The sequence below is a fragment of the Microbispora sp. H10670 genome, assembly GCF_014161385.1.
In the GTDB taxonomy this organism is placed as follows: Bacteria; Actinomycetota; Actinomycetes; order Streptosporangiales; family Streptosporangiaceae; genus Microbispora; species Microbispora triticiradicis.
This window is the reverse complement of sequence record NZ_JABBWW010000002.1, coordinates 55912-112060: the sequence shown is the minus strand read 5'-3', so window position 1 is coordinate 112060 and position 56149 is coordinate 55912. Positions and strand designations below refer to the sequence as shown.

Below are 56149 nucleotides of genomic sequence, written 5' to 3'. Positions count from 1 at the left end.
AACCATGGCTGGGCCTGCCCGCGACGCTGTGATCAACAAGTCCCCATCGTCACCGAAGTCACCGGGGGAGGAGCACCCTGACCAGCTGAACACCGACGTGGCGACGCGAACACCACCGCCCCGCCGGCGTCGCCGGCGGGGCATCTTCATGCCCCAAGGACATCGTCACGATCAACGTCACGGTGAGCACGCCGGGAAGGATCTCGACCTGGCCCTACGAGCCGAGCGTCTGGCCCGTGCTCATCGCCTCGTCTCGTATCGGGTCAGCACCACGCCGCCGGGAAACGTCCGCGTCTCGACCAGGTTCAGGTTCACCCAGCTGTCCAGCGCGGTGAAGAACGGCGTGCCGCCGCCCACCAGGACCGGCACGGTGACCAGCGCGTACTCGTCGATCAGCCCGGCCCGCATGGCCGCCCCGGCGAGCGTCGCGCCGCCGATGTCCATCGGGCCGCCGTCCTCGGCCCTGAGCCGGGCGATCTCGGCGACCGCGTCGCCGGTGACCAGGCGGGTGTTCCAGTCGACCTTGTCGATCGTCGATGAGAACACCACCTTCGGCATGTCCCGCCAGAGCCGCGCGAACTCGATCTCCGCCGGGGTGGCGTCGGGCTGCTGGTCGCCGGTCGGCCAGTGGGAGCTCATCGTCTCCCACAGCTTGCGCCCGTACAGGGACAGATCGCTCGCCCGCATCTGCTCGTACCACCACTGGAACAGCTCGTCGCCCGGCGACGAGTCCGGTCCCTCCTCCCCACCCCAGCCGATGTCGTCGCCGGTCGCGGCGATGTAGCCGTCCAGGGTCACGTTCATGCCGAAGATCAGTTTCCGCATCGTGCCAGCCTTCCGTGAGTCGATCTCACACGTACAGACGGGCGCGGCGCGGAAAACTAATCGGAACAGCGCCCGCTCGGTGAGAGACGCCGGGCCGGTCTTGCGCCCGGCCGGATACACCGCCGCGTGTAGCCGTCGTGTACCCCGCCGGCCGGGGCCGTTCCTAGCGTGGTGGCGACCCGCCCGCCCGACCGGGGATGAGGACGCCCGTGGCCCTTCTCTTCGCCTTCTGCCGGCTGCTCACGGGGCTCGTCTTCCTCGCCTCCGCGGTGAGCAAGCTGCGCGGGCGGGCGACGTACGAGGAGTTCACGGCGGCCACCCGCGCGCTCGCGCCGCGCCTGCCGGCCAGGCCCGCCGCGGCGCTCGTCGTCGCCGCCGAGTCCGCCGTCGCGCCGCTGCTGGCCTGGCGGCCCACCGTGCTCGCCGGCTTCTGCGCCGCGCTCGGGCTCCTCGTGGCGTTCACCGTGGCCATGGCCGTCGCTCTGCGGCGGCGCCGCCGGGTCCTGTGCCGCTGCTTCGGCGCGTCCACCGTTCCGGTGGGCCCCGGTCATCTCGTCCGCAACGCCGTGCTCGCCGCCGCGGCGGCGACCGGAGCGGCGCAGGCCATGACGACAGGAGCGGCGGCGGACCTGGGAGCGGCCGGGCTGGCCGCGGCCGCCCTGACGGCCGGGGCGGCGGCCGTCCTGCTGCCGGCGATCGGCGAGATCGCCCATCTCTTCACGAACAGGCCCTCACGGAGGTAGTCCCCATGCCGTTCCTCACAGCGCTCGTCCTCGGCGTCGGCGTCCTGTGCCTGATCGACCTGGTGCTGACGGTCGGGGTGATCCGCAGGCTGCGTACGCACGAGGAGATGCTCGCGGCGCGGCCGGGGGTGTCCCCGCCGATCGTGCTCCCGCCCGGAGCGACGATCGGCGCCTTCTCCGCCGTGAGCACCGACGGCGTGCACGTCTCCGCCGAGACGCTGACCGAGCCGGCCCTCGTCGGCGTCTTCTCACCCGACTGCCCCGCCTGCGGGGACCGCCTGCCGCAGTTCGCCGAACGCGCGCGGTCCTTCCCCGGAGGGCGCGGCAGCGTGCTGGCCGTGCTCGTCGGGACGGAGGAGGAGGTGGCGGCCCAGCGGCATGCGCTGGAGCCCGTCGCCCTGGTGCTGGTCGAGGAGTACGGAACCGGCGTGACGAAGGCGCTGCGGGTCCAGGGCTTCCCGTCGCTCGCCCTGCTCGACGGGCACGGCAGGGTCCTCGCCAGCGGGAGCACGCTGGCCGACCTCGACGCGCTTCCCGCATCCGCGTGACGGCGCCGACGCGGGCGGTGGCCGCCGGCCTCGCCTGGCGGGCGAGCAGGGGCCTGACCCTCGCCTTCGCCGCCCTCACCGGGCTCATGGCCGCCCTGCCGGTGACGATCGCCTGGTGCACCAAGCTGGTCCTCGACGAGATCGGCGGCGGCCACCCCCGGCCCGGGATGACGGCGGCGCTGGGCGCCGCGCTCGCCGGGTGCGGGCTGCTGGCCGCGCTCGGGCCGCAGGTCGTCCAGTACGTCAGGGACGAGAGCGGGCGCAGGGTCGGCCTCGTCGCCCAGGACCGCCTCTTCCAGGCCGTCGAGCGGTTCACCGGCCTGGCCAGGTTCGAGGACCCCGCCTTCCTCGACCGGATCCGGATGGCCCAGCAGTACGGCGGGGCGACCCCCGGCATGCTGGTCTCCGCCGCGCTGGGCGCGGCCAGGACGGTCCTGACCGGCGCCGCCTTCCTCGTCTCCCTCGTGACGATCAACCCGTGGACGGCGGTTCTCGTGATCGCGGCGGCGGCGCCGTCCCTGGCCGCGGAACTGTGGCTGTCGCGACGGCGCGCCGCCATGCTGTGGGGCATCGGCCCGGCCGAGCGCCGCGAGTTCTTCTTCGGACAGCTCCTCGTCGACGTCCGGGCCGCCAAGGAGCTCAGGCTCTTCGGCGTCGGGGGGCACCTGCGCGGGCTGCTGCACGCCCAGCGTCGGGCCGCGAACGCCGAGCGCAGCCGTACCGACCGGCGGGAGCTGCGCGTCCAGGCCGCCACCGGGACCATCGCCGCGCTGGCGGCCGGAGGCGGCCTGCTGTGGGTTCTGCTCGACGCGGCGAACGGCACGGGCGGGGCCGGCGACGTGGCGCTGTTCGTCGCCGCCGTCGCCGGGGTGCAGGCGGCGGTCGGCGGCCTCGTCCTCGAACTGGTCTCGGCGCATCAGCAGGTGCTGCTGTTCGGCCACTATCTCGCCGTCCTCGACGCCGGGCCGGACCTCCCGGTCCCGGACCGTCCCCGGCGGGCGGGGCCGCCGCGCCGCGGGATCGAACTGCGCGACGTGTGGTTCCGCTACTCGCCCGGCCACCCCTGGGCCCTGCGCGGCGTCAGCCTGACCATCCCGTACGGCGCCTCGGTGGCGCTCGTCGGCAGGAACGGCGCGGGCAAGAGCACGATGGTCAAGCTCCTGTGCCGGATGTACGACCCCGAACGCGGCGCCGTCCTGTGGGACGGCGTGGACCTCAGGGAGATCGACCCGGCGGAGCTGCGCGCCCGTATCGGGGCGGTGTTCCAGGACTACATGGAGTACGACATGACCGCGGCCGAGAACATCGGCCTGGGCGATCTCGCCGCGATGGGTGACCGGGGAAGGATCGAGGCGGCGGCGCGGCGGGCGGGCGCGCACGGCACCGTGAGCGGCCTGCCCCGGGGGTACGACACCATGCTGTCGCGCATCTTCGCCGATCCCGCCGATCCCGGCGGCTCCGCCGAGGACGGCGGGGCGGTGGGCGTCCACCTGTCGGGCGGCCAGTGGCAGCGGCTCGCCCTGGCCCGCGCCTACCTGCGGGGTGAGCGGGATCTGCTGATCCTGGACGAGCCCAGCTCGGGGCTCGACGCGGAGGCGGAGCACGAGATCCACCAGGGACTGCGGGAACACCGCCGGGGCCGCACCAGCGTGCTGATCAGCCATCGGCTCGGCGCCGTACGCGACGCGGACCACATCGTGGTCCTCGACGGCGGTCAGGTCGCCGAGCGGGGCACACACGCCACGCTGCTGGCGCGCGGCGGGATCTACGCCCAGCTGTTCGCCCTGCAGGCGGAGGGATACCGGCAGCGGGACGACCCGGACGCCGACACCCCGCGCCGGCGGCTCTCGGAGGCCAGATGACACCGGTCCCGCTCATCCTGTCCGCGGCGGCGTTCGCGGCCGTGCTCACAGCCGGGGCGGTGCTGGCGCTCAGACGGACCCTGCGCGTCGTCGAGGTCCACGGGGAGAGCATGCGGCCCGGCCTGCGGCCCGGCGACCGGGTCCTCGTACGGAACCTGCGGCCCGGCCGGGCCGGCCCGCGCGTCCGGCGGGGGGACGTCGTCGTCATCGCCCGCGTGGGCCCGGGGAAGGGCGTCACGCTCGACGGCGGCACGAATCTGGTGATCAAACGGGCCGCGGCCGTGGCGGGGGACTCGATCCCTCCGGGGTTGGAGGGCCTGCGAGAGACGCCGGGAGAGGCGTGTGTGCCGCCGGGGCGGCTGCTCGTCCTCGGCGACAACCCGGCGCGGAGCACCGACTCCCGGCAGTGGGGCCTCCTTCCCGTGAGCAGGATCACGGGTGTCGTGCTCCGGCGGCTGAACGCGTGAGTCGCGTGCCGGTCGTACAAGCGCGCGTGTATCGGAGTGGTATCTCGGTGATCGAGGCCGCTCCTAACGTCGGTGGACAAGAGGTCCTTTCGCAAGGAGGAGACGAGATGACGCGGACGATTCAGCGGCTGGCCGACCGGATGGTCGCCCGGCTGGTCCCGGCCACCCGCGCCGAGGCGATCAACTGCTGGTACGAGTACTCGGGGACCTGCGTCCGCAGGTACTGCTGCACCGGATCGGAGATTCCCGGCGGCCGTTCCTGCACCCCCTGGCAGTACACCTGCTGACCGAACGCATCTGACCGAGCGCATCCGGACGACCACGGTGGAGCGCCCCTCGAATGCGGGGGCGGGGGCGCTCCGCCGCCGTTGTCACGTGGTCGGGGCGATCTCCCTGGCGTACAGGCGGGTGAGGCCGTTCATCCGGTAGTGGCCGGGGGCCAGCGGCTCCATCAGACGGAGATCGGCCAGCCTGCCGAGCGCCGCCGACGCCGTACGCCGATCGCTCCCGAGGAGCCCGGCCGCGGCCGCCGGCCCGCAGTCGGCCAGGCCGCGCTCGCCGAGGCGGTGGAACAGGGCCAGCGCTCCGTCGCCGGCCGTCCCCCCGGACCGCCGCAGGGCCTGGTAGTCGAGGTCGATGGCGGCCCGTACGGAAAGGTCGCCGCAGGTCAGCAGGTCGAGCCGGTGCTCCTCGCCGGCGAGCATGTCGGCGAACGCCTCCGGTGTCCACTCCCGCCTGGCGGCGAGGCGCTTGCCCGCGATCTCCAGCGCGAGCGGCAGGTTGTCGCAGAGCCGGGCCACCCTTCCCGCCTGCGCGCGGTCGACCCGGTCCCGGCCGCACAGCCGGGTCAGCAGGTCGTACGCCGCGTCGTCGGCCAGGGGTGCGAGCGGCAGGTGCTCGACGTCGTCGAGCGCCGCGAGCATCCTCCTGCTGGTGACGACGAACCGGCAGTCCGGGCAGCCGGCGAGCAGGGGGCGCACCTGCTCCTCGCCGGTCACGTTGTCGAGGAGGACCAGTGCGCGCCTCGCGGCGGTGGCGGTCCTGAGCTGGTGCAGCGCGTCGTCGAGGTCCGCGGCGATCTCGTCGTCGGCCAGACCCAGCTGTCCCAGCAGCCGCGCGAGCGTCTCGTACGGGCCGGGCCGGGGGAGGGTGCGCAGATCGACGTGGTGCACGCCGCCCGGGAAGCCGGGCGCCGCCGTGCGGACGGCGTGCCGGGCCAGGGCCGACTTGCCGACCCCCGCCGGGCCGTGTACGGCGACGGGCCGCGGAGGGCCTGCGCCGATCGCGGCCACGACCTCCTTGAGCTCCCGCTCCCGGCCCACCAGGCGTCCCGGCGCCGGGATCACCGCCGTGACCGCCGCCGGGGCGGGTGCCTGCGGATCGGCGCGGAGCGCGGGGTCGCGGTTGAGTATGCCCTGGTGCAGCCCGGCCAGTTCGGGACCGGGATCGACGCCCAGTTCCTCCGCCAGGAACGCCCGGGCCTGCCCGTAGGCGGCGATCGCGGCGGCGGCGTCGCCGGTGCGGTACAACGCGAGCATGAGGGCGCCCCACAGCCGTTCCCTGGTGGGATGGGCGGCCACCGTCTCCCGCAGCTCCGCCACCGCGTCGGCGTGCTCGCCCAGCCTGAGGCGGGCTTCGGCCATCGCCTCCAGGGCGAGGCAGCGCTGCTCGGTGAGGGCGTCCAGGCGCGGGCCGAGCGCCGCCGAGCGGGGCACGTCCTCGGCGGGGGCGCCCCGCCACCGCGTGAGCGCCGTGGACAGCTGCCGCAGCGCCGCGTCCGGCCGGCCCGCGGACAGCGACCGCCTGCCCTGCCGCAGGGCGTCGGCGAACTCGGTCACGTCCAGTTCGCCGTCCCGCACGGCGAGGACGTAGCCGGGCTGGCGCGCCGTCAGCCGGTCGCCGTCGCCGATTGTGCCGCGCAGGCGGTTGACGTACGTGCGGACATTGGCGACCGCGAAGCGGGGCGGCTCGGCGTCCCACACGGCCGTGACGAGCCGGTCGATCGACACGACCCGGTTGGGTTCCAGCAGCAGCGCGGTCAGCAGGGCCCGCTGTTTGGGCGTGCCGAGCGGGACCGGCCTGCCGTTCCGGTGCAGCTCAACCGGGCCGAGCAACCCGAAGCGGAGGTTCACCCCGCCCTCCCGCGGCCGGATGGGGCGCACGTGCGGGTCGAACGGCGTGATCGGTGCACGAGGAGACCTCCCGTGGCGTTTCGCGAGGAATGGGTGAGGAGAACCTCAACAAGATCACCGCCCTGGCCGGCCGCTCACAAGGGCCGCGGGTGTACGGAACAGTTCCGGACAACGATCCGGACAGCCCGCTCGGGACGGTCGTCCGGGCGGCGCCGGGCACGGTGGATCACCCATTGACTCGGACCGTTCCAAGGGCCAGCATCGGGGGCGTCGCCGCCGCCGTCGTCCGCCCGTCCCCGCGTACGGGGATCACCAGGAGGAAATCATGTCGATCATGTCGAGCGAGTCTTCGGCAGATGCGGCGTTACCCAAGAGCTGGAAGGCGTTCGTCGCGCTGCCCGACGACACCACGGCCAGGGCGGTCGCCCAGGAGCTGGAGAAGGACCCCAGCCCGGACAACGCGCTCGCGTCCGTGAGCCTCATCGCCGAGACGCTGGCCCAGCGTTCGGCGCAGGAGCGCAGCACGATGTCCGAGTTCATCGTCAGGCGGCTCACCGGCGACCTCGCCCGGGGCTTCCTGAAGGCGACCGCCGCGGTCCGGCTCGCCCACCCGGCGCTGGAGAAGCCGAAGGAGACGCCCACGCCGCAGCACGCCGACGTGCGCCACAGCCTCGACCTTCTGAAGCCGGAGACACCCAAGACCCTCACCGAGAAACTCGCCGAGAAGACCTCGAAGACCCCCGAGGAGATCTCGAAGACCCTCCACCTGGAGATGCTCGACGCGCTCGACCTGGCCGCGGGGGGCAAGGGCAAGGACAAGGTCACCGTCGACCTGGTCGAGCTCGCCCAGCGTGTCGAGGACGAGAGCGACGCCTCGTCGATGGGACACCTCCGGGCGGTGGCGAGGCTCGTCGACTCCATCAGCGGCAAGGCGGCGTACTCGAAGGAGCGCCGTGGCGAGCTCGAAGACATCGCGAAGGGGACGACGCAGCAGCACCTCGTCGAGCAGATCGGGTTCCGCGCGGCGAAGAGCCAGCGCAGCTCGCTCACGGGCCTGTCCACCCAGAACGAGCTCGCGGCCAGCTACTGGCGCACGAACTTCCGCGACACCCTGGACGAGTTCCTGAAGAAGCTGCGGGGAAGCGGGGAGTCGGGCAAGGGCGGCGCCCTCGACGATCTCGTCCAGAAGCTCACGAAGGTCGGGAAGTCGGGCAGTGACGTCCTGGTCAACAGCCCCCGCGTGCTGAACAAGCTGCAGATCGTGCTCGGCCCCGAGGTGCTGGAGAACCTCACGGTCACACCGCTCGTCGGAAGGACGGGCGTCAGCGTGCTGAGCGGCACCGGCGCGTACACCAAGATCGAGTGGGACAAGATCCTTTACGAGCTCGGCGCGACGCCGTCGGCCTACCAGCTCTACGAGCTCATGGACACGGGAAAGACCCCGCCCACCTCCAACTTCGAGGTCGACACGCGGGCCGATCTCGTCAGGCTCATCACCTCCAGCCGGTTCTCCCGGCTGCAGGAGATCGCGCGGGGGAAGAGCGAGATCGCGCCGGTGTGCGCGATGATCGAGCACCTCGTGCTGGGCCTCACCGACGCGCTCGGCCCGAAGCGCTTCGACACGCTGACCGCCAACGCCCTCGGCTCGCTGAGCCGGCTCATCGACATCGTCGTGGAGAACGAGGCGAACCCCACGGTGGCGATGCGCGCGGCCGACCTGATGATGGACGAGATCGCCATCGTCGTCGCCGTGGCCCAGTACTACACGAGCACCGACTACCGGACGACGATGCGGGACATCCTGCTGGAGCGGGCCAAGGACTTCGCGAAGGCGGCCGGGGACATCACGATCGACAGCTACCTCATGACGAGCGGCATGGACGCGCTCGCGACCGCCCTGTACATCGCGCTGTCGTGGCGGGACCACGAGGAGGTCTCGCGGTCCACCGAGGCGATCGACTACTACGAGACCGCGTTCCTGCTCGGCAAGCTCAAGAAGGGTGAGAAGGCGACCCCGCACAAGGACGTCCTGGTGGCGGCGCTGAACCCGAGCACGCCCGCCTTCGCGCCGTCGCCGGCCAAGCTCGTGGACGACGTGCGGCGAAGTCTGGAGACGCACAAGAAGGGCGACGCGCCGTTCGCGCTGATCATCGACACCACCATCGAGATCGCGCCCGAGACGGCCGGCAAGACCCAGATCGACATCCTGCTCGACGGCCTCAAGGACGCCGTCGCCGCCGGCAAGCTGGAGATCTTCCTGTGCAAGAGCTTCCAGAAGTACGCCTCGATGGGCACCGGCAAGGTGGCCGCCGGCAATCTCACGATGCTGTCGGCGAAGGGCAACTCCGGGTCCGCGTACGCGCGGGCCGAGGCGCTGCTGCAGGACATCAACCTCGATCTCGTCCAGCACGACGAGGGGCAGCTCGTGGTGCACATGCTCAAGCACGGGCACCGCGACGAGCTGGCGCTGGTGCGCAGCGCCGCCAGGAACGCCAAGTTCGTGGACGAGTTCTGCTGGCCCATCGACAGTGGGGACCTCACCCAGGGAACCACGTACGTGGACGGCATCCCTCTGATCCTGCGCACGACTCCCACCGGCGACGTCGACAAGCTGTTCAACAAGCTCCAGATCGACAGGCGCGACAGCTTCTCCTTCCTGCGGACCTCCTACGTCGGCGAGATCCCGAGCGCCGGCGGCGTCGAGGGCAAGTACGTGCGCATCAACACCGGCCACGAGTCGAAGGCGACGATGGTCGAGTACTTCTACGCGTTCGGCCACCTGGCGCGCAGCACGCCCCCCGGCGCGAAGAAGCCGGGCGGCACGAAGGTCGATCTCGGCGCGCTCACGATGGACGCGGTGAAGGAGCATCTGGAGGTGCTGGGCGGCGTCAGGAACGACCAGGACCCCGGCATCGCGGAGTACCGGGACAACATCGTGGCGTCCTACTGCGCCTTCGCCCTGCAGAACGTCCCGGGGAAGGGCGCCGTCATGCCGCTGCTCCTCGAGTTCTTCGTGCGTCCCGTGAGCCGCGTGACGATCGAGACCCAGCGTTATCTCGCCGACGCGCTGCTCACCTTCAAGGCGAAGGACCTCGGCACCAACCCCGTCGCCCTGGCGTCGTTGTGCCGCGCGGCGGTGGTCCTGCCCGCGTCGCGGATCAAGTCCCTCACCCCGGTCCTCAGGCTCGACACGATCGGCGAGTCGGAGGAGGCGAAGCAGCTCCGCGCGATCGTGGCCCGGAAGAACAAGGTCTGAACAAGGTCTGAGCAAGGCCTGAGCAAGGCCTGAGCAGGGCCGTTCCGGCGACCTGAGAGGCCGTCGCGATCCGGGCGCCACGAACAGACCGCAGTGGCGCCCGGAGAGATCCGGGGATCGTGAACCTTCTTGGCTTCTCGCCCGACTGTGCAAGATGACGGGAGGACGAGATGACCGATGAGCTGCTGGTGACTCGCGCTCAGCTGGGCGAGCGCGCGGCGCTGGCCCAGCTGGTGGCTCGATGGCGGATGCCGGTATGGACGTACGTACGGCGCATGCTGGATGCCGAGCGGGCCGACGACGTGGCGCAGGAGGTCTGGCTGGCCGTGGTCCGCGGCCTGCCCCGCCTCAGGGAGCCGGGCCGGTTCGCGCCGTGGCTGTTCACGATCGCCCGGCGGTCGGTCACCGACCGGCTGTCGCCGGTGCTGTCGCTGAGAACCCGGATCCGGGCGGTGGCGGCACTGCTGGCCGGCGTCGCCGGCGCGGTGTTCATGGGCACCTTGTGGTGGACGGAGCCCGGCCCGCTGCCCGGCCGCACACATCTGGCGTTCGCGTTGCTCACCGTGTTCTGCCTGGTCTGGGCCGCCTACGGCGGATGGCTGCTGACACGCCGGATTCCGTTGTTCGCCACCGACCAGGTGTTCGGCTGGTGCTCGCCCTCGTCCTGATCGGGATCGCCTACCTGGCGATCCGACACCGGACCTGACCATGAAAGGGGCATCGTGATGGCCCACAACCCGAAATTCATCCGCCGCCGGCTCGGCACGACAGCCCTCCTCGTGGTGACGGTACCCATCGCCGCGATGTCGCTGGCTGGTGTGATCACGTTGCTGGCCTGACTCGCCGCCGGCCGCAGATGGAATCCGACCGGATTCTCCCCCGGACTACAGGGACCCCGGATCGCGAGTTGCGCCCGCGCCGGTGTAACCACTATAACCAGTTACATGGCATTGAGCTGGAAGCTGGTCGTCGACAGTGTGAACGCGCCCGTGCTCGCGGACTTCTGGGCCGCGGCGCTGGGCTACGAGGTGGAGGATCCCAGCGTGCTCGTCGGGCGGCTGCTGGCCGCTGGTCACCTCCCGGCGGAGGCGGTCGCCGAGCACGACGGCCGCACGATCTTCCGTGGCTACGCCGCGATCCGCCACCCCGACGATCCCTTCGACGCCACCAGCGGCGTCGGCCTCGGGCGGCGCCTGCTCTTCCAGGACGTACCCGAGGGGAAGACCGGCAAGAACCGCCTGCACATCGACGTGCACGGCGAGCCCGGTGGCCTCGACGCCCTGGTGGCGCGCCTGGAAGGCCTCGGCGCGACCCGTGTCCGCGAGGTGGACAAGGGACCCGCCGGCCACTGGTGGATCATGCTCGACCCGGAGGGCAACGAGTTCTGCGCCACGTAGGCCGCGCCTGCCCGCCGCCCCCGCCCCCTCAGCCGAACAGCGACAGGTCCACGGAGTCGGCCAAGGCCTGGTAGCCCGCGTCGCTGCCGTGCACATGGTCGCCGCAGTGGAAGTCCGCACGGATACGACCGGGGTGGTCCGGATCACGCCAGACGGCGTCGAAGTCCAGCACGGCGTCGAAGGCGCCGCCGGTCCGGATCCAGTCGTTGACCGTCCGCCGTGCGCTCTCGCCCTCCGGCGTGAAGACCTCCGCGCCCTCGTAGGGCGCGATCGTGGTGCCGTAGACCCGCGCGCCGCGTTCGCGCGCCCTGGCGATCAGCTGGCGGTAACCCGCGATGACGTCGTCCGTCGTCACCGGCGCGCCGGGGAACATCTTCAGGAAACCGGCCAGGGGACCGTCGTCCCGCGGAGCGAAGGAGACGGCGATGTCGTTGGCACCGACGGAGAGCACCACGTAGCCGAGGCCGGGCGTCGCCAGCACGTCACGGTCGAAGCGGGCCAGGGCGGCGGCGCCGATGCCGTCGTTGAGCATCCGGTTGCCGCTGATGCCCTGGTTGGAGACGTATCCGGTGGCCACGCCCCCCTCGATGAGCCGCGCGGCCAGCAGCTCCGGCCAGCTGCGGTTGGCGTCCGGTGTCGAACCGGCGCCGTCGGTGCGGGAGTCGCCCACCACGACGATGGTCCTGGCCGGGCCGTCAGGGAGCAACTCGACGGCGGAGAGCAGTGCCCGCACCGGCAGAACCTCGGCGTTCTCCGGCAGCGTGAGGGCGGCGACGGCGTCGCCCGGGATCGTCCACCCGGTCTCCAGGGCGGGGTCGTGGCAGGTGCAGGTCTCCACGCGCCCCGGCAGATGGAGGCTGATGGACAGCTTGGCCAGGGCGGGCAGGGGCAGGTCGACCGGATCGCTGAGGATCGGCGCGCCCGCGGGGACGGTGACGCGCGGCGCGCCGGAGAAGGTCAGCACACGCTCGCTGCCCGGCTGAACCCCGCCACCGGGCGCCGCGAGGCCCACCCGCGCCGCGCCGATGTCGAGGGGCGCGGTCCCGAACTCGTTCGTGATGCGGACGCGCATCCGGCTCCCGCCGCCGCTGATGCGCACCACCTGGCGCAGGGTCACGTCCGCGAAGGGCAGGTGTCCGTCGAGCGAGCCGAGCCCGTCATGTGCCGCCTGGGGCGAGGCGCCCCAGCTCCTGACCCAGCTGCCGGCGTTGGTCGTCTCGGTCATACGTCGTCTCCGTTGTTCGTCGGGATCCGAAGACTGAGGCGGGTCGCTGACACGGGGCGAATACGGCGCTGACACGCGCCGGCATCGCGCTGACACGGCTGTTCTTCTTTTGGAGTCTCGTGGGGGAGCGCACGAAGATTGAGGAATGGACGGAGTTGCACGGCTTCGCATCACACTGCTCGGCGCGTTCCAGGTGTCTCGTGGTGACGCCGTCCTGCCCGTTCCCGGAGCGCGGTTGCAGGGCCTGCTCGTCCGGCTGGCGCTCGCCGGAGGCCGCGGGGTCGAGCCGGGCGTACTGGTCGACGCGATCTGGGCCGAGGAGCCGCCGTCCGGCCCCGGCCCCGCCCTGCAGACTCTCGTCTCCCGGCTGCGCCGCGCCCTCACCCCGACCGGCGAGGCCCGTGACGTGGTCGTTCAGGGCGCGGGCGGCTACCGGCTGGCGGTGGACGCGGCCGATGTGGACGCGCTGCGCTTCGAGCAGCTCACCGCCGCCGGCCGGGAGAGGCTGCGGGCAGGTGACCCGGAGGCGGCGATCGCCGCGCTCGCCGAGGCCATGGCGTTGTGGGGCGATCATCCGGGCGCCGAACCCGCGGTCGTCGCCGCGGTCGCGCCCACCGTCGCGACGCGGCTGGCACAGGTGTCGATCGAGGCGGTCGCCGACCTCGCCGACGCCGAGTTGTCGCTGGGGCGGGCCGACGTGGCCGCCGCCCGGCTGACCAGGCTGCTGGCCGAGCACACAGTCCGCGAGCACACGGTCCACGAGCGGGCGGCCGCGCTGCTGATGGACGCGCTCGCCGCGCAGGGTCGTCAGGCCGAGGCGCTGGCCGTCTACGAGCGGATCCGCCGGGATCTGGCCGACGTACTCGGCGCCGACCCGGGCACCGCCCTGCGGGAACGCCATCTGCGCCTGCTGCGCCCCTGTCAGGGGGTGACGGAGCCCGGCCGGATCCGGCCGGGCACCCTCCCCGAACCGCTGACCAGCTTCGTCGGCCGCGACGACGACCTCACTCGCATCCGCGACCTGCTCACCACCGGGCGCCTGGTCACCGTCCTCGGCCCCGGCGGCGCCGGGAAGACCCGGCTCGCTCTGGAGGCCGCCCGCCGCCACCGCCACGAGTACCGCGACGGCGCCTGGCTCGTCGACCTCGCGTCCCTCAACGAGCCGGCGGAGCTCGCCGCGGCCGTGCTCGCCGGGATCGGGTCGCGGGGCGGCGCGATGCTCGCCGACCGCAAGCGGGTGGAGGGAGACGAGCTGGACGTCCTCGCCGGCGAGCTCGGCGGCCGGGAGATCCTGCTGCTGGTCGACAACTGCGAGCACCTGATCGGCGCCGTGGCCCACCTGGTCGCGGCGCTGCTGCCCCGCTGCCCCGGGCTGCGCGTGCTCGCCACCAGCCGGGAACCCCTCGCGGTCGACGGCGAGGCGCTCGTGCCGCTGGCCCCGCTCGCACTGCCCGGCCGCGACGACGGCGTCGAGGCGGCCCGAAGCGCGGCCTCGGTGCGCCTGTTCACCGAGCGCGCCGCCGCCGTGCGGCCCGGTTTCGACGTCGACGAGATCACGCTGCCCGACATAGTGCGCGTGGTGCACGGTCTGGACGGCATGCCGCTGGCCCTCGAACTGGCCGCCGCCCGGCTGCGGACGCTGTCGCTGCCCGACCTGGCCGACGGGCTCTCCGACCGGTTCCGGCTGCTCACCACCGGCAGCCGTACCGCACCACCCCGCCACCGCACCCTGCGCGCGGTCATCGCCTGGAGCTGGGAGCTGCTCGACGAGCACGAACGCACCGTGGCGGAACGGATCTCCGTCCTGCCCGGCGGCGTCACGCTCGCCTCCGCCACCGCCGTCTGCTCCGGCACCACCGTGCCCACCGGGGAGATGCCCGAACTGCTCGCCGCCCTCGTCGACCGGTCGCTGCTGCAGCTCGCGCCCGGCGCCGGGCGCTACCGGATGCTCGAGACCATCCGCGAGTACGGCGCCGACCGCCTGGCCGGCACCGGCGATCTCGGCACGGCCCGCAGCCTGGCCGCCGCCCACTTCACCGAACTGACGGCCCGCCACGACTCCCGGCTGCGCGGGCCCGGCCAGCTGACCGCCATGCGGGCCATCGGCGCAGAGTACGACAACGCGCTCGCCGCGCTGCGCCACCTGTGCGCCGCCGGTGACTCTCCCGGCGCGACCACCCTCGCCCTGACCCTGATCTGGTACTGGCAGATGTCCGGCCGCCACTCCGACGCCGCCTACTGGCTGGACGAGGTCCTGGCGGTGCCCGGCGGCGGGCCGGCGCCCGAGCGCGACTGCGCCCGAGCCGTCCACCTGCTCAACCGGGCGGACATCCTGTCGGGGATCACCGCCCGGGAGGCCGCCGACGACCGGGCGGAGATGCGCGAGCTGGCGGAACGGCTGCTCGCGCATCCGGAGCTGCCGAGCCACTACCGCGTGTTCGGCCCGATCCTGCTCTTCCTGCGGGAGGAGCAGGCCGCGCTAACGATCTTCCAGCGTCTGGCGGACGGCGACGACGTGTGGCTGTCCGGGCTGGCCCACATGTTCCTGGCCGAGATCGCCGAGAACGCGGGCGCGCTCGACCGGACGCGTGTCCACGTGACGGCCGCCCTGGCCCGCTTCCGGCAGGCCGGTGACCGGTGGGGCCAGGCCGCCACCTTGCCGATGCGCGCTTGGCTGCGGCGATACGACGACCTCGACGGCGCGCTGGCCGACCTGCGCGAGGCCCGGGTGCTGGCGGGCGAGTTCGGCCCGCTCAGCCTCGGCGACCAGCTCTACAGCGACCTGCGCTGGATCGACGTGCACATCCGGCGCGGCGACACCGACCGGGCGATGGCGTTGATCGGCTCCGCCCGCGAGCGTGCGCTGCACGCGTCGTCGGCGGAGATGCTGGTCCTGGTCGACGCGCGGGAGGCGGACGTGCGGGTGCGGCTCGGCGACCTGTCCGGGGCGGCCGACCTGCTCGACGACGCCGAGCGGCGCCTGCTCGACGATTCCGCGTTCCCCTCCGGCCACGCCCGGACGCTGGCCGGCAGCGCGCGGGCCGCGCTCTGCCTGGCGCTCGGCGACCTGTCCGGCGTGGAGAAGGCGCTGCGGGAGGCGTACGCGGCCGCGCTGGCGACCCGGGAACTGCCGATCCTGTCGCTGGTGACGGTGAACGCGGCCGCCCTCGCCGGGACGCGCGGGCGGCACCACGAGTCGGCCGTACTGCTCGGGGCCGCCGCCCGGCTGCGGGGAGCGCACGATCACACCGATCCGCAGGTCCGTGAGCTCACCCGCCGGAGCCGGGCCACGCTGGGCGGGGAGGAGTTCGCCGCGGCCTACGCGAAAGGCTGGGAGCTGGACGTGAACTCGGCGTCACTTCATGTACGGCGCACGCTCACACCAGGGCCCGCTTGAGGAAGACGACCCCGTCGATCGTGTCGAGCCGGGCCGGGTCGAGCGGGAAGTAGCGGAAATCCTCCGAGACGCGCGGGGTGGGTTCGGTGACGGCGTGAACCAGGCGGCGGGCGTCGACCAGGGCGCGGTCCCACGGGAGCGTGGACAGGACGCCCTCGACGGTGTCCGGGGGCGGGGTGTCGTCGCCGGTCGTGCCGAGGGCCGAGGCGAGGAAGGCGTACCGGTCGCCGAGGTGCGCTCCCGTGATGGCTCCGGCGCTCCACCACTCCAGCGTCTGGTCGCCGAACGGCATGGCGCTCTTGTTCCGCTGCAGGTGGAGGTTGTGGCCGAAGACCAGGGCCGGGCCGTGCCCGGCGACGGCCCGCAGGTTCGCGGCCATCATCGCGTCCCGCTGGGCCGACAGCCGGGTCCACCGAGCCGGGGACGCGTCGGCCATCCAGTGGTGGTAGCGGAGCAGGCCGACGGCCGTGCGCCCGTACAGTGCCGCCCGCTCCCTGTCCTCCGCGCTCAGCCGCGGAACCTGCGTGGCGAGCAGCGCCACCATGTCGTCGGCGATCAGCCGCAGCCGCCGGGCCTCGGCGGACCGTCCGATCGACCGGGCCGGATCCCTGGCCGTGGCCTCGTCCGACCACCGGTCGTCCGGGCCGAGAAGCTCGTCCAGGGTCTCGGGGGAGCAGGGGAGTGGGCCGTCGAGGAGGGCGTGGAGGGCGGTGAGCGCCTGGCGCGGGCTCGCCGCCCAGTACTCGAGCGGGCCGTCGAACCCGAAGAACCGGAGCTTCTCGTCGTGCTCCTCGTTGTAGGCCCGCATCCAGCGGACGAGCTCGCGGTTGGCCGGTGACGCGCCGAAGCCGTGGCTGAAGCCGCGTTCCATGACCTCGTCGAGGCTGCCCGCGCCCGTCCTGACGTAGTCGTCCACCACCAGGCCCATGAGACAGTCGCTCTCGATGGCGAACGACCGGTAGCCCTCGTGCTCGACCAGATGCCGGAAGACCTCGTTGCGCACCTCGCCCAGCTCGTCCACGAAATGCCTGGCCTCGCCGAGTCCGAGCAGCAGGGGTTCCGCCGGCAACGACCGGAGGAACGCCGAGACGCCCGCGCCGTCGAGCGGCCGGGCCGTGTCCTTGATATCCATGCCTTCGACGGTATCGTTGAACTCTCGATGTAAACTTTGCCCGATTAAACCCCGCTCTCGTCATGATGGACCTTCAATCGGTGGTGTATCCATGAGGCCGGTGGACCTGGCGCGCGAGCACGGCCTGTCCACCCAGGCGATCAGGAACTACGAGGACGCCGGCATCCTGCCCGCCGCGGGACGCACCGCCTCCGGCTACCGCGTCTACACGACGCTGCACGCGCAGGCGCTGCGCGCGTTCCTCGCCCTCGTGCCCGGGCACGGTCACCAGACGGCCACGTCGATCATGCAGGCGGTCAACCGGGGCGCCACCGAGGACGCGCTGCGGATCGTCGACGAGAGCCACGCCCGGCTCCTCGACGACCGCCGCACCCTGGAGGCCGTCGAGGCCGCGCTCCGCGACCTCGCGCCCGTGCCGCAGGAACGCGGCGACACCTTCATCGGCCCGCTGGCGCGCAGGCTCGGCCTCCGCCCGGCCACCCTGCGCAAATGGGAGAACGCCGGGCTGGTCCGGCCGCGCCGCGACCCGGGGACGGGCTACCGGGTCTACGGCGCCGACGACGTACGGGACGCCCGGCTGGCCCACCAGCTCAGGCGGGGTGGCTACCTGCTGGAGCAGATCGCCCCGCTGATCGCCCAGGTCCGCTCCGCCGGGGGCGTCGCCCCGCTGGAGTCGGCCCTGCGGGACTGGCAGGCCCGGCTGTCCGCCCGGGGCCGCGCCATGCTCAGGGGCGCCGCCGGCCTGGACGCCTACCTCCGCACCCGCGAACCCTGAACCGGGTCACCCGGCTCACCTGGCCGTGTAGCCGCCGTCGGCGACCAGAACGCTGCCCGTCATGAACGAGGAGTCGGCCGAGAGCACGAACTCGACGACCGATGCGATCTCGGCGGGCTCCGCCAGCCGGCCGAGCGGAATGTTCGCCGCCGAGTCCGCGAGCGTCCTGCCGAGGCGCGCCTGCTCCCGCTCCAGCATGGGTGTCCTCGTGCCGCCCGGCGCCACGGCGTTGAAGCGGATGCCCTGCGCGGCGTTCTCCAGCGCGAGGACGCGCATGAGGTTGATGACCGCCGCCTTCGACGAGCTGTACGCGCTCAGCCCGGGAGCGCCGACCGTGCCGAGTTCGGACGCGACCGCCACGAACGAAGGGCTGGAAGAACGGGCGAGCAGCGGCAGGGCCGCCCGGGCCAGCACGAAGACGGCGCGCAGGTTGACGTTGAGCACCTCGTCGAACGTCCGCGGGGGAGTCTCGGGGGCCGGAGCGGTATAGCTGATCCCCGCGCAGGCCGCGACCCCGTCGAGGCGTCCTTCGGCCTCCTCCACATCGTGGAGCAGTGAATCGACGGCGACCTCGTCGGTCACGTCCATCACCCGGCCGACGACCTCGGGACCGAGCCTGCCCAGGCCCTGTTCGTCGAGATCGGCCGCCCACACCCGCCAGCCGCGTTCGTGCAGCCGTCTCGCGGTCGCGGCGCCGATTCCCGACGCGGCGCCGGTCACCAGGACGGTTCCAGGCATCGTGCTTCCTCTCTCCCGGATCCCCGGCATCTTCGGGCATCTGTCAGATCGTGTAAATGTACGTCAACTTTGACCGAGCTTCGGGGGTGACAATATGCCGCCGCCACTGCCGGATGTCCAGGCTTCGAGGCGTCAAAGTTTGATAACACAGCCCCACCCTGTGCCATCTTGCGAGGCCGCCCTGCGGTGGCGCCGGCGGCCCGTGTGAAATCGATGTGAACGACCGGCGACCCCTAGACAACTCTGGAAGAGCTCTGTCACATTTGAGGAACGTGAGCCGCCCGGCAGGAAAGGACACCAGTGGACCCCAGTTCGGACCAGCGCTTTCTACGGGCGGCGCGGGTGTATCCCGCCCTCGGTGACGACGTCCTGCACGACGCGGTCGTCGAGATGCGGGGTGACCGCGTCGTGCGGGTCTGCACCGCGGCGGACGCCGCCGCCGACCTCGCCCGTCCGGGCGCCCGCGTGATCGACTACGGGGACGCCACCGTCGTCCCCGGTCTCGTCGACGCGCACTGCCACATCACGCTGACCGGAGACGGCACCCCCTACGAGCGGCAGGTTCTCGACTCGGACGAGATGATGGCGCTCATCGCCGTCAGCAACCTGCAGCGGCATCTCGCCTCCGGAGTCACCACGATCCGGGACAACGGCGGACGCAACCGCATCGTGTTCGAGGTGCGGGGGGCCGTCGAGCGGGGCTACGTCAGAGGGCCTCGGATGCTGCTGGCCGGCCGCCCCATCACTCATTCGTACGGGCACTTCTACTGGTGCAACGGGGTCGCGGACGGCGCCGACCAGATCCGCGCGGCCGTACGCCGCCTGGTGGCCGAGGGCGCCGACCACATCAAGATCATGGCCTCCGGTGGGGCGACGGCCGGGAACATCCCCTACTACTCCTCCTACACCGCCGCCGAGATGCGCGTCGCCGTCGAGACGGCGCACGGCCTCGGCCGGTTGACCACCGCTCACTGCCGGGCCACGTCCTCGATGCTCAACGCGGTCGAGGCCGGCCTCGACTGCATCGAGCACGGCGAGTTCCTCGTGCCGGGCGAGATGATGGAGTTCGGCGGCGGCGTCGCCTCCAGCGGCCGCATGGTCTACGACCCGGCGGTCGCCCAGACGGTGCACGACGCGGGCACCTTCATCAGCTTCACCGCCCAGACCGGCGGCTGGGAGACGCTGGTCGACCTGCGCCGGCGGGCCGAGCACGGCCCGCTCGGCGACGTGGAGAAGGGCCGGGTCTCCGCCATCGAGGCGTACTTCGACATGAAGCTCGGCATCCTGTCGTCGATGCTGGCCGACGGCCTGGGCCCGCGCATCGCGATCAGCAGCGACGCCGGTCCGTACGACGTCGCCTTCGGCGGGCTCCAGCACGGCATCGAACTCGCCGTGGCGGCCGGCCTGACACCGCTCGCGGCCATCCGCGCGGCCACCGCCGTGGCCGCCGAGGCCTGCGGCATCGCCGACCAGGTCGGCGCCCTCGCGCCCGGCCGCCTCGCCGACCTGCTCGTGGTCGGCGGCGACGCCACCCGTGACGTCTCCCGGCTGTGGGACGTGCGGGCCGTCTACCAGAGCGGACGGCTGGTCGCCCCGCTGGTCGCCGACTCGGGCGCGGACACCGGCGTGGTCCCCCTCCTGCCGGTCCGGCCCGCCGCCGCCGTCCCCGACTGCTGAGACCTGACGACTCCCGAACCACCCCCGAACGACCCCCCGCCGAGAGGTGAGCACAACCCCATGTACCCACGCGACCTCAAGGGATACGGCAGGCGCCCGCCGCACGCCCGCTGGCCGGGCGGCGCGAAGGTCGCCCTGCAGTTCGTCGTCAACTACGAGGAGGGCGGCGAGCGTTCGATCCTGCACGGCGATCGGTGCTCGGAGGCGTTCCTGACCGAGGAGCCGACCCGGGAGTTCCCCAACATCCGCAACCTCAACGTCGAGTCGCAGTACGAGTACGGCAGCCGCGCCGGGTTCTGGCGGCTGCACCGGCTGTTCACCGGACGGGGGCTGCCGGTCACCGTCTTCGGCATCGCCGAGGCCCTGGAGCGCGGTCCCGAGGCGGTCGCCGCGATGCGCGAGGCGGGATGGGAGATCGCCTGCCACGGCCTGCGCTGGATCGACTACGCCGAGATGCCGGTCGAGCTGGAGCGGGAGCACATCCGCCGGGCGATCGACCTGCACACCAGGGTCACCGGCAGCAGGCCGGAGGGCTGGTACACCGGCCGGATGAGCCCGCACACCCGCCGCCTGGTGGTGGAGGAGGGAGGGTTCCTGTATGACTCGGACTCCTTCGCCGACGACCTGCCCTACTGGGAGCACGCCGCCGGCCGGGCGCACCTGGTCGTCCCTTACACCCTGGACAACAACGACGGCCGCTACCTCAACACCTACGGCTTCCAGTCGGAGAGCTTCTCCGCCTATCTGCGCCGGGCGCTCGACCTGCTGCGCGAGGAGGGGGACGACCGGCCGAAGATGATGAGCGTCGGGCTGCACACACGCATCGCCGGCCGCCCCGGCCGGGCCGCCGACCTGGTGCGCTTCCTCGACTACGCCGCCGGGGCCGGCGACGTGTGGGTCACCCGCCGCGTGGACGTCGCCCGGCACTGGCACGCGGCGCATCCCGCCGTCCCGGCGTCCGCGTCGTGAAGGGGAGTGGGCGATGCGTGTCCTGGTGACCGGAGCCTGCGGCTTCGTGATGAGCGTGTTCATCCGGTGCTTCCTCCAGGACCACGAGGAGGCGCGGGTGCTGGCCCTCGACGTGGGCGAACCGGACGAGGCCTGGTCGGGCCATCTGGCGGACGTCGCCGGCCGGGTGGACTTCGTGCGCTGCGACGTGCGCGACCGCGCCCGACTCGCGACGTTGTTCGCCCGCCATCGGCCCGAGACGGTGGTGCACGGCGCCACCGTGACCCTCGTGCCCGAGTGGGAGCGGGAGGACCCCGTGCGGTTCCTCGACGTCAACGTCATGGGCACCGCCGCCGTCCTGGACGCCGCTCGCCGCGCCGGTTCCGTCGGCCGGGTCGTCCACGTCAGCAGCGCGGCCGTGTACGGCGCCGGGGACCCCGGGCGGACGGAGCCGCAGGACGAGGACACACCCCTGGAGCCGGACGAGATGTACGGCGTCAGCAAGGTGGCCGCCGAACTGGTGGCCAGGAGGTTCGCCGCCCTCTACGGCATGAGCGTGCCGATCGTGCGGTGCACCAAGGTGTTCGGCCCGATGGAGCGGCCCACCTCCGCACGGACCCTGATGTCCCTGCCGTACCACCTGGCGCGGGCCCTCGTCGCCGGGACGCCGCTGGCGGTGACCCCGCGGACGCTCCGGGCGGCCGGCGACTGGATCAGCGCGGTCGACGTCGCCGCCGCGCTCGGCCTGCTGTGCACGAGGCCGGACGTGGGCAGCGCGGCGTTCAACCTGGCCGGCGGGGCCGCCGTTCCGGTGCCGCGCCTGGCCGAGCTGTTCGGCGTCGAACTGGCCGCCGACCCGGCCGCCGACCCGGAGCGGGCGGTCGTCGACGCCGACCCCGCGCTGCGTTCGGGCAAGGACGGGACCTACAGCGTGCTGAGGGCGGCGCGGCGGCTGGGGTGGCGACCGCGCGACCTGCCGCGGCAGGTCGGCGAGTACCGGGAGTGGGCCCTCGCGCACTGGACCCCGGAGGACCCCGTCCCCTTGGGGAGCCCCGGCGTGGCGACGTGAGGGCGGTTTCACATTCACGCGCTCGACGCCGCTCGCCGATTCAAAAACACTCAACAAGATCCTCAAATCGCTAAATTTACCGTTTGGAAACCCGAGATGATGCCCAACCGAAATCGGCGAGGAGTGTTCTGGTCGTGTCGCCCGCCGCACCCCGCCCGGAGAGGCCGATGGCACGTGAACACCTCCCCCTCGGCCCGCCACGGCTTCGGCCGCGACCTCACGGAGCGGGCAGTATGAGCACGCGGCGCACGACCGGGACCGCCATGGCCGAGGCGCTCGCCGCCAACGGGGCGGCCCTCGCCTTCGGCATCCCCGGCACGCACAACCTGGAGCTTTACCGCGGCATGGCGGCGAGCGGGATCCACCACGTGGTGACCCGGCACGAGCAGGGCGCGGGGTACGCGGCGGACGGGTATGCCCGTGTCACCGGCCGCCCGGGACTCGTCGTCACCACCAGCGGGCCCGGCCTGATGAACGCCATGGCCGCGATGGGCACCGCCTACGCCGACTCCGTACCGCTCCTGGTGCTCTCACCCGGCGTGCCCACCGGCCTGGAGCGCGCCGACTATGGGTGGCTGCACGAGATGAAGGACCAGCGGGCCGCCGCCGACGCCGCGGTGGCGCGCAGCGTGCGGCCCGGCACTCCGGCGCAGGCCGTCGACGCCGTCCACGAGACCTTCGCCCGCTGGGCGGCCGAGCGGCCGCGTCCGGTGCACATCGAGGTGCCGCTGGACGTGCTGGAGGCGCCCTGGGACGGCGACGTTCCGGGCCCCTGGCGCGCGCCGCACCCGCCGGCGCCGTCCCCGGCGGCGGTGACGGAGGCCCTCGGCCTGCTCTCGCGGGCCGTGACCCCGGTGATCGTCGCCGGGGGAGGCGCGCTGGGCGCCGCCGCGCCGCTGCGGGCGGTCGCCGAGGCGCTCGGCGCGCCCGTGGTCACCACCACCGCGGGCAAGGGGGTGCTCGACGAGGACCATCCGCTGGCCGTCGGCCCGTTCCTCGGTTTCACCGCCGCCCGGAGTCTGATGGAGGACGGCGACGTCCTGCTCGTGGTGGGCAGCGAGCTCGGCGACGCCGAGCTGCCGGACCGCCTGGCGCCGCGCGGCGCCGTCATCCGGATCGACCTCGACCCGGCCCAGCTGCACAAGAACCTCCGCGCCGCGCTGCCGGTCCACGCCGACGCCCGGGAGGCCCTGGCCGCGCTGGCGGCCGGACTCGGCGGAACGGAACGGCCCGGGAAACTGGCAGAGGGGAAACAGGCAGGTGAGGGGGAACGGCGGGCGGCCGAGGCCCGGACCGGATGCCTTGAGCAGGCCGCGGAGCGCGGCGGCCGGTGGCGCGAGGCGCAGGACGCGCTGCGGGCCGAGCTGCCCGCCGACGTCGTCGTGGTGGGCGACAGCTCGCAGGTCTCCTATCTGGGCACCGCGCCGTTCTGGCCGTTCTCCGAGCCGCGCCGCTACCTGGCGCCGGTCGGATACTCCACCCTCGGGTACGGCCTGCCGGCGGCGATCGGGGCGCGGCTCGCGGAGCCCGCGCGCCCGGTGGTGGCCCTGCTCGGCGACGGCGCGTTCATGTTCAGCGTCCAGGAGCTGGTCACCGGCGCCGAGCTGGGACTGCCGCTGCCGGTGGTGATCCTCGACAACCACGGCTTCGGCGAGATCCGGCAGAACATGCTCGACCGCGACATCGCGCCGTACGCGGTGGACCTGGCCCGTCCCGACTTCGCGGCGCTCGCCCAGGCCATGGGCTGCCACGGCGTCCGCGTGACGGACGCCGCCGAGGCGGCCAAGCAGGCCGCCACCGCGCTGACGGCCGCGCGGCCGACCGTGATCGTCTGGGAGGTGGGCTCGTGAGAGCAGTACTCAACATGATCGACGGGCAGTGGCGGGACGCCGCGGACGGGCGGGCCGCCGAGGTGGTGGACCCGAGCACCGAGAAGGTGATCGCGACCGCGCCGCTGTCCGGCGCGGTCGACGTGGACGCCGCCTGCCGCGCGGCCGAGCGTGCCTTCGCCGGGTGGCGGCGGACCACGCCGCGCGTCCGGCAGGACCTGCTGCTGCGGCTGGCCGACGCGGTGACCGCCCAGGCGGGGGAGCTGGCCGAGGCCGAGTCGGCGAACACCGGCAAGCCGGCCGCCGCGGCGGCGGCCGAGGTGGCCGAGTGCGTGGACGTGCTGCGGTTCTTCGCCGGCGCGGCCCGCCTGCTGGAGGGCAGGTCGGCGGGGGAGTACCTCGACGACCACACCTCGATGATCCGGCGCGAGCCCGTCGGGGTGTGCGCCCAGGTGACGCCGTGGAACTACCCGCTGATGATGGCGGTCTGGAAGATCGCCCCGGCGGTGGCGGCGGGCAACACCGTGGTGCTGAAACCCGGCGACACCACGCCGCTCACCACGGTGCTGCTCGCCGGGATCGCGGCCGGGATCCTGCCGCCCGGCGTCGTCAACGTGGTGTGCGGCGACCGTGACGCCGGGCGCGCCCTGGTGTCGCACGAGATCCCGCAGATGGTCTCCATCACCGGCTCGGTCAGGGCCGGGACGGAGGTGGCCGTCGCGGCGTCGGCGTCGCTCAAGCGCCTCCACCTGGAGCTCGGCGGCAAGGCGCCGGTGCTGGTCTTCCCCGACGCCGAGCTCGACGTCGCCGTCCGCACGGTCGCCGAGGCCGGGTACGCGAACACGGGCCAGGACTGCACCGCGGCCACCCGGGTGCTGGTGCACGAGAGCGTGCACGACGAGTTCCTCGCGGAGCTGACCGCCGCCGCGGCGGCCGTCCGCGTCGGACCGCCGGACGACCCGGCGGCGGCGATCGGCCCGCTCAACAACGCGGCCCAGCTCCGGCGGGTGTCCGGGTTCGTGGAACGGCTGCCGGCGCACGCCACCGTGACGACGGGCGGGGCCCGTGCCCCCGGCCAGGGGTACTTCTTCGCCCCCACCGTGGTCGCCGGCGTGCGGCAGGCCGACGAGGTGGTGCGCGAGGAGGTCTTCGGGCCGGTGGTGACCGTGCAGCCCTTCGCCGCCGAGGAGGAGGCGGTGACCCTCGCCAACGACACGGCGTACGGCCTGGCCTCCAGCGTGTGGACGCGGGACAACGCCCGCGCGCTGCGCGTCGCCGCCCGCCTCGACTTCGGGGCGGTCTGGCTCAACACCCACATGACCATGGTCTCCGAGATGCCGCACGGGGGCTTCAAGCACTCGGGCTACGGCAAGGACATGTCGGCCTACGGGTTCGACGACTACACGCGCGTCAAGCACGTCATGAGCTTCACCGGGGAGCGGTGAGCGAAGAAATAAGGAAAGGTAAGTGAGAACGTGAAGGTTTCACGCAATGTGTGGGCCGTCACTTCGCTGGCGCTGTCCCTCACCCTCACCGCCGCCTGCGGCGGAGGGAGCGGGAGCGGTGACGCCGGCGCGTCCGGCGACTCCGGTTCCGTCACCTACGCGGGCTTCGGAGGGACCGGCCAGGAGGCCATCGCCAAGGCGTGGCTCGACCCGTTCGGCAAGGAGAGCGGCGTCGGCGTGGTCCAGGACAACCCCGTGACGTACGCCAAGATCCACCAGATGGTCGACGCCAAGAACGTGACCTGGGACATCGCCCAGGGCGGAGCCGACTTCGGGCTGGAGGGCAACCCTCGCCTGGAGGACATCGACTGCTCGGTCGTCTCCTGCGGCGACTACGCGGACGGGCCGTTCAAGGTCTACAAGCAGGGCGTGCCCCTGTTCGTCTTCTCGATCGTGCTCGCCTACAACACCGACAAGTTCGGAAGCAACCCGCCCAAGAACTACGCCGCCTTCTTCGACACCGCGAAGTATCCCGGCAAGCGGGCCATCGACGGCACCGCCGGCTTCCAGGGGATCCTGGAGGCGGCGCTGATGGCGAACGGCACGCCCCGCGACCAGCTCTACCCGCTCGACGTCGACGCCGCGCTGAAGCTCCTGGAGCCGATCAAGGACGACCTGATCGTCTTCAAGGACGCCGCGGAGTGCATCAACCTGGTCTCCTCCGGCGAGGCCGTCATGGGCAACTGCTACAACGGGCGCGTCAAGCTGGCCAAGGACGAGGGCCAGCCGATCGACAACACCTGGGGCCAGCAGATCTACCTCTGCGACTACCTCTTCGTGCCGAAGGGCGCCAAGGACAAGGCGAACGCGATGAAGCTCATCGCCTACATCGCCAAGGCGGCCAACAACGGGAAGATCACCGAGTTCATCCCGTACGGCCCGGCCAACCCCAAGGCCACGGCCTCCGGCAAGTACGCCGCGGACGCCCCGACGGCCCACCAGCTGGAGGGCGAGGACGCCCCGATCGTCATGGACTCCGCCTGGTGGAACGCCAACATGGAGAAGGCGATCGAGAAGACCACCGCCTGGCTGGCGGGCTGACCACCGTGACGGCGGCCAGGCCGTGCCCGAGAGCGAAACGTGCTCGCACGCGGAACGCGGAAGCGGACCGCGAAGCGAAACGAGGAGCACAGTGAGCGCACTTTCCCAGATCCCCTCCCGCGCGTCGTCCCCCGGCCCGCAGGCGAGTCCGGTGACCGGCTCGGACGGCCGCGCCGGTCACGGCACCGGGCCCGGCGGAGGCGCCGCCCGCGCCCGGCGCTTCCCCCGGCCCGACTTCTGGAGCGGCGCCGGCCTGCCCGGCCTGGTCTTCGTCGTCGCCGCGTTCGTCGTCCCGATGGCCGTGGTGGTGGTCAAGAGCCTGACCGACCCCTCGCCGGCGAACTACAGCGCGATCTTCACCAGTTCGGTCTACCAGCGTTCCGTCGTGGACACCCTGGAGATGGCGCTGGTGGTCACCGTGCTGTGCCTGCTGGTCGGATACCCGTACGCCTACACGATGGCCAGGTCCGGGACGGCCATGCGCACCTTCCTGATGGTCGCGCTGATGCTGGCCTTCTGGACGAGCCTGCTGGTGCGCACCTACGCCTGGCAGATCGTGCTGAACGACACCGGCATCGTGAACACCGCGCTGCGTGACTGGCTCGGCCTCACGTCCGCGCCGATCCACATGATCAGGACGCCCTTCGCGGTCTACGTCGGCATGGTGCACGTCCTCCTGCCGTACGCCGTGCTGGCGTTGTTCGCCCAGCTCCGCTCGATCGACCCGGACGTCGAGCGGGCCGCGCAGGTGATGGGGGCGCGGCCGTGGCGCGTGTTCGCGCGGGTCACCCTGCCCCTGTCGCTGCCCGGCGCGGTGGCCGGAGGCGTCCTGGTGTTCGTCCTCGCCCTGGGCTTCTACATCACGCCGCAGCTTCTCGGCGGCGCCCGCCAGGTGTACGTGGGGCAGGCGATCATGCAGCAGATCGAGCAGTTCCTCAAGCCGGGCGTCGGCGCGGCGATGGCGGTGCTGCTGTTCGTCGCGGTGCTGGCCGTGCTCGGGCTCGCCGCCCGCTTCGTCGGCCTGGGCAAGATCCTCGGCGTCGGCATGGGGAGGCGGCGATGAGGGCCGGGATCGGCGTCCGCCTGTTCGCCTGCCTGATCGCGCTGCTGTTCGTCGCGCCCACCCTGATCGTCGCGGCGACCTCGGTGACCTCCGGCTCGATGGTGACCTTCCCGCCCAAGGGCTTCTCCCTGCGCTGGTTCCAGGAGGTCCTCACCGATCCCGAGTGGCTCACCGCGCTCGGCAACAGCGTGCAGGTGGGCCTGCTCGCCGCCGCTCTGGCGATGGCGGCGGGCACCTCGCTCGCCTTCGCCGCGGCGCGCAGCCGCTTCCTGCCGCCCGCCCTCGTCACCGGCCTGGCCGTGCTGCCGATGACCGTGCCGCTCGTCGTCGCCGGCATCGGCTTCTACCTGGTCTACATCCGGGTCGGCCTGTCGGGGAACGTGCTCAGCCTGGGCATCGCCCACGCGGTGCTCGGCCTGCCGTTCGTGTTCGTGAACGTCCTGGCCGCGCTCACCGGCGTGGACCGCCGCGTCGAGGAGGCCGCGCGCGTGTCCGGCGCGACCGAGGCGGTCACGCTCCTGCGGATCACGCTGCCCCTGGTGGCCCCGGCCGCGCTGGTCGGCGGCGTGCTGGCGTTCGTCTCCTCCTGGGACGAGGTGGTCGTCGCCCTGTTCCTGAACACGCCGCAGTTCCGCACCCTGCCCGTCGTCATGTGGAGCCAGGTGCGCTCCGGCGTCGAGCCGTCCATCTCGGCGGTCGCGACGCTGATCACCCTCGTCTCGCTGCTCATGGCCGCCCTCGTCCTGGTGGGGCCGGCCGTGGTGAAGAAGGTAAGGAGAAGGACGTGACCGAGACGGCAACCCAGGCCGGCCCGACCGGCCAGGAGGGCTCGCCGGGGGCGAGGGTCGAGCTGACCGGCATCGTGAAGGTGTACGGGGACACGCGGGCCGTCGACGACGTGTCGCTGACCGTCGAGCCCGGTCAGTTCCTCACGCTGCTGGGCGCCTCCGGGTCGGGCAAGACCACGCTCCTGCGAATCATCGCGGGCTTCGTGGACGCCGACGAGGGCCGGATCGTGGTGAACGGCCGCGACATCTCCCAGGTCCCGGTGCACCAGCGCGGGATCGGCATGGTCTTCCAGAACTACGCGTTGTTCCCGCACCTGTCGGTCGCCGCCAACGTCGCCTTCCCGCTGGAGATGCGGGGGGTGCGCCGCCGCGACCGGGCGGCCCTGGTCGAGCGGGCGCTGGAGGCGGTGCACCTCGGCGGGTACGGCCGGCGCTCCCCGAAGGAACTGTCCGGCGGGCAGCAGCAGCGGGTGGCGCTGGCCAGGGCCATCGTGGCCCGGCCGCCGCTGCTGCTGATGGACGAGCCCCTCGGCGCCCTCGACCGCAGGCTGCGCGAGGCCATGCAGATCGAGATCCGCAGGCTCAGCCGCGAGCTCGGGCTCACCGTCATCAACGTCACCCACGACCAGGAGGAGGCGCTGACGATGAGCGACCGCATCGCGCTGCTCGCCGGCGGCCGCCTGGTCCAGCACGGCACGCCCGAGGAGCTGTACGGCCTGCCCGAGAGCGAGGTCGCCGCCCGCTTCCTGGGCGAGTCCAACCTGTTCCGCGGCCGGGTCCGGCGGGAGGGCACGCAGTCCGTGCTGGCCCTGCCGTACGGGCGGGTGCTCGTCCCCGGCGACACGCCGGGGGAGCGGGAGGCGGTCGTCGTGGTGCGGCCGTCGGCCATCCGCATCCGGCCCGCCGGGGCGGAGCCGTCCACGGCGGCCGTCTCCCGCATGCCCGGAGTGGTGAGCGCCGACATCTACGCCGGCGACTCGCGCAAGGTCCTGGTGGAGGGCGCCGACGGCGCCGAACTGGTGGTCAGGTGCGAGTCCGGCGCCCCGCTGCCGTGCTCCGTGGGCGACGAGGTCGTCCTCGAGTGGGACCCCGGCTCCTGCCACATCATCCCCGGCGCGGCCTGACCGCGCTTCCCCTTACCGACGACGAGGGGCGTCGCCCGGTGGCGTCCACGCCTCCGGCATGCCCGGAAACCCCCGCAAAGCCTGAGATCAACGCTCGAGAACAAGGAACGAGGAACGACATGGGACTGACCGAGCGCCAGCGCGCCGGAGTCGCCGCGGTGGAGGAACTCGGCAAGGAGCTCTCGGAGTTCCACCGCCTCATCTGGTCGTACGCCGAGCCCGCCTGGCGGGAGTACCGGTCGGCGCAGGCGTACGTCGACCTGCTGAAGGCGGAGGGCTTCGAGGTGGAGGAGGGGTCGGGCGACATGCCGACCGCCTTCCACGCCCGGTGGGGCGACGACGGCCCCGCCATCGGGATGTACTCCGAGTACGACGCCTCGCCCGGCTACTCCCAGGACACCGTGCCCTACCGGCAGCCGCGCCCCGGTCTCCACCCGTGGGCTCCGGGCTTCACCGACGCGCACTCGGCCCTGGGCGTCGGCGCCCTCGCCGGGGCGCTCGCGACCAAGCGGGCGATCGAGCGCACCGGCGGCCGGGGGGTCGTCCACCTGTTCGGCGAGCCCGCCGAGAAGGTGTGCGGTTCCAAGCCCGTGCACGCCGCCAAGGGCTACTACGACGAACTCGACGCGGTGATCAGCTACCACCCGCTGTTCGAGAACACCGCGGTGTGGGACATCCACAACTGCCTGTACTGGTCGGCGGTCTTCACCTTCCAGTGCTTCGAGGCGCAGCGTGACGACGCCCCGCCGTGGATCGACGGCGACCCGCTGGCGGGATCGGGCATGGGCGCGCACAACAGCGTCCGCTCCCCGGGGGCGCTGGACGCGCTGGGACTGATGATCACGGCGACCAAGTACGCCAAGGAGAACATGTTCCCCCGGACCGGCCTGTGGTCGCTCAACGAGGCGATCCTGGGCGCGGCCAACGCGACGGCCGACAACCTGCCGCCGAGGATCACCCAGATCCAGTTCAGCTGGCGCTCTCCGCTGATCGGGGTCCAGGAGCAGATCCTGGAGGTGCTCAGGCGCAACGCCAGGCACGTCGCCGGGCTGGCCAACTGCGAGGTCTCGATGCGCTGGGTGACCCGCACCCGGCCGGGCCTGAAGAACCACGTCATGGCGCAGGCGACGTACGAGAACCTGCTGGAGCTGGGGCCGCGCCGGTTCGCGCCCGAGGCGTACGAGTTCGCCCGCGAGCTGGAGCGCACCCTCGGGCACGAACCCTCCGACGACCCCTTCCGGCCGATGCTGCACCAGGTCACCGACCCGCGCGACCACGACGCGGCCACCCGGGCCACCCTCCCGCCGTGGCAGGACTGCACGGGCGCCGACGACTGCACCGAGTACACCTGGCACGCCCCCACCGTGCGCTTCTACACCGCCAAACCGCTGCTGCGGGTCGTGGGGGAGGACCTCAACCACTGGGCCAACAACGCCATGAACGGCCTCGCCCCGGCGATCGACCCGGTGTGGGGCTACGCCGGCGAGGTCATCGCCGCGACCGCTCTGCGGCTCATCGACGACGGCGGGCTGCTGCGCGCCGCCACCGAGGAGTTCGAGCGCAACCGCGAGGCCGCGCCCGAGGCGTTGCGCGACCCGCTGCTGCCCCGCGACTTCGCGCCGCCCGTCGAGCTGCCCTGGCCCGAGTACGTGACCACCGCCCGCGGCTTCGAGTGGCAACTGCCGACCACGACGGACTTCGGCGAGAAGCTCTAGCCGTCCGTGGGCATGCTCTCGCGCCCCCGCCGCGACCCTTCCCTGGGTGAGCCGGCGGGGGCGAGCGGGACCGCGCTCGCGGTGGCGATGGTCGTCGCGCTGTTCCTCACCGAGTCGCTGGTGCAGATCCTGCTGCCGGTCGGCCTGGAGGCGAGCGGCGCCGGGTCCGGGCTGCTGATCGGCGTGCTGCTCGCTCTCGCCCAGGGCGCCGGCGTGGTCATGTCCCCGCCGGCGGCCCTGCGCGCCGACCGGCACGGGCGCGGCGGCGTGCTGTTCGCCGGCGGCCTCGTCCTCGCGGGCTGCGCGGCCGGGCTCGCCGCCGCCACGTCGTTCTCCTCGGCGTGGATCTGGGTGCTGCCGCTGCTCGGGTACGGCCTGGCCAGGGGTTCCGTCGTGACCACCACGCTGGCGGTGGTCGCCCGGTCCGGCGACCGGTACCGGACCCAGGGCCTCAACGGCGCGGCGCAGCGCCTGTCGGCCGCGGTGGCGGCGACGCTGTCGGTCGTCCTGCTGGCGCACCTCGGCACCCGGGGCGCCGCCGGGCCCGGGCTCTGGCTGGTCGTCCTGTCGGCCCTGACCTTCGCGCTGCTCGCGCGGCGGGTGCGGGGCCGGGCCGACCGGGACGATCCCGCCGACCTGACCGGCACGGCCGGCGCCCGCGGCGGCTACGCGGCGTCGTTGCGCATGCTGCGCCGCGAGCCCGCCCTGCAGGCGTCGTCGCTGATCAACCTCAACCTGAACACCGTGGTCCTGCTCGGCAACTCCTTCTACCCGATCGCGCTCGACGTGCCCGCCGAACGACTGCCCGGGCTGGTGCTGACGCTGCTGCTGTGCCGCGACCTGACCTCGGTGGCCGCCGGTCCCTTCTTCGGGCGGGTGGTCTCCCGCATCGGGCTGCGCGGCGCGGTGACGGTGTCCGGCGTGTGCGCGGTGGCCGGGCTCGCCGCGGTGGGGCTGGCCGGGAACGGCTTCGCCGGGGTCGCGGCGGGCGCCGTGCTGCACGGGCTGGCCGGGGCCACCGGCATCGGGGCCACCAACCTGCTGGCGACCGCGGGGAGTTCCGCCGGCGGCACCGGCCTGCGGCTGGCCGCGACGAACTATCTCAACGGAGTGGGCATGCTGGTCCTGCCGGTGGTGTTCGGAGCGCTGCTCGACGTGTCCGGGCCCGGCGGCGTGTTCCTTGCGGGCGCCTGCGTCTCCGCCGCGATGCTGGCCGGCGTCCTGGCGCTCACCCCGGCCGCGTCCCCGGCGCGGGCCCGGTGACAGGCCGGATGAGCGGGACCTTGGCCGGTCGGCGCCGGGCGGACGCGTCAGCCGGCGGCGGTCTCGAACCGCCACGGGCGGGGCAGCACCAGGACGCGCGCGTAGGGCAGCACGGTCAGGTCGCGCACGCCGTCCAGGGCGACGATGCGGCGCATCAGCGCGGCCAGGTCCCTCGCCGAGCCGCAGGCCGCCTCGGCCACGACGTGGAACCGGCCCGCCGTCAGCGTGACGATCGGCAGCTCGGGCAGCACGACCAGGGCGTCCAGGGCGGCCTCCGGGGAGCCGCCCAGCGTGATCCCGACGGAGGCCATCATGATGACGGGATCGGTGGACACCCGGTCCACCATCGCCGTCGCCTGGATCGTGCCGTCCCGGAACAGCGTCTGCGCCCGCTTGCGCACCACCCAGTAGGGGACGCCGAGCTCGTCCTCCATCTCCCGGAAGCTGGCCCTCGGGTTGTCGACGAGCAGGCGCAGCAGCGCCACGTCGAGGTCGTCGAGCTCCGGCCGCCGCGGCGCGGGCGGCCCGGACCGCCGCGGCCTGCCCTGGCTCTCCCACTTGGCCACGTCGAGCTGGCGCCAGACCTCGTGGTCCCCCACGCCTTCGACCGTGCCGGCGATCCGCTGCACGACGTCGGCGAGATCGGCGTCGTCGCGGGCGGCGACCTCGCACATGACGTCGTACGCGCCGATCGTCTGGGCGGCGAAGGTGACCTGGGGATTGGCGTTGAGCGCGCCGCGCAGCCGTTCGACCGGGCCGCGGTAGCGCAGGCCGACGATGCCGAGAACGTCGTATCCGAGGACGGCGGGGTCCACCAGCCCGATCACGCGCAGGACGCCGTCACCGGACAGCCGCGCCATGCGGGCGCGGACCGCGTCGGCGGACAGGCCGACCTGCTCTCCGATCCGGGCCAGCGGGGCCCTGCCGTCCTCCCGCAGCAGGCCGACGATCGCCTGGTCCTGCGCGTCAAGTTCGTATCGCTGCGTCAAGGATCCGCTTCCCGTTCCCGTCACCCGCCCGCGACGGCACTCCCGCCCCGGACAGTGTGGCACAGCCATGAACGCGTGCGTACGGGAGTCGAACGGCAAATATCCACGATCAACTCCGCGGAAACGATGAACAATGCGAACAGACAATCCTCCGTCGTCACCGGATGCCCATCCGGGGCCCCTCGGGCTGGTGGCACACCGTCCCTGGCGGCTCTGGATCCTCGGCTCCCTGCTGGCCCGGCTGCCGACGGCCATGGCGGGGCTGGTGCTGATGCTCGTGGGCGAGCGGGTGACCGGCTCGCTGGCGGAGGGCGCGCTGCTGGCCGGGGTGCTCAACCTCTGCTCCGGGCCGCCCGGCCCGTTCTTCGGCCGGCTGCTCGACCGGCTGGAACTGCGCCGCGCGATGAGGGTGACGGTGGCCCTCTCGGGGCTGGTCACGCTGGGCCTGGTCGTGGCCGCCGAGGTGCGGGCGCCGGTCTGGGCGCTGTACGTCCTGTCCGTCGTCCTCGGGCTGGCGACGGCGGGGATGTGGGGCGGCATGCGGGCCCTGCTCGTGGTGACGGTTCCCGCCGTCCAGCTCCGCCGCGCCCACTTCGCCGAGTCCCTGCTCGTCGAGCTGTGCTCGGTGGTCGGCCCGATCATGGTCAGCCTGCTCGTGGTGACGGGCGGGACCGTCGCCGCGCTCGCCGGGATGGCGGCCCTGTCGCTGCTGGGCGCCTGGCTCATGCGGGCGGTGCCGCCGCTGCCTCCGGCGCCCCGGCGCCCGGACACCCTCCTCCCGCCGCGCGACACCCAGCTCGTCTCGGCCCTGGTGCTGTGGATCGGCCTGGCGTACGGGCTGCTCATGGCCAACGTCCCGCAGCGCATGGCGCAGTACGGCCTCGGCTCCGGCGCCTCCGGGTGGTTCACCGCGGCGCTGCCCGCCGGGGCCTGCCTCGGGGGGATCGTGGTCAGCGCCTGGCCGCTGGGCCGCAACCGCGCCCTGCTCATCACACTGGCCATGCTGCTCGCCTCCGCCGCCCTGGCCGTGCCGCCCGGGCTCGCCGGCGGCTCCCTCGGGTACGCCGCGGGGCTGTTCGCCGCCGGGCTGTTCATGGTGCCGCTCAACGGCCTGATGGCGACCGAGATCGAGGGACGGATGGGCCTGCGCCGCCGGGCGGAGGCGTTCTCCTATTTCGGGTCCGCCGCGGTCGCCGGTGGCTCCGGAGGTTACTTCCTCGCCGGGGCACTGGACGGCCGCCTGGAGCCGGCCGCCGTGGGCCTGCTGTCGTCCGCCGCGTTCCTGCTGCTCGCGCTGGTCCTCGCCGCCGTGCTGCTGCTGCGGCGCACCCGCCGGGCCGGATGAGCGATGTCAATCACAGCTCGACGCAATCGAGTGTCTTCTGTCATATTTGACGAACATACCCTTTTCGTGATCAATGCCTTCCGAGCCGAGCCCGTCCGAATGGATCCCTGACCAGTGAGCGACGTCCCCAACCCGATCTCCTCCCACCTGTCCCACCAGGAGTTGCTGCTGCTCGACATCGTCGCCGAGTCGGCCGACCCCGTCGGCGCGCGCATCGCGACGCGCCGCCTGGGCGACTGCGGCATCGCGCTCAGCGAGGCGAGTACGTCCCGGCTGCTGGCCCGGCTGGACGACCTGGGACTGACCGTCTCCTCGGGACGCAAGGGCCGCACGGTCACGGACGCGGGCCGCCGCGTCGCCCAGGTCACCCGGCGTACCCGGCGACAGGCCAAAGGGCTGCACCAGGCGCTGGACATCCAGAACGCCCGTCAGTTGCTCGACCTGCTGTACGCCCGGCGCGGAGTGGAGCGGGAGGCCGCCCGGTGGGCCGCGACACGGGCCACCCCGGACGACATCGAACGGCTCGAAGCACTGGTCGACGGGCACCGCGAGGCGCTCGACGCCGGCGGCGACGCCCGGCTGTGCGGCATGCGCTTCCACCGGGAGATCTTCCGCATCTCCCGCAACCGCCTGCTCCAGGCGATCGGCGACGTCGTGCTCGACGAGTCGCTCGAGCCCCTGGAACTGGTGCTGGACGTCATCACCGGCGGCCACGGGACCCTCGCCCAGTCCGCACCCGAGCACGTCGACGTCCTGGCGGCCATCCGCGCGCGCGACCCCGACGAGGCGGAGCAGACGATGCTCGCCCACGTCGACCGGCTGATCGAGGAGGCCGAGCGCGCCGCGACGGACCGTGGCGCCGACGTCGTCAAACGTCTGATCGAGCTCACGCTCTGACCCGAGAAGCACGAAGAAGAAAGGGGAGAGGCGGATGCCGATCCTGCGCCTAGACGCCCGCTACGTGGTGGCCTTCCAGGAGGGGGAGCACCGGCTGCTGGAGAACGGCACCGTCGTCGTGGACGGCGACCGCGTCGTCTTCACCGGCCGCGACTACCGGGGACCGGCCGACGAGCGGGTGGACGCCGGAGACACGCTGGTCACGCCGGGGTTCATCAACACGCACGCCCACCTGGAGACCGCTCCGCTGGACAAGTCGTTCCAGGAGGACGTCGGGAAACGGCAGTTCTTCTCCACCGGCCTGGTCGAGACCCTGCCGATGCAGGAGAACTCCATCGACGAGGAGGGAGTCGACACCTGCATCGAGGTCTCGATGTCCGAGCTCATCCGTACGGGCACCACGACGGTGATGCACCAGGGGCTGCGGGGCCGGCGGGTGGCCGAGGCCTGCGAACGGGCCGGTCTGCGCGCCTACATCGCGGACGGGTACAGGTCGGGCCGCTGGTTCACCCCCGACGGGAACCGCGTCGCGTACGAGTGGGACGAGGACGGCGGGTTCGCCGGCCTGGAACGGGCCGTGGGGCTGATCGAGGACCTGCGCGGCCGCGGCTCCGGGCGCGTGCGGGGCTTCCTGTCCCCGTGGCAGGCCAACACCTGCACGCCGGACCTGCTGAAGGAGTCGCGGCGGCTGTCCGACGAACTGGAGGTGCCGCTGACGATCCACGCCGCCCAGGCGATGTTCGAGGTGATGGACCTCATGGCGGCGCACGGCATGACGCCGATCGAGTATCTGGAGTCGGCCGGGTTCCTCGGCCCCCGGGTCGTGCTGGGTCACGCGATCTTCACCACCGGCACCTCGTGGGTGAACCTGCCCGGGGACGACCTGCGGCGCATCGCGGACTCCGGCGCCTCGATCTCCTACAACGCCTGGACGTTCGCCCGGCGCGGCATCATGGTCGAATCCCTCCCCGCCTACCGGAGAGCCGGCGTCAACATCACGCTCGGAACGGACACCACGCCGCAGTCCATGATCGAGTCGATCCGCTGGTCGGCGATCCTGGGCAAGGTGGCCGACCGGCGCGCCGACTCCTGGCTCGCCACCCATCTGCTCGACGCCGCGACGGTCGACGCGGCCCGGCTGCTGGGCCGCGACGACCTGGGCCGGATCGCGCCGGGAGCCAAGGCCGACCTGCTGCTGTGGCGGCTCGGCACCCCCGTCATGTCACCGGTCCGCGATCCCATCAGGAACCTCGTCTACTACGCGACCCGCGAGGATCTGGCGTCGGTGATGATCGACGGCGCGTGGGTGATGCGGGACGGCGCCCTGCTCACCGTGGACGAGGAGGGGATGACCGAGCGCCTGCAGCGGGCCGGTGAGCGCTCCTGGGCCCGGGTGCCGGACCACGACCGGCTCGGCCGCACCCTCGAAGAGGTCGCGCCGTCCTCCCTCCGCCCGTTCCGCTGACCGCCCTGTCGGCACGCCGGAGGATTCTCCGGCGGCGTCGTCGGAGCACGACCGCGTCGATGGGCGGCGAGCCGCACCGCGCTCCGCTCGCCGCCTGTCTCCGCGCCCTCGCCTACGCCCTTTCCCGGGGCGCCGGAGCGATCCGGGGCCACTGCCGGACGTCGATCCGCTGCGGAACGAAGCGGCCGGCGCCGTCCGAGCCCGTGAACCGGCCGTCGCGGGCCACCACCCGGCCGCGGGCAATCGTGAGCTCCGGCAGGCCCGCACCGGTCATGCCCTCGTACGGCTCGTAGTCGCTGCCCCAGCCCGCCTCGAAAGCCGGCCAGGTCCACTCCCGTCCGGGGTTCCACAACACCAGGTCGGCGTCCGCGCCCACCCGGATCACCCCCTTGCGGGGATACATGCCGAACGTCCGGGCCGGGCCGGTGGCCGACACCTCGACGAACCCCCGCAGGCCGAGCCGGCCACGGGTGACCGCGTGGTCCCACAGCAGGGGGACCCGCGCGTCCAGGCCGGGGGCTCCCGGCGGCAGCGCGGTGAAGTCGGCGGCACCCGGCAACTTGTGCTCCAGGCCGTAAGCGCAGTGGTCGGAGGCCACGCTGCCCAGGACTCCGGTGCGCAGCGCGTCCCAGAGGCGGTCCTGTGCGGCGGCGTCCCTGACGGGCGGCGTGATCACATACTTCCACCCGTCGGGACGCCGGTACACGGAGTCGTCCAGCACCAGGTAGTGGGTGCAGGTCTCCGCCTGCACCAGGACGCCCGTCTCGCCGGCCGCCTCGATGGCGGACAACGCCTCGCCGCCGGAGACGTGGTAGATGTACACCAGCGCGCCGAGTTCCCGGGCGAAGTGCGTCACCAGGCCGATCGCGGCGCTCTCCGCGCTGCCGGGCCGGCTGCGGGGGAAGCGGTCGATGGCCGCGGCGGAGTCGGCCAGCACCGCGGACCTGGCGTGTTCGAGGATGGCGTGGTTCTCCGCGTGGAAACCGGCGAGCCCGCCGGCCTCCGCCACGGCGGTCATCACCGCCCTGATCTCCCCGTCGTCGAGCCGGTCGTCGTACGTCGTGTAGATCTTGAAGGAGGCCAGGCCCTCGGCCACCAGGGCGGGGATCTCGCGCAGCCGCTCCGGGGTGATGCGGGCGATCACCGGGTGGAAGGTGTAGTCGATCACCGACGGCGCCGCCTCGGCCATGCGCTCGCGGGCCGCGGTCACGAGCGACCCGCCGGACGCCGGCACGAAGTCGATCACCGTGGTGGTGCCGCTGACGGCCGCCGCCCGGGTCGCCGAGCCGAAGTCGTCGAGGCTGCGGACGCCTTCGGCGATCGGCCAGGCGATGTGGGTGTGGGTGTCGATCCCCCCGGGCACCAGGACCGCGCCCGGAGGGGCCTCGATGATCCGCGTCCCTCGCAGGGTGCCGGGCGCGGCGAGCGCCGCGATCTTCTCGCCGCTGACGCCGAGGTCGGCCGCCTCGATGTCGTGTTCGCCCACGACGAGAGCGCCACTCACAACGAGGTCGAAGTCATCACGCACCGGACATCTCCCGACAGCGATCCATCAATACAGATCGATGTCTATCTCAGGGACCTCCCAAATGTCTAGCTATGTCAAATTTGAGGAAGATGCCTGTATTATGACGATCGTAAATCTCCGTGATGAAAGGTGACGCCGACATGACCGCTGCGCAGACCCATGGCCTCGGCAACCGGGACCTGCTCGACCAGTACCTCGCGGCGGGGTTCGCCGGACGCGTCGGATGGGGGGAGCGCGTGGCCCTCCTGGTCATCGACATGGCCGGAGCCTGGACGAGCCAGGACGAGATGATCGGCACCGACCTCGGCGGTGTGCTGGACAACATCCGGCGGCTTCTGGAGGTCGCGCGCGAGCGTGACGACGTTCCGGTGGTGTTCACCACCATGGCCTACGACGAGACCTACTCCGACCTCCCCCTCGCGAGCCGGCTCAAGACCCCGCACCTGGAGCGCATGATCCGGGGGTCCGAGCGCGTCCGGCTGGTGCCCGAGCTGGACCGCCGCCCGCACGAGGCGCTCATCGAGAAGCCGCGGGCCAGCGCGTTCTTCAACACCAACCTGCCGAGCATCCTCGTCGCCCAGCGAATCGACACGGTCGTCGTCGTCGGCTGCAGCACCAGCGGATGCATCCGCTCCACGTGCGAGAGCGCCCTCGACCACGGCTTCCGCGCCATCGTCCCGGCCGAGGCCGTGGGGGACCGCTCCGCCTCGGCGCACGAGGCCGCCCTCTTCGACATCAACGCCCGCTACGCCGACGTGCTGCCCATCGAGGAGGTCGTCGACCACATCAGGCGGCGCCCGCGGGCGGCCGCCACCGTCACGACTGACGGGTGAACATCAGCAACCGGTCGAAGATCCGGACCTGGTCGCTGCGGGAGAAGTCGGTGACCTCGTCGATCAGCCGGGTGAGGTGACGGGCCATCGCCTCCTCCGCGGCCGCCGGATCCCGGCGGCGGATCGCGGCGACGATCTCCACGTGCTCGGGCACCGACTGGCTCACGGTGCCGTGACCTCCGGTGATCACGTCGAGCACCTTCTCCAGCGGGAGGAGCGACTCGTTGAGCACCGCGCCCGCCAGCGCCCCCAGCAGGTCGCTGCCCGCGATGCGGGCGATCGTCCGGTGGAAGTTCATGCCGACCTGGCGGGCCTGTTCGTCGTCGTCCAGGCTCATCTCGTGACGGCGCAGGATCTCCTCGAGCCCCGCGACGTCGTCGTCGGTCGCCTTGGCCGCCGCCCGGCCGGCGATCTCCCGCTCGACGCCCCGCCTGGCGTGCAGCAGGTCGAGAAGCTGCTCCACCGTGCGGATGTCGAAGGCCCGGGCGAACTCCTCCTCGTGGCGCTGCCGCGCGGACATCGCCTCGGCGCAGCGCCGCCCGTGCTCGGTCAGCGTGCGGCCCTTGCGCCCCGACGGCATGGTGAGGCCGAAGTCGTCCAGGCGCTTGAAGATCCGTGAGACGGTCGCCTCGCTGATCTCCAGCCCGCTCTCGCGCAGCTGGCGGCCCGCGAGCCGGGCGCCCACGGGACCGTCGGCCCGCCACACGATGCCGAGCAACCGCTCCTCTTCGGGGTTCAGCTCAGGAGCGGCGCCGTTCACCGCGGGGACGTCGGAAGCCGATGGTCGCGCTCGCCTCGCCACTTTGCGAGCCTCCCCATCCTCGAAGGACCCCACTACGAAGCGCCCATGATATCGGTCCGCCCAGCACCCGGAACGCCGTTGATCAGAGCGGGTTGTCGTGGGCGACGAGGGCGAGCTGGACGCGGTTGTCCAGGGCGGTCTTGGCGAGGATGCGGGAGACGTAGCTCTTGACCGTGCCGACGCTCATGTGGAGCTCGGCCGCGATGTCCGCGTTGGACATGCCCCGGCCGACCGCGGCGGCGACCTCGCGCTCCCGGCCGCTGAGCCTGGACAGCAGCCTGCGCGCGTCGTCGCGGCGGCGGTCCTCCGCCTCCGGCGCCAGGTGGGCGATCAGGCGCCGGGTCACGTCGGGGGACAGGATCGGCTCGCCCGCCGCGACCCGCAGGACCGCGTCCACGATGCCCTCCGGCGGGGTGTCCTTGAGCAGGAACCCGCCGGCCCCGGCGCGCAGCGCGCCGAAGACGTGCTCGTCGGCGTCGAAGGTGGTCAGGATGATGACGTGGGGAGGGCTGGGCCGCCGCCGCAGCAGGCGAGTGGCGTCGATCCCGTCCAGGCCGGGCATCCGGATGTCCATGAGCACCACATCGGGCGCGTGCGCGTCGACCGCGGCCGGGACGTCGGCGCCGTCGGCCACGCCGCCCACCACGACGAGTTCGTCGGCGCCCCTGAGCATCAGCGTCAGGCCCGCCCTGACGAGCGGGTCGTCGTCCACGACCAGCACGCGGATGGCGCTCACACCGCCCATGGTAGCCAGACCGCCAGCCGGAACTCGCCTTCCTCCACACCGGCCCGCTCCACCCGGCCGCCCGCCAGCTCGGCCCGCTCCCGCACCCCGGCCAGGCCGGCGCCCTCACCCGCGGGGGAGCCGGGGACGGACGTCACTACGGGGTTGCGCACCTCGATGGTCAGCCCCCGGCCGGGACCACCGTTAAGGCGTACGGTCACCGGCCGGCCCGGGGCGTGTCTGCGGGCGTTGGTCAGGCCCTCCTGGACGATCCGGTAGGCGGCCCGCGCCGTCGCGCCCGGCAGGTCGGGCAGGCGCAGGCCGCCGTCGTACAACTCGACCCGCACGCCCGCCCGCCGTACCTCCTCCACCAGCGCCGGCAGGTCGAGGACGGCCAGGACGGGCGCCTCGCGCAGGACCGAGATGACCTGGCGCAGCTCCTGCAGCGCCTGATGCGCGCTGGAGCGCATCACCGCGGCCGCCTCGACCACCTCTGCGGGGTCGGCCCGCGCGTTGAACTCCAGCGCCCCGGCGTGCAGCGCCAGCAGCGACAGCCGGTGCGCCAGCACGTCGTGCATCTCGCGGGCGATGGCCAGGCGCTCGGTGTGGCGGGCCTGCTCGACGCGCCGCCGCTGCTCCTCCCCGGCCCCACGGAGCCGCTCCTCCAGTGACAGCACCAGCTGACGGCGGGCCCGCGCCAACATCCCCCACCCGGTCAGCGCCACCCCGGACAGCACCGCGACCAGCGCCCACACCGCGTACGGCGCCAGCCCCGGCGGCCGCAGCCAGAACCGGGCCAGCGTCGCCGCCACCCACGCGGCGCCCATCCCGATCGCGACGGCCGAACGCCGGTACAGGGCGGTCATCAGCGTGCCGATGCCCGCCGCGACCGACGCCGAGGCCGCGGGCACCGACAGCGCCACGGCGACCAGCGCCGTGGTCGCCGGCCACCGGCGCGACAACCACAGCGCCCCGCACGCCACCGCACCGCCGGTCGTGTCGGCGATCAGGTGCCATCCGGAAGCCGCGCCGAGGTCGCCTCGCACGACGACCGCCGCCGCGGCCAGTGCGCAGGCGACGCTCCCCGCTCGGATCGCCCGGTCCCGCCGGGTCCGCGCGGGGCCGGGCCGTACGTCTGCCGTCACGGACGCCCAGCGTAGTGACGGCGGGCCGGGCGGCGGCAGCAACCTAAGTCGACGCCGGGTTGTCACCCGGGTTGCCACGGACGGGACCCGGGACGGCAGACGCGGGCGGTGCGCGCGGCACACGCTGGCCGCATGACGGCGAACAAGACGCGCGGCCGACTGGCCGCACTGCTCCTCGCGGTGATCACACCGCTCGTGGCCGAGTTCACCCTCGGCAACCCGCCGCTGCGCATGGCCTGGCTCCTGCTGCTGTGGATCCCGATCTACGGTGCGGGCGTCGTCCTGGTGCGCGAACTCGTACGCCGGGCCGGGACGGGCTGGACCGGGGTACTGCTGCTCGGCGCCGCGTACGGCATCGTCGAGGAGGGCCTGGCGCTGCAGGCGCTGAGCAGCCCCACGATGTACGGCGCCGCCGGGTGGGCGCCGCGAATCCTGGGCCTCAACAGCGCCTACACGGAGCTGCAAATCCCCTACCACGCGGTCTTCAGCGCCGCGATCCCGATCCTCCTGACCGACCTGATCGTCCCGTCCCTGCGCGACCGGCCCTACCTGGGCGGACTCGGCACGTGGGTGGCCGGGACGGTCTTCGTCCTCGGCGCGCTGCTGCTGCGGGTGACGGTCGTGACCTCCATCGACCCTGGATACCAGGCGCCGCCGGCGATCCTCGCGGGCTGCGCCGTCGCCGTGGCCCTGCTGGTGGTGGCCGGGCTGCGGCTGAGGTCGCGGCCCGGCGCGCCCTCGATCAGGCCGCCCGCCCCCGCGGTGGCAGGAATTGCCGGCGCGGTGGCCGTCTTCGGATTCCTGGCTCTGCTGTTCCCCTTCGGCGGCGCGACCCGGCCCGCCTTCACGCACGGCGGGTGGGTGGTCGTGCCCATGTCGGCCGCAGCCGTCGTGGCGGTGGCCGCCGCGTGGTCACTGCGCCGGTGGACAGCCGGTGACCGGTGGACCGACCGGCACGGTCTCGCCCTGGCCTCCGGCGCCCTGGTCGCCCACACCGCCTTCGGCCTGGTCTCCAACACCGACACGGCGGCTGACCGGGCCGGCCTGGCGGCCGTCGGCGTGGTCATGGCGGGCCTGCTGGCCGTCCTGGGCCGCCGGGTCGCGGGCGTCACTTCTCGTCGGCGCCGGGTTTCGCGCTGATCGATTCCTGGTAGACGTCGGCGTAGGTTGGGGAGTCCTTGACCAGGTCGTCGCAGAACGCGGCGACGTCGGTGCCGATGAGTTCCACGACTCCCTTGCCTGCGGCGACACCCTCCTCGAAGAAGTCGACGATCCCGGGGAGCAGGGGCCCGTCAGGCAGGTCGATCGGTCCGACCTTGAACAGGTACTTCTGCATCTCCTTGTAGACGATCTGGTAGTCCGGCGGGAGAGCCTTGACCCGCGCCACGTGCGCCCGCCACTGTTTCTTGCCCTCGACGATGTCGTGGATGCTCACGTCAGCCTCCCAGCCGGCTCAGTTTCCTCGCGACGTTCCTGTTCAACTGCTCGCGCCACCGGTCGCGATAGGTTCGCGCCCCTTCTCCACCGGCAAGCGCGGTGCAGAAGCCGCGGATGTCCTCGCCGAGCACGTCATGGGCGCTCTGCCCGTCCGCCGCCGCTACTTCGAGCAGCCCCAGGGCGGCGTCGAGGATCGGCATCAGGGTGCGGCCGGTGAAGTCCCCGTAGGGGAGGAGGTGGGCGATGATCTGTCCCCACACCGCCCGGTAGTCGTCCGGCAGGGCCTCGGCCCGGGCTTCGAACGCCTTCCATTCCCTGGTGAGATCGCTGCCTGTGACTTTCTCCCAGAAGTTCATGTCCCGCCCTTCTTGAGCCTGTCGATGCGTGATGAGAGGTACTGCCATTTCGCCCAGAACTTCGTGAGTTCCTCGCGTCCGGCGTCGTTGAGGGCGTAGAACTTGCGCGGCGGACCGACCCCGGACGGTCGTTTCGTCACCTGGACGAGCCCGTTCCTCTCCAGCCGCAGCAGGATGGTGTACACGGTCCCCTCGATGACGTCGGTGAAGCCGAGTTCGTTCAGCTGACGGGTGATGGCGTACCCGTAGGTTTCCTCGCTGCCGATGATCTGGAGCACGCACCCTTCGAGGGTGCCCTTCAACATCTCCGTCAGGTCGTCCATCGCAGGTGCTCCTCAGCCCTTCGGTACTACGTGCTACCGAGTACCACTATACGGTATCACCGAGTAGCCCCGTCCTGCTTACACACCCCTGAATCCACCGATCGGTGGAGCCGCTCCACCGCGTGGGCGAGCTACCGATTCCACCGCCCGCTCGGGAGATCGGGCGATCCGCACGGGGTGCCTCCGTTGCGACCCTGAATCCCGTCAGGAACGAAGAGACGGAGGCGAACCGATGCGCAACGTGGTCTGGCTGATCGGCGGGTACGCCGCGGTCAGCCTGGTGACACTGGTGGCGGTGATCGTGTTTCGGCGCGACCCGGCGGTGGTCACCGACGCGGTCTGGGTCCGCGGCACGCTCGTCGCCGCCGCCTCGCTGCTCACGCTGTTCTTCGCGGTCCGGGCGGCCCGCGGCGACCGCCGGATGCTGCTGCCTGTGGTCGTGCAGATCAACCGGCGCCGAGCGGTGTGAGTGCGTTGATCGAGCTCGCTCTGGTCACGTTGCCCGCGTGGGCGGCCGGGGCGGCGGCTAGGTTGTTCCGCTGGGAGTGAGTACGCGATGCGGAGTTGGCAGATGGCCGGGCCGGCGGGCTGGGAGCAGCGGTTCCGGCCCATGGTCACCGTGGTCCCGTACGTGGCGCTGGCCGTCATGGCCGCCCTGACCATCGCCTTCAAGCACGACCAGCCGGGCTCCCTCGCCGTCGACCTCGTGCTCTGTGCGGCGGCCGCGGTGTGGAGCCTGGCGCTCTTCACACTGCGCCCGGCCTGGCGCGACCGGATCGGCGTGATGGGCGTCTTCCTGGCGGGCCTGATTCTGTTCGGGCTGGTCATGGTCCTGCGCGACCCGTGGTTCGGCCTGTACACGCCGGCACTGTACTTCTACGCGTACCGGATCATCGGCTGGCCGCGCGAGCTGTACTTCATCGCCGGCGTCGCGGTGGTGGCCGGCACTGCACAGTCGGCCGGCCTGGACACCGGCTCCTGGGCCGGTCGCCTCGAGTACCTGGGGATCCTGGTGGTCAACATCGCGCCGATGTGCCTGCTGGCCTGGATGGGCGAGATCGGCGCGCGGTACTACGACTCCCGGGAGGCGGCGCTGCGCGAGGCCCGGGAGGCCAACACGCGGCTGGCCGCGGCGCTGGCGGAGAACGCGGGGCTGCAGGAACGGCTGGTCGAGCAGGCCCGCGCGGCCGGCGTCCTCGACGAGCGGGCCCGGATGGCTCGGGAGATCCACGACACGCTGGCCCAGGGCCTGACCGGCATCGTCACCCAGTTGCAGGCGGCCGAGCACGCGGCCGACGACCCGGCCGCGTGGCGGCGGCACCACGCCGCGGCGACCGCGCTGGCCCGGGAGAGCCTGACGGAGGCGCGGCGCTCGGTGAACGAGTTGCGCCCGGAGCCGCTGGAGACCGGCCGCCTGGCCGACGCCATCACCCAGGTGGCGGCCGCGTGGTCGGCCCGCCACAGCATCCCGGCCCAGGTCACCGTCACCGGCGAAACCCGCACGATGCGCCCGGAGGCCGAGGTCGGCCTGCTACGGGTCGCCCAGGAGGCATTGGCCAACGTCGCCAAGCACGCCGGCACCGCCACCCGCGTCGGTCTCACCCTTTCCTACATGGACCGGCAGGTGGCGCTCGACGTACGCGATGACGGCCGCGGCTTCGACCCGGCCTCCCGGATCGAGCGCGACGGGGGCTTCGGGTTGGTGGCGATGCGGCAGCGGATCGAGGCGTTGTCGGGCACGTTGCAGATCGAATCGGAGGTGGGGGGTGGGCCCGGAATCTCGGCCTGCCTGCCCGCCAAGGCGGCGGAGGTGCGTACGTGAGTGGCCCGATCAAGCTGCTCGTCGCCGACGACCACCCGGTGGTACGGGACGGGCTGAGCAGCATGTTCGCCCGCGACCCCGAGTTCACCGTGGTCGGCGAGGCGGCGGACGGGGCCGAGGCGGTCCGGCTGGCCGAGACGCTCGAGCCGGACGTGATCCTGAGGACCTGCGGATGGCCGGCATGGACGGCGTCACCGCGATCGGCGAGCTGACCCGGCGCGGTGTGTCGGCCCGGGTGCTGGTGCTGACCACCTACGACACGGACAGCCACGTGCTGCCCGCGATCGAGGCCGGTGCCACCGGCTACCTGCTCAAGGACGCGCCGCGGGACGAGCTGCTGCGCGCCGTACGCTCGGCCGCCCGCGGGGAGGTCGCGCTCTCTCCGTCGGTCGCCGCCCGCCTGATGAGCCGGCTGCGCGCTCCGGCGCCGTCGACCGGCCCGTTGAGCCGGCGCGAGTTGGAAGTGCTGCGCCTGGTCGCGACCGGCCACACCAACCGGGAGGCGGCCGCCCGGCTGTTCATCACCGAGGCCACGGTCAAGACGCACCTGCTCAACGTCTATGCGAAGCTCGACGTCAACGACCGTGCGGCCGCGGTCGCGGAGGGTTACAACCGCGGCCTGCTCGGTGCTCCCGAGCCTCCATGAACGTTGTGCCATCGGAAACGCTGACCACCGAGGCCCGGCAAGCCCGCCGCACTAGGCTGATGCCAGTGATCAAGCTGGTGGAGTGGACGAGGTTGGAGCCCTGGCGGGTGGCCCGTGCTCGGACCGACCGCGGTGAGACAGTGATCGTCAAGTGGATGGGACCTCATGCCGATGGCAGGCGTGCCGAGGCGTGGCGGTTGTGCACGGAAGTAGCCGCACTGCGGTTTCTGACGGAGGACCTCCGCGTCGATCTGGCACCACGCGTGCTGGCGGCGGACATCTCTGCGGGACGCGTCATTCTGCAGGATCTCGCGCCACGGGTCGCACTGGACGGACTGTTGCGCAGCGACGGCATCGCCGCGCATGCCGTACGCCTGGAGGCCTTCGCTCGTGCCCGTGGCGAACTCGGCGCGTTGACCGCCGGACAGGCGGGGCTGTACTACCGGCGGCGAGCGATCCTGGGGCAGGTCGATCCGGAGGCTGACCGGCTTGGGCGTGTGGCCGGGCTGCGCGAAGAGGGTCTGTCGCAGGCCGAGGCCCTGGGAGTCACGATCAGCGGGGCGGTGGAACGCGAGTTTGCCCTTGCCCTTTCGGAACTGGCCGATCCGGGGCCCTTTCTGGCGCTGAGCAACGGCGATCCGGAAACCAACAACGTTCTGGTCCGCGCGGACGGGCCGACCGATGCACGCCTGATCGACTTCGAGTTCGCCGGATTCACCCATGCGCTGCACGATGCCGTCTGCCTGCATGTGCCGGGTCCGGCCTGGATGTGGGTGAGCATGCCCGCACAGCCCGGCGGCTCGGCGCCGCTGCCGCAGGTCGCCGAGACCTATCGGCGGGCTCTGGCGACCGGGGTGCCGCAGGCTGAGGACGATCGGCTCTACGGTGTCGCCCTGGCGGCGGCATGCGTGGCATTCGCGCTGACCCGTCTCTCGCGTCTGCCGGCACTGGACGGGCGCGGGGGAGGACAGCCGCGCGCAACTCGTGACGACCTTGGAAGCCGCCGCCGACACCGCTCGGGCGCACCATGCCCTGCCGCAGCTGACGGGCTTGTGCCGGCGCCTGGCCGAGACGCTGCGTTCTCGCTGGCCCGACGCGGATGTGGACATCGCTGCTCTGGCTCCCTACACGCCGCGACGCCGCTGATGGCCTTGGCCACGAACGTGGATGGACCGCGCACAGGTGCTCAGCTGATGGCGCCCCAGGTGAGCGAGAGGCCGGTGGCGGCGCGTTCGGTACGGATCTCCATCATGCTGCCGAGGATGGTGGCGTGGTCGGACACCACGGGGGTGGCGTCGGGCGTGTAGGTGATCCGGGTGCTGACGAGCACCGGGCTGCCCTGCGGCTCCTGGAGGTGGCGGGCGGCGGCGGGGTCGAGCAGTCCCGGCCGGACCACCTCGGACGCCCGGGCGACCGCGACCCCCGCGTCGGCGAGGGCCGTGTAGAGGGAGACGGCGGTGAAGTCGCGGTCGCGGATCCGGTCGGCGACCGGCCGGCGGACCCAGGACACCTGGTGCACGGCGGGACGCCCCGCGAACTCGCGGACCCGCTCCAGCCGGAGGGCGGTGTCGCCGGGCCGTAGCCGCAGCTCGGCGGCGATCCGGGCGGGGGCCCGGCGCACGGCCCGCCCGGTCACCACGGTCCGCACGTCGTGGCCCTGCTTACGCAGGTCGTCGGCCAGGCTGCGGAGCGAGTCGAGCTGGTACGCCAGATGCGGCGGGGCGACGAACGTGCCCCTGCCGGGCCGCTGCACGATCAGCCGCTCGTCGCTGAGCTCCCGCAACGCCTGGCGCAGCGTCATGAGGGTCACCCCGTAGGAGGCGCTCAGCTCCCGTTGCGGCGGCAGGGCCTCACCGGGGGCGTAGTGCCCCGACCGGATCTTCGCGGCGAGGTCGGCGGCGATGACGCGGTATCTCGCCTCGTGCCCGGCGTCGGGGGTCCCGTCGGAGGTCATCGTGGTCGGTCACACTCCTGGTCGAGGGCCTGCCGCAGGGGCGCGAGGAAGTCCCGCAGGTCGTCCGGCCCCGCCCCGTCGAGCACCCGCCGCATGACCGCGGCGCCGACCACCACGCCGTCGGCGTGCCGGCGGGCTTCGCGGGCCTGGTCCGGGGTGGAAATGCCAAATCCTAGCAAGACCGGCCGGTCGGTGACGCGCCTGATCCGCCCGGTGAGCTCCGCCGCCGAGGCGGCGAGGGCGGCCCGCTCACCGGTGGTGCCCATCAGCGACACCGCGTAGACGAATCCGCGGCATCGGCGCGAGATCTCCGCCAGCCGCGGCTGCGGCGTCGCCGGCGACGCCAGCAGGACCAGTTCGACCCCGGCTGCGGCGGCCACGTCCGCCAGCTCGTCCGCCTCGTGCACCGGCAGGTCGGGCACGATCAGGCCGCCGACGCCGGCCCGCCGCAACGCGTCGCAGAACGCCTCGGGGCCGTCGTGCAGCACCAGGTTGTAGTAGGTGCTGGCGACCAGCGGCACGCCCGGGCCCGGCAGACCGGACAGGTCGGCGAGGATCCGGCGGGTGCTCGCCCCCCGGGCCAGTGCCGTGTCGCTCGCCCGCTGGATGGTGACGCCGTCCAGCGTCGGGTCGGAGAAGGGCAGGCCGACCTCGATCGCGTCCGCCCCGGCGTCGGCGAACGCCCGCAGGTACTCCGTCCAGCCGGGCGTGATCCCCCCGGTGACGTACGGCATGAGCAGGCCGCGGCCGGTGTCCCGGCGGGCCCTCAGATGGCGTTCGACCGCGCCCGCGGTCAGGGTGGGGTTCGTCCTGTGGTTCGTCACAGCAGCTCCTTCAGGGTGGAGACGTCCTTGTCACCGCGGCCGGACAACGTCATCAGCACCGTCGATCCCGCGGGCAGGTCGCCGTCGCCGGCCGCGCGGATCACCCAGGCGAGGGCGTGCGCCGATTCGAGCGCCGGGACGATGCCCTCGGTGCGCGCCAGCCGTACCGCCGCGCCGACCGCCTCGTCGTCGGTCACGGTGACGTAGCGGGCCCGGCCCAGGTCGCGCAGGTGGGCGTGCTCCGGGCCGACTCCCGGGTAGTCGAGCCCGGCGGCGATGGAGTGCGGCTGGGTGATTTGTCCGTCGTCGTCCTGCAGGAACAGCGAGCGGCAGCCGTGCAGGACGCCGAGCCGGCCGCGGGCCGCCCCGGCGCCGCCCTCCGCCTCGACACCGACCAGGCGCGCCGGAGTGTCGGCGAACCCGGCGAACGTGCCGGCCGCGTTGGAGCCGCCGCCGACGCACGCGACCACGTAGTCGGGGACGCCGGTCCGCAGCTCGGCGGCGCACTGCCCGCGGGCCTCGTCGCCGATGACCCGCTGCAGCTCCCTGACCATCCAGGGGTACGGATCCGGCCCGACGACCGAGCCGATGCAGTAGTGGGAGTCCCCGGTCGCGCCCACCCAGTGCCGCATGGCCTCGCTGGTAGCGTCCTTGAGGGTGCGGCTGCCCGTGGTCACCGGGACCACCTCGGCGCCCAGCATGCGCATCCGGAAGACGTTCAGCGCCTGCCGCTCGATGTCGCGCTCACCCATGAACACCGTGGCCTCCAGCCCGAGCAGCGCGGCGGCGGTCGCGGTGGCCACCCCGTGCTGGCCCGCTCCCGTCTCGGCGATCAGCCTGCGCCGTCCCATCCGGGCGGCCAGCAGGGCCTGACCCAGCACGTTGTTGATCTTGTGGGACCCGGTGTGGGTGAGATCCTCGCGCTTGAGGTACAGCCGCACCCCCAGCGCCTCCGACAGCCGGCCGGCCGGGGTGAGCGGGGTCGGCCGCCCGGCGTGCACGGCGAGGAGCCGCGCCAGGGCGCCGCGGAACCCCGGATCCGCCCAGGCCTCCCGGAACGCCTCGGCCACCTCGCGGCACGCCTCCACCAGGGACTCCGGCGCGTACCGTCCGCCGTACTCGCCGAACCGGCCCCGCGCCCCGGGCTCGCCCATCGTCCCGTCCGGCGGGACCGGCTCCCGCCACAGCGACACGTCTCGCATGCCACGCTCCTGTCGTTCTATAACTCATTGATGAGTTCTATAACAGTGAGTGTGACATGGGGCAGCGTGGGCACACCACCACGGTTCCGTTCTCGTACGGCTGCGTCAGTCGGTGTGCGGCGCTGAGCGGCGGCCCGGCCGCCGCGTCTCCAGGCCGGTCATCGCCGGTCGTCTCACGAGAGGCCGGTGGGGAGCCTGGGGTGGTGCCGAAGGAGTGTCCGCAGGTCAGCCGCCGGACGCGGACTCCTCTTCCGCCGCCTCCTGGAAGCTGACCACGGCGCCGCCGTACGTCCTCGCCCAGTCCGTCAGGACCGCGATGGGCTCGACGAGGGTCAGGCGGAGGTCGGTGAGGCTGTACTCGACCCTCGGGGGCGCTTCGGCGTAGGAGTGGCGCTCGACCAGGCCGTAACCCTGCAGCCTGCGCAGCGTGTGGGTGAGCACCTTGCGCGAGATGCCGCCGACGAGATCGACGAGTTCACCGTGCCGGCACGGCCTGCGACTCAGCGCGAACAGGACGACGACCGCCCACTTGTCGGTGATGATCTCGATGGCCAGCCGAGCGGGGCAGTCGGCGAGGAAGACGCTTCCTGCTGAGTCGCGCATGAGCCGAAGGTTACCAAGAGGTACCTGACGGCTCATTAGCGTCCTTTTCCATGAGTACGCCACCGACGAAAACCTTCGTCCTCGTCCACGGCGCCTGGCACAGCGGGCGCGTCTGGGACCGGGTCGTCCCCTTGCTGACGCGGGCCGGGCATCGGGTGTTCGCCCCCTCGCTCACCGGCCACGGCGAGAAGGAGCACCTGCTCGGTCCCGGCGTCGGCCTCGACACCCATGTCGCCGACATCGTCGCCGTCCTCGTCGGGGAAGAACTCACCGGCGTGATACTGGTCGGGCACAGCTACGCCGGGATGGTCATATCCGCCGTGGCCGACCAGGTCCCGGACCGGATCGCGGGGCTGGTCTACCTCGACGCGATGGTCCCGGCCGACGGCGAGACCGTGCTCGACGTCATGCCCCTGACCCAGCACCTGATCGACGCGGCCGCCGTCTCCGACGAGCCCTGGCGCATCCCGCCCATGCCGGAGGGGCCGGCGCCCATGGGTCTGTTCGGGGTGACCGACCCGGCGGACACGGCGTGGCTGCGCACGATACTCGGCGACGAGTCGGTCCGCTGCTTCCAGCAGCCCGTCCGGCTGCGCAACCCGGCCATGGACGCGATTCCCCGGACACACATCCACTGCGTCGGCGGCGTGCCGAAGGGCGTCACCCGCCGTCCCGTGCCCCCCGTACAGCCCAACGGCACTCCGTCGCGGGTGTGGGAGTTGCGAAGCGGCCATGACTGCATGGTCACCGTGCCGGGCGAGCTCGCCGAGTTGTTGCTGAACACGACCCCGGCCGTCGGTCGCGATCGATCGTTCAGCTGACGCCGACGGTCTGCCGTTCGGGTTCGACGACGGCGACGACGCGCTCTTCCGTCCGGGAGTAGGGCCGGCCGATGTACTTCGCCGAGATCTGGTCGATGATCTCCCAGGCCGCGTCGCCTTCGAGCCATCGGACGACCCGGCCGCGGACGATGACGGGCTCGAACGGGTTGCCGGCGGCCGTCAGGGAGAGCGCCACCCGGGGGTCTCGGCGCAGGTTGCGGGCCTTGCGCGAGTGCGGGCCGGTCAGGAAGACGATGTGGTCGCCGTGGGTGCCGGCCCAGAGGGGGACGCTGTGGGGCGAGCCGTCCGGCAGGACGGTGGCGAGGTGGGCCAGCGAGGTGCCGTCGAAGGCGCGGCGTACGTCGGGGTTGAGCATCTTCTTCTCCCTGCGGAGTCGTCGGTGAGTGATACGGCATGGCAAGCGGCCCTCGCGTACCGCCGCGACCGCGTTCTCGATGCCGGTGCTGATTGGTTCCTTGAAGAGACTCCATGACCGTAACACGTGGAGTTCCTTCAGGGAACCCTGAAGCGCGCACTGCGGCCAGTCGATGCACGCCGGCGATGTCGACCCACTGCCGGGCCCGGGCGCCGCCCGCCCGAGGCGGTGTGTCCGCTACGGGCGGGTCGAGACGATTTCGAGCAGGTTGACGAGCTGATCGAGCTGGTCCGGGTCCAGGCGGCCGGTCCTGGGTGCCAGGGCGCGCCGGACTTCGTCGTGCACTCGCTCGACCAGTTCGAGCCCGGCCGGGGTCATGTAGACATCGACGACCCGGCCGTCATCGGGATTCTTGCCGCGCATCAGCAGCCCCCTGCGCTGGGCTCGGTCGATGAGGCCGGACATCGTGGACTTGTCCAGGCCGAGGTAGGCGGCCAGTTCGGTGACGCGGGCGCGGCGATCGCGGAGGATGCCGAGCACCCGCAGCTGGGTGAGCGACAGGTCGTTCTCGCCGCCGACGCGGGTCAGCACGCCCGCCACCTCGAAGGTGGTCCGGACGAGGGCGTCCAGGGCATCGTCGGCGGCGGTCATGCCGTCATGGTAGCTCCGGCATGGTTGGCAATCCCAACCAGCCGGAGCCGGCCCGCGCGGACGGCGAGCGGCTCCACCTGGTTCACACCATCCCGTTGACATGGTTTGTATTACCAACCATTATGGCAATGGTTGGTAATACAAACCACTTTCAGGGAGGCCACCATGCATGCCGCCGTCATCCAGACCGCCGACGCCCCGCCGGTCTACCGCGACCACCCCGACCCGGCCGAGCGCCACGGCGACGAGATGGTCGTCGAGGTCCTCGCCGCCGGCCTGCACCATCTGACCAGGGCGAAGGCGAACGGTTCGCACTACTCCAGCAAGGGGGTGCACCCGCTCGTCCCCGGCGTCGACGGCGTGGTGCGCGACACGGAGGGCAACCTGCGCTACGTGGTCCTGGACGACTCGGCTCTGGGGACGTTCGCCGACCGCACCCTCATCGACCCCCGTCGCAGCGTGATCCTGCCCGACGGCATCGACCCCGTACGGATCGCCGCCGCGATGAATCCGGCCATGTCGTCCTGGATCGCGCTGCGGCGGCGCGTCGAGTTCCACGCCGGTCAGCGCGTCCTCGTCCTCGGCGCCACCGGCAACGCCGGACGGATGGCGGTCCAGATCGCCAAGCTGTTCGGCGCCGCCCAGGTCGTCGCCGCCGGCCGCGACACCGCCCGTCTGAGGGCGCTGACCGCGCTCGGCGCCGACGAGACGATCACCTACGACCAGATCGGCCGCGCGGCCGACGTCGACGTGGTCATCGACTACGTGTGGGGCGAACCCGCCGCCGGCGCGATGATGCCGATGCTCACCGCCCGCGCCGACCGCACCGCCCCGCTGGCCTGGATCCAGATCGGGTCCGTCGCCGGCCAGACCGCGCCGATCCCCTCCGTGGCGCTGCGCTCCGCCCGCCTGCAGATCGTCGGCAGCGGCATCGGCTCGGTCCCCGCCCGGGACATCCTCGCCGAACTGCCGGAGCTGGCCTCGGCCGTGGCCGCGGGCGCGATCGACGTACGGGCCCGCGCCGTGCCCCTCGCCCAGGTCGCGCAGGCGTGGACCGCCGAGACCGACGACCGCATCGTCTTCGTCCCGTAGCCCCCACGCCCGAGATCGCCCTCCGGCCGGTCCTGTTCGGCCTGGCAGAGGCTATGCGGAGGCGTTGGCGTAGCGGCGGGCCAGGTGGGCGAAGGCGTCCTTGAGCTCGGCCGGACCGACGACCTCGATGTCGGTGTCGAACCTGCCGACGGCGGCGGCCAGCCCGGTCCACGACCACGAGCCCAGAACGAGCCGGCAGCGGTCCGGGCCGAGCTCCTCGACGACCCCGTCGCGGACATAGGGGGACACCTCGGCCGCGCCCACGCCGAGGATCACCTCGCCGCGGCAGGGCCAGCCGCCGGAGCCGTCGGAGCCCCGGAACCTGGCGGACAGGAATGCCGCCACCGTTCCTCCGGGCAGCTCACGCGGGGTGAAGCGGGGCCCGGCCGGGAAGCGCGGGGTGATCCGGTCGGCGCGGAAGGTGCGCCACTCCTCCCGGTCGAGGTCCCAGGCGACGAGGTACCAGCGCCCGCCCCACGTCACGAGGTGGTGGGGCTCCGCCCGCCGCGGCGCAGGCCCCGGCGCGTAGTCGAAGCGCAGCACCTCACGACTGTGGACGGCGGCGCCGATGGCCGTGATCACCTCGGTGCCGACCTGTGGGGCCGGGCTCGGCGCGGCGCGCCCGACCGCGGTGACCTGGAGGGCGTCGATCCGGTGGCGCAGCCGTGCGGGCATGACCTGCCGTACGGTGTTCAGCGCCCGGGCCGAGGCCTCCTCGATGCCGGCGCCGCTGGTGACGGCGGTCTGGAGCGCGATGGCCAGGGCGACGGCCTGCTCGTCGTCGAACAGCAGCGGGGGCAGCTCCGTGCCGGCGTCCAGCCGGTACCCGCCGTCGGGTCCCTTGAAGGTCGTGATGGGGTAGCCGAGCTCGCGCAGCCGGTCGATGTCACGGCGCACGGTACGCGGGCTGACCTCCAGCCGCTCGGCCAGCAGCGCTCCCGGCCAGTCCCGGCGCGTCTGGAGCAGTGAGAGCAACGCCAGCAGTCGCGCTGAGGTCTTCGGCATGGATTCAGTGTGCCGTAGGTAGGGGCCACATCCTGACCGCTACTCCTGCGACGGTTATCCCACGTCAGGCGCTGCACAGCGTCGATAACCGATAGGAGCGGCATGTCCGTCAAGTCCGTCACTCATCTCAACTTCCGGGGCGACGCCCGCGCGGCGCTGGAGTTCTACCAGTCCGTCTTCGGCGGTCATCTCGCCGTCGTCACCTACAAGGACGCCGGGAACGTGCAGGACCCGGCCGAGGCGGACCAGGTGATGTGGGGCCAGGTGGTCGCCGGCAACGGCTTCCACGTGATGGCCTACGACGTGCCCTCGCGGCAGCCGTGGGACCGGGGCGAGAACTCGTTCTTCCTCTCCCTCCGCGGCGAGACCACCGAGGAGATCACCGCGTACTGGGAGAAGCTCTCCGACGGGGCCGTCATCGCGCAGCCTCTGGAACCCGCGCAATGGGCTCCGCTCTACGGCATGCTGACCGACCGTTTCGGCGTCGTCTGGGTCGTGGACGTCGCGAGCGAATACACCGGCTGAGCAGCGGGGCGCGACCCGGTGACCGTACTCGGCACCCGCGCGCTCGACCGCGCCGGCCTGGCGGGCCCGCCACGACCTCATGCTGCGCCGGTTCGGAAACACCGCCGCGAGCTCGCCGGGGTGAACCTCGACGAGCTCGCGGCGGCGGGCCGGGCGGTCATGGCCGACGGCGAGCCGCGCTCGATGAACGGGCTCGCGAGGGCGCCGGCCGCACCGGCCCACACCAGGCGCGATCAGCCGGTGGGCTTGCCGAACCAACGGGAGA

53 protein-coding genes and 1 pseudogene (2 of these 54 running past the window's edge) are annotated in these 56149 nt (G+C 72.6%); 33 read left to right on the top strand and 21 right to left on the bottom strand.

The genetic code is table 11. The features are described from left to right. Positions 1-32, top strand: partial view of an RNA polymerase subunit sigma-70 gene (locus HHX33_RS04155; RefSeq protein WP_182873422.1) — the 3' portion only. 976 nt of this gene lie to the left of the window's left edge; the window shows 32 of its 1008 coding nt (coding positions 977-1008); its start codon lies off the left edge, out of view; the stop codon is at positions 30-32. A 208-nt stretch (positions 33-240) separates the two neighbouring features. On the opposite strand, the gene HHX33_RS04150 is transcribed toward HHX33_RS04155, so the two are convergent. Next, positions 241-825: a dihydrofolate reductase family protein gene (locus HHX33_RS04150; RefSeq protein WP_182873421.1), complete on the bottom strand. Its 585-nt coding sequence runs from the start codon at positions 823-825 to the stop codon at positions 241-243. A gap of 209 nt (positions 826-1034) precedes the next feature. Here HHX33_RS04150 and HHX33_RS04145 point away from each other — a divergent pair, with 209 nt between their 5' ends. From HHX33_RS04145 to HHX33_RS04125, 5 genes are all read left to right on the top strand, one after another. Then, a complete protein-coding gene (locus HHX33_RS04145) occupies positions 1035-1568 on the top strand; it encodes a MauE/DoxX family redox-associated membrane protein (protein ID WP_182873420.1) in 534 nt (177 codons plus the stop codon). A 5-nt stretch (positions 1569-1573) separates the two neighbouring features. Then, entirely contained in the window at positions 1574-2116 is a 543-nt protein-coding gene (locus HHX33_RS04140) for a TlpA family protein disulfide reductase (protein WP_182873419.1), read from the top strand. Continuing rightward, on the top strand, positions 2113-3978 hold the full coding sequence (locus HHX33_RS04135; RefSeq protein ID WP_310741206.1) for an ABC transporter ATP-binding protein/permease: 1866 nt from the start codon (positions 2113-2115) through the stop codon (positions 3976-3978). Before HHX33_RS04140 ends, HHX33_RS04135 begins: the two co-directional genes overlap by 4 nt. Then, a complete protein-coding gene (locus tag HHX33_RS04130; RefSeq protein WP_182873418.1) occupies positions 3975-4445 on the top strand; it encodes a S26 family signal peptidase in 471 nt (156 codons plus the stop codon). Before HHX33_RS04135 ends, HHX33_RS04130 begins: the two co-directional genes overlap by 4 nt. Positions 4446-4552: 107 nt before the next feature. After that, the gene (locus tag HHX33_RS04125) at positions 4553-4732 is read left to right on the top strand and encodes a hypothetical protein (protein ID WP_111699684.1); all 180 of its coding nucleotides are present in this window, start codon (positions 4553-4555) and stop codon (positions 4730-4732) included. 84 nt (positions 4733-4816) lie between these two features. Here HHX33_RS04125 and HHX33_RS04120 read toward each other — a convergent pair whose 3' ends face one another. After that, complete coding sequence (locus HHX33_RS04120; protein WP_182873417.1) at positions 4817-6577, bottom strand: AfsR/SARP family transcriptional regulator; 1761 nt, start codon at positions 6575-6577, stop codon at positions 4817-4819. A gap of 325 nt (positions 6578-6902) precedes the next feature. On the opposite strand from HHX33_RS04120, the gene HHX33_RS04115 reads away from it, so the two are divergent. The 3 genes from HHX33_RS04115 (at position 6903) to HHX33_RS04105 (ending at position 11230) form a co-directional block, all read left to right on the top strand. Further along, positions 6903-9833, top strand: a complete 2931-nt coding sequence (locus HHX33_RS04115) for a hypothetical protein (RefSeq protein ID WP_182873416.1) — start codon at positions 6903-6905, stop codon at positions 9831-9833. Between the two features lie 170 nt (positions 9834-10003). Next, positions 10004-10501, top strand: a complete 498-nt coding sequence (locus HHX33_RS37045) for an RNA polymerase sigma factor (RefSeq protein WP_182873415.1) — start codon at positions 10004-10006, stop codon at positions 10499-10501. A gap of 276 nt (positions 10502-10777) precedes the next feature. After that, positions 10778-11230, top strand: coding sequence for a VOC family protein (locus HHX33_RS04105; RefSeq protein WP_182873414.1), 453 nt, complete (start codon positions 10778-10780; stop codon positions 11228-11230). Between the two features lie 28 nt (positions 11231-11258). Here HHX33_RS04105 and HHX33_RS04100 read toward each other — a convergent pair whose 3' ends face one another. Beyond that, positions 11259-12455, bottom strand: a complete 1197-nt coding sequence (locus HHX33_RS04100; RefSeq protein WP_182873413.1) for an SGNH/GDSL hydrolase family protein — start codon at positions 12453-12455, stop codon at positions 11259-11261. Positions 12456-12600: 145 nt separating this feature from the next. Here HHX33_RS04100 and HHX33_RS04095 point away from each other — a divergent pair, with 145 nt between their 5' ends. Next, positions 12601-15852, top strand: coding sequence for a BTAD domain-containing putative transcriptional regulator (locus HHX33_RS04095; RefSeq protein ID WP_182873412.1), 3252 nt, complete (start codon positions 12601-12603; stop codon positions 15850-15852). Here the strand turns inward: HHX33_RS04095 and HHX33_RS04090 are convergent. Next, on the bottom strand, positions 15833-16984 hold the full coding sequence (locus tag HHX33_RS04090; RefSeq protein WP_182873411.1) for an erythromycin esterase family protein: 1152 nt from the start codon (positions 16982-16984) through the stop codon (positions 15833-15835). The two genes, HHX33_RS04095 and HHX33_RS04090, sit on opposite strands and share 20 nt — an antisense overlap. Positions 16985-17075: 91 nt before the next feature. Between HHX33_RS04090 and HHX33_RS04085 the strand changes: the two genes are divergently transcribed. Beyond that, on the top strand, positions 17076-17759 hold the full coding sequence (locus HHX33_RS04085; RefSeq protein ID WP_182873410.1) for a TioE family transcriptional regulator: 684 nt from the start codon (positions 17076-17078) through the stop codon (positions 17757-17759). Between the two features lie 15 nt (positions 17760-17774). Here HHX33_RS04085 and HHX33_RS04080 read toward each other — a convergent pair whose 3' ends face one another. Continuing rightward, complete coding sequence (locus tag HHX33_RS04080; protein WP_182873409.1) at positions 17775-18497, bottom strand: SDR family NAD(P)-dependent oxidoreductase; 723 nt, start codon at positions 18495-18497, stop codon at positions 17775-17777. 300 nt (positions 18498-18797) lie between these two features. Here HHX33_RS04080 and HHX33_RS04075 point away from each other — a divergent pair, with 300 nt between their 5' ends. The 11 genes from HHX33_RS04075 to HHX33_RS04025 all read left to right on the top strand — a co-directional run bounded on the left by HHX33_RS04075 (position 18798) and on the right by HHX33_RS04025 (position 32519). Further along, positions 18798-20174, top strand: a complete 1377-nt coding sequence (locus HHX33_RS04075; protein WP_182873408.1) for an amidohydrolase family protein — start codon at positions 18798-18800, stop codon at positions 20172-20174. A 60-nt stretch (positions 20175-20234) separates the two neighbouring features. After that, on the top strand, positions 20235-21143 hold the full coding sequence (puuE, locus tag HHX33_RS04070; protein WP_182873407.1) for an allantoinase PuuE: 909 nt from the start codon (positions 20235-20237) through the stop codon (positions 21141-21143). Positions 21144-21156: 13 nt separating this feature from the next. Then, on the top strand, positions 21157-22191 hold the full coding sequence (locus HHX33_RS04065; protein ID WP_182873406.1) for an NAD-dependent epimerase/dehydratase family protein: 1035 nt from the start codon (positions 21157-21159) through the stop codon (positions 22189-22191). 233 nt (positions 22192-22424) lie between these two features. Beyond that, the gene (locus tag HHX33_RS04060; protein WP_182873405.1) at positions 22425-24041 is read left to right on the top strand and encodes a thiamine pyrophosphate-dependent enzyme; all 1617 of its coding nucleotides are present in this window, start codon (positions 22425-22427) and stop codon (positions 24039-24041) included. Positions 24042-24055: 14 nt separating this feature from the next. Beyond that, positions 24056-25465, top strand: coding sequence for an aminobutyraldehyde dehydrogenase (locus HHX33_RS04055; protein WP_182873643.1), 1410 nt, complete (start codon positions 24056-24058; stop codon positions 25463-25465). 48 nt (positions 25466-25513) lie between these two features. Continuing rightward, positions 25514-26566: an extracellular solute-binding protein gene (locus tag HHX33_RS04050; protein ID WP_182873404.1), complete on the top strand. Its 1053-nt coding sequence runs from the start codon at positions 25514-25516 to the stop codon at positions 26564-26566. 91 nt (positions 26567-26657) lie between these two features. Beyond that, entirely contained in the window at positions 26658-27629 is a 972-nt protein-coding gene (locus HHX33_RS04045) for an ABC transporter permease (RefSeq protein ID WP_182873403.1), read from the top strand. After that, positions 27626-28417: an ABC transporter permease gene (locus HHX33_RS04040; RefSeq protein WP_182873402.1), complete on the top strand. Its 792-nt coding sequence runs from the start codon at positions 27626-27628 to the stop codon at positions 28415-28417. Before HHX33_RS04045 ends, HHX33_RS04040 begins: the two co-directional genes overlap by 4 nt. Continuing rightward, positions 28414-29541 carry an ABC transporter ATP-binding protein gene (locus tag HHX33_RS04035; RefSeq protein WP_182873401.1) on the top strand — a complete coding sequence of 376 codons (1128 nt, stop codon included), beginning with the start codon at positions 28414-28416 and terminating at the stop codon, positions 29539-29541. The genes HHX33_RS04040 and HHX33_RS04035 overlap by 4 nt, the downstream gene beginning before the upstream one ends. Before the next feature lie 119 nt (positions 29542-29660). Next, complete coding sequence (locus HHX33_RS04030) at positions 29661-31256, top strand: amidohydrolase (protein ID WP_182873400.1); 1596 nt, start codon at positions 29661-29663, stop codon at positions 31254-31256. Positions 31257-31268: 12 nt separating this feature from the next. After that, positions 31269-32519, top strand: coding sequence for an MFS transporter (locus HHX33_RS04025; protein ID WP_182873399.1), 1251 nt, complete (start codon positions 31269-31271; stop codon positions 32517-32519). Positions 32520-32566: 47 nt separating this feature from the next. Here HHX33_RS04025 and HHX33_RS04020 read toward each other — a convergent pair whose 3' ends face one another. Next, positions 32567-33508 (bottom strand): Lrp/AsnC family transcriptional regulator, encoded by a 942-nt coding sequence (locus tag HHX33_RS04020; RefSeq protein ID WP_182873398.1) that lies wholly within the window; start codon positions 33506-33508, stop codon positions 32567-32569. A gap of 190 nt (positions 33509-33698) precedes the next feature. Here HHX33_RS04020 and HHX33_RS04015 point away from each other — a divergent pair, with 190 nt between their 5' ends. The 3 genes from HHX33_RS04015 to HHX33_RS04005 all read left to right on the top strand — a co-directional run bounded on the left by HHX33_RS04015 (position 33699) and on the right by HHX33_RS04005 (position 37215). Further along, positions 33699-34853, top strand: a complete 1155-nt coding sequence (locus HHX33_RS04015) for an MFS transporter (RefSeq protein ID WP_182873397.1) — start codon at positions 33699-33701, stop codon at positions 34851-34853. A gap of 114 nt (positions 34854-34967) precedes the next feature. Further along, the gene (locus HHX33_RS04010) at positions 34968-35750 is read left to right on the top strand and encodes an FCD domain-containing protein (protein ID WP_182873396.1); all 783 of its coding nucleotides are present in this window, start codon (positions 34968-34970) and stop codon (positions 35748-35750) included. A 34-nt stretch (positions 35751-35784) separates the two neighbouring features. After that, positions 35785-37215 (top strand): amidohydrolase family protein, encoded by a 1431-nt coding sequence (locus tag HHX33_RS04005; protein ID WP_182873395.1) that lies wholly within the window; start codon positions 35785-35787, stop codon positions 37213-37215. A gap of 112 nt (positions 37216-37327) precedes the next feature. Here HHX33_RS04005 and hydA read toward each other — a convergent pair whose 3' ends face one another. Next, on the bottom strand, positions 37328-38743 hold the full coding sequence (gene hydA, locus HHX33_RS04000) for a dihydropyrimidinase (protein WP_182873394.1): 1416 nt from the start codon (positions 38741-38743) through the stop codon (positions 37328-37330). Between the two features lie 140 nt (positions 38744-38883). On the opposite strand from hydA, the gene HHX33_RS03995 reads away from it, so the two are divergent. Continuing rightward, positions 38884-39576 carry an isochorismatase family protein gene (locus HHX33_RS03995; protein WP_182873393.1) on the top strand — a complete coding sequence of 231 codons (693 nt, stop codon included), beginning with the start codon at positions 38884-38886 and terminating at the stop codon, positions 39574-39576. Here the strand turns inward: HHX33_RS03995 and HHX33_RS03990 are convergent. The 3 genes from HHX33_RS03990 to HHX33_RS37040 form a co-directional block, all read right to left on the bottom strand. Then, on the bottom strand, positions 39560-40378 hold the full coding sequence (locus HHX33_RS03990) for an FCD domain-containing protein (protein WP_182873392.1): 819 nt from the start codon (positions 40376-40378) through the stop codon (positions 39560-39562). The two genes, HHX33_RS03995 and HHX33_RS03990, sit on opposite strands and share 17 nt — an antisense overlap. Positions 40379-40460: 82 nt before the next feature. Further along, positions 40461-41123 carry a response regulator transcription factor gene (locus tag HHX33_RS03985; RefSeq protein ID WP_182873391.1) on the bottom strand — a complete coding sequence of 221 codons (663 nt, stop codon included), beginning with the start codon at positions 41121-41123 and terminating at the stop codon, positions 40461-40463. Continuing rightward, positions 41111-42247 carry a sensor histidine kinase gene (locus HHX33_RS37040; RefSeq protein WP_182873390.1) on the bottom strand — a complete coding sequence of 379 codons (1137 nt, stop codon included), beginning with the start codon at positions 42245-42247 and terminating at the stop codon, positions 41111-41113. Before HHX33_RS37040 ends, HHX33_RS03985 begins: the two co-directional genes overlap by 13 nt. A gap of 132 nt (positions 42248-42379) precedes the next feature. Here HHX33_RS37040 and HHX33_RS03975 point away from each other — a divergent pair, with 132 nt between their 5' ends. Beyond that, positions 42380-43387, top strand: a complete 1008-nt coding sequence (locus tag HHX33_RS03975) for a hypothetical protein (protein WP_182873389.1) — start codon at positions 42380-42382, stop codon at positions 43385-43387. Here HHX33_RS03975 and HHX33_RS03970 read toward each other — a convergent pair. From HHX33_RS03970 to HHX33_RS03960, 3 genes are read right to left on the bottom strand one after another with little or no spacing between them, the layout of a single operon-like run. Next, entirely contained in the window at positions 43356-43682 is a 327-nt protein-coding gene (locus tag HHX33_RS03970) for a DUF1048 domain-containing protein (RefSeq protein WP_138460728.1), read from the bottom strand. The two genes, HHX33_RS03975 and HHX33_RS03970, sit on opposite strands and share 32 nt — an antisense overlap. 1 nt (position 43683) lies before the next feature. Further along, positions 43684-44040: a DUF1048 domain-containing protein gene (locus HHX33_RS03965; protein ID WP_182873388.1), complete on the bottom strand. Its 357-nt coding sequence runs from the start codon at positions 44038-44040 to the stop codon at positions 43684-43686. Continuing rightward, complete coding sequence (locus HHX33_RS03960) at positions 44037-44363, bottom strand: PadR family transcriptional regulator (protein WP_111699650.1); 327 nt, start codon at positions 44361-44363, stop codon at positions 44037-44039. Before HHX33_RS03960 ends, HHX33_RS03965 begins: the two co-directional genes overlap by 4 nt. 232 nt (positions 44364-44595) lie before the next feature. Here HHX33_RS03960 and HHX33_RS03955 point away from each other — a divergent pair, with 232 nt between their 5' ends. From HHX33_RS03955 to HHX33_RS03945, 3 genes and pseudogenes are all read left to right on the top strand, one after another. Then, positions 44596-44832 carry a hypothetical protein gene (locus HHX33_RS03955; protein WP_182873387.1) on the top strand — a complete coding sequence of 79 codons (237 nt, stop codon included), beginning with the start codon at positions 44596-44598 and terminating at the stop codon, positions 44830-44832. Positions 44833-44919: 87 nt separating this feature from the next. Next, positions 44920-46185 carry a sensor histidine kinase gene (locus HHX33_RS03950; protein WP_259402141.1) on the top strand — a complete coding sequence of 422 codons (1266 nt, stop codon included), beginning with the start codon at positions 44920-44922 and terminating at the stop codon, positions 46183-46185. A 62-nt stretch (positions 46186-46247) separates the two neighbouring features. Then, positions 46248-46831 (top strand): annotated as a pseudogene (locus HHX33_RS03945) (response regulator). Between the two features lie 1186 nt (positions 46832-48017). Here HHX33_RS03945 and HHX33_RS03940 read toward each other — a convergent pair. The 4 genes from HHX33_RS03940 to HHX33_RS03925 all read right to left on the bottom strand — a co-directional run bounded on the left by HHX33_RS03940 (position 48018) and on the right by HHX33_RS03925 (position 51414). Then, on the bottom strand, positions 48018-48785 hold the full coding sequence (locus HHX33_RS03940) for a GntR family transcriptional regulator (RefSeq protein ID WP_182873386.1): 768 nt from the start codon (positions 48783-48785) through the stop codon (positions 48018-48020). Next, positions 48782-49609, bottom strand: coding sequence for a tryptophan synthase subunit alpha (gene trpA / locus HHX33_RS03935; RefSeq protein WP_182873385.1), 828 nt, complete (start codon positions 49607-49609; stop codon positions 48782-48784). Before trpA ends, HHX33_RS03940 begins: the two co-directional genes overlap by 4 nt. After that, entirely contained in the window at positions 49606-50811 is a 1206-nt protein-coding gene (gene trpB, locus HHX33_RS03930; protein WP_182880989.1) for a tryptophan synthase subunit beta, read from the bottom strand. Before trpB ends, trpA begins: the two co-directional genes overlap by 4 nt. Positions 50812-51036: 225 nt before the next feature. Continuing rightward, positions 51037-51414 (bottom strand): winged helix-turn-helix transcriptional regulator, encoded by a 378-nt coding sequence (locus HHX33_RS03925; protein ID WP_182873384.1) that lies wholly within the window; start codon positions 51412-51414, stop codon positions 51037-51039. A gap of 50 nt (positions 51415-51464) precedes the next feature. Here HHX33_RS03925 and HHX33_RS03920 point away from each other — a divergent pair, with 50 nt between their 5' ends. Continuing rightward, on the top strand, positions 51465-52235 hold the full coding sequence (locus HHX33_RS03920) for an alpha/beta hydrolase (RefSeq protein WP_182873383.1): 771 nt from the start codon (positions 51465-51467) through the stop codon (positions 52233-52235). On the opposite strand, the gene HHX33_RS03915 is transcribed toward HHX33_RS03920, so the two are convergent. Further along, positions 52228-52611, bottom strand: a complete 384-nt coding sequence (locus tag HHX33_RS03915; RefSeq protein ID WP_182873382.1) for a TIGR03618 family F420-dependent PPOX class oxidoreductase — start codon at positions 52609-52611, stop codon at positions 52228-52230. The genes HHX33_RS03920 and HHX33_RS03915 overlap by 8 nt on opposite strands. 237 nt (positions 52612-52848) lie before the next feature. After that, positions 52849-53262 carry a MarR family winged helix-turn-helix transcriptional regulator gene (locus HHX33_RS03910; protein WP_111699630.1) on the bottom strand — a complete coding sequence of 138 codons (414 nt, stop codon included), beginning with the start codon at positions 53260-53262 and terminating at the stop codon, positions 52849-52851. 165 nt (positions 53263-53427) lie between these two features. On the opposite strand from HHX33_RS03910, the gene HHX33_RS03905 reads away from it, so the two are divergent. After that, positions 53428-54354, top strand: coding sequence for a quinone oxidoreductase family protein (locus tag HHX33_RS03905; RefSeq protein WP_182873381.1), 927 nt, complete (start codon positions 53428-53430; stop codon positions 54352-54354). 51 nt (positions 54355-54405) lie between these two features. Here HHX33_RS03905 and HHX33_RS03900 read toward each other — a convergent pair whose 3' ends face one another. Next, positions 54406-55359 (bottom strand): helix-turn-helix transcriptional regulator, encoded by a 954-nt coding sequence (locus HHX33_RS03900; RefSeq protein WP_182873380.1) that lies wholly within the window; start codon positions 55357-55359, stop codon positions 54406-54408. A gap of 102 nt (positions 55360-55461) precedes the next feature. Here HHX33_RS03900 and HHX33_RS03895 point away from each other — a divergent pair, with 102 nt between their 5' ends. Beyond that, on the top strand, positions 55462-55884 hold the full coding sequence (locus HHX33_RS03895) for a VOC family protein (RefSeq protein WP_138460712.1): 423 nt from the start codon (positions 55462-55464) through the stop codon (positions 55882-55884). Positions 55885-56117: 233 nt separating this feature from the next. Here HHX33_RS03895 and rox read toward each other — a convergent pair whose 3' ends face one another. Then, positions 56118-56149, bottom strand: the final stretch of a protein-coding gene (gene rox, locus HHX33_RS03890) for a rifampin monooxygenase (protein ID WP_220501513.1). 1393 nt of this gene lie beyond the right edge of the window; the window shows 32 of its 1425 coding nt (coding positions 1394-1425); its start codon lies off the right edge, out of view — the gene reads right to left on this strand; it ends in the stop codon at positions 56118-56120.

What these genes read in the sequence shown, in the direction of transcription:
- HHX33_RS04150 (WP_182873421.1), bottom strand. Translation starts at nt 825, where the DNA reads ATGCGGAAACTGATCTTCGGCATGAACGTGACCCTGGACGGCTACATC.
- HHX33_RS04140 (WP_182873419.1), top strand. Translation starts at nt 1,574, where the DNA reads ATGCCGTTCCTCACAGCGCTCGTCCTCGGCGTCGGCGTCCTGTGCCTG.
- HHX33_RS04130 (WP_182873418.1), top strand. Translation starts at nt 3,975, where the DNA reads ATGACACCGGTCCCGCTCATCCTGTCCGCGGCGGCGTTCGCGGCCGTG.
- HHX33_RS04125 (WP_111699684.1), top strand. Translation starts at nt 4,553, where the DNA reads ATGACGCGGACGATTCAGCGGCTGGCCGACCGGATGGTCGCCCGGCTG.
- HHX33_RS04115 (WP_182873416.1), top strand. Translation starts at nt 6,903, where the DNA reads ATGTCGATCATGTCGAGCGAGTCTTCGGCAGATGCGGCGTTACCCAAG.
- HHX33_RS37045 (WP_182873415.1), top strand. Translation starts at nt 10,004, where the DNA reads ATGACCGATGAGCTGCTGGTGACTCGCGCTCAGCTGGGCGAGCGCGCG.
- HHX33_RS04105 (WP_182873414.1), top strand. Translation starts at nt 10,778, where the DNA reads ATGGCATTGAGCTGGAAGCTGGTCGTCGACAGTGTGAACGCGCCCGTG.
- HHX33_RS04100 (WP_182873413.1), bottom strand. Translation starts at nt 12,455, where the DNA reads ATGACCGAGACGACCAACGCCGGCAGCTGGGTCAGGAGCTGGGGCGCC.
- HHX33_RS04095 (WP_182873412.1), top strand. Translation starts at nt 12,601, where the DNA reads ATGGACGGAGTTGCACGGCTTCGCATCACACTGCTCGGCGCGTTCCAG.
- HHX33_RS04090 (WP_182873411.1), bottom strand. Translation starts at nt 16,984, where the DNA reads ATGGATATCAAGGACACGGCCCGGCCGCTCGACGGCGCGGGCGTCTCG.
- HHX33_RS04085 (WP_182873410.1), top strand. Translation starts at nt 17,076, where the DNA reads ATGAGGCCGGTGGACCTGGCGCGCGAGCACGGCCTGTCCACCCAGGCG.
- HHX33_RS04080 (WP_182873409.1), bottom strand. Translation starts at nt 18,497, where the DNA reads ATGCCTGGAACCGTCCTGGTGACCGGCGCCGCGTCGGGAATCGGCGCC.
- puuE (WP_182873407.1), top strand. Translation starts at nt 20,235, where the DNA reads ATGTACCCACGCGACCTCAAGGGATACGGCAGGCGCCCGCCGCACGCC.
- HHX33_RS04065 (WP_182873406.1), top strand. Translation starts at nt 21,157, where the DNA reads ATGCGTGTCCTGGTGACCGGAGCCTGCGGCTTCGTGATGAGCGTGTTC.
- HHX33_RS04060 (WP_182873405.1), top strand. Translation starts at nt 22,425, where the DNA reads ATGAGCACGCGGCGCACGACCGGGACCGCCATGGCCGAGGCGCTCGCC.
- HHX33_RS04055 (WP_182873643.1), top strand. Translation starts at nt 24,056, where the DNA reads ATGATCGACGGGCAGTGGCGGGACGCCGCGGACGGGCGGGCCGCCGAG.
- HHX33_RS04040 (WP_182873402.1), top strand. Translation starts at nt 27,626, where the DNA reads ATGAGGGCCGGGATCGGCGTCCGCCTGTTCGCCTGCCTGATCGCGCTG.
- HHX33_RS04030 (WP_182873400.1), top strand. Translation starts at nt 29,661, where the DNA reads ATGGGACTGACCGAGCGCCAGCGCGCCGGAGTCGCCGCGGTGGAGGAA.
- HHX33_RS04025 (WP_182873399.1), top strand. Translation starts at nt 31,269, where the DNA reads ATGCTCTCGCGCCCCCGCCGCGACCCTTCCCTGGGTGAGCCGGCGGGG.
- HHX33_RS04005 (WP_182873395.1), top strand. Translation starts at nt 35,785, where the DNA reads ATGCCGATCCTGCGCCTAGACGCCCGCTACGTGGTGGCCTTCCAGGAG.
- HHX33_RS03995 (WP_182873393.1), top strand. Translation starts at nt 38,884, where the DNA reads ATGACCGCTGCGCAGACCCATGGCCTCGGCAACCGGGACCTGCTCGAC.
- HHX33_RS03985 (WP_182873391.1), bottom strand. Translation starts at nt 41,123, where the DNA reads ATGGGCGGTGTGAGCGCCATCCGCGTGCTGGTCGTGGACGACGACCCG.
- HHX33_RS03975 (WP_182873389.1), top strand. Translation starts at nt 42,380, where the DNA reads ATGACGGCGAACAAGACGCGCGGCCGACTGGCCGCACTGCTCCTCGCG.
- HHX33_RS03965 (WP_182873388.1), bottom strand. Translation starts at nt 44,040, where the DNA reads ATGAACTTCTGGGAGAAAGTCACAGGCAGCGATCTCACCAGGGAATGG.
- HHX33_RS03960 (WP_111699650.1), bottom strand. Translation starts at nt 44,363, where the DNA reads ATGGACGACCTGACGGAGATGTTGAAGGGCACCCTCGAAGGGTGCGTG.
- HHX33_RS03955 (WP_182873387.1), top strand. Translation starts at nt 44,596, where the DNA reads ATGCGCAACGTGGTCTGGCTGATCGGCGGGTACGCCGCGGTCAGCCTG.
- HHX33_RS03950 (WP_259402141.1), top strand. Translation starts at nt 44,920, where the DNA reads ATGCGGAGTTGGCAGATGGCCGGGCCGGCGGGCTGGGAGCAGCGGTTC.
- HHX33_RS03940 (WP_182873386.1), bottom strand. Translation starts at nt 48,785, where the DNA reads ATGACCTCCGACGGGACCCCCGACGCCGGGCACGAGGCGAGATACCGC.
- trpB (WP_182880989.1), bottom strand. Translation starts at nt 50,811, where the DNA reads ATGCGAGACGTGTCGCTGTGGCGGGAGCCGGTCCCGCCGGACGGGACG.
- HHX33_RS03925 (WP_182873384.1), bottom strand. Translation starts at nt 51,414, where the DNA reads ATGCGCGACTCAGCAGGAAGCGTCTTCCTCGCCGACTGCCCCGCTCGG.
- HHX33_RS03920 (WP_182873383.1), top strand. Translation starts at nt 51,465, where the DNA reads ATGAGTACGCCACCGACGAAAACCTTCGTCCTCGTCCACGGCGCCTGG.
- HHX33_RS03915 (WP_182873382.1), bottom strand. Translation starts at nt 52,611, where the DNA reads ATGCTCAACCCCGACGTACGCCGCGCCTTCGACGGCACCTCGCTGGCC.
- HHX33_RS03910 (WP_111699630.1), bottom strand. Translation starts at nt 53,262, where the DNA reads ATGACCGCCGCCGACGATGCCCTGGACGCCCTCGTCCGGACCACCTTC.
- HHX33_RS03905 (WP_182873381.1), top strand. Translation starts at nt 53,428, where the DNA reads ATGCATGCCGCCGTCATCCAGACCGCCGACGCCCCGCCGGTCTACCGC.
- HHX33_RS03900 (WP_182873380.1), bottom strand. Translation starts at nt 55,359, where the DNA reads ATGCCGAAGACCTCAGCGCGACTGCTGGCGTTGCTCTCACTGCTCCAG.
- HHX33_RS03895 (WP_138460712.1), top strand. Translation starts at nt 55,462, where the DNA reads ATGTCCGTCAAGTCCGTCACTCATCTCAACTTCCGGGGCGACGCCCGC.